The 57,671-nt window shown below is 47.1% G+C and carries 51 protein-coding genes and 6 tRNA genes (2 of these 57 cut by a window edge); 34 read left to right on the top strand and 23 right to left on the bottom strand.

What is annotated here, in order from left to right; genetic code table 11:
- Positions 1–3,908, top strand: partial view of a beta strand repeat-containing protein gene (locus tag EDC45_RS10345; RefSeq protein WP_208107260.1) — the final stretch only. It extends 6,487 nt beyond the left edge of the window; 3,908 of the gene's 10,395 nt are visible here — the last part of the coding sequence; its start codon lies beyond the left edge, outside the window; it ends in the stop codon at positions 3,906–3,908.
- 55 nt (positions 3,909–3,963) lie between these two features.
- A complete protein-coding gene (locus EDC45_RS08065; RefSeq protein ID WP_133545246.1) occupies positions 3,964–4,785 on the top strand; it encodes an OmpA family protein in 822 nt (273 codons plus the stop codon).
- Between the two features lie 283 nt (positions 4,786–5,068).
- Here EDC45_RS08065 and EDC45_RS08060 read toward each other — a convergent pair.
- The 3 genes from EDC45_RS08060 to dnaQ form a co-directional block, all read right to left on the bottom strand.
- Positions 5,069–5,145 (bottom strand) — tRNA-Asp (locus EDC45_RS08060).
- 19 nt (positions 5,146–5,164) lie between these two features.
- Positions 5,165–5,241 (bottom strand) — tRNA-Asp (locus EDC45_RS08055).
- Positions 5,242–5,349: 108 nt separating this feature from the next.
- On the bottom strand, positions 5,350–6,123 hold the full coding sequence (dnaQ, locus tag EDC45_RS08050) for a DNA polymerase III subunit epsilon (RefSeq protein WP_133545244.1): 774 nt from the start codon (positions 6,121–6,123) through the stop codon (positions 5,350–5,352).
- 72 nt (positions 6,124–6,195) lie between these two features.
- On the opposite strand from dnaQ, the gene rnhA reads away from it, so the two are divergent.
- Positions 6,196–6,660, top strand: coding sequence for a ribonuclease HI (rnhA, locus tag EDC45_RS08045; RefSeq protein ID WP_133545242.1), 465 nt, complete (start codon positions 6,196–6,198; stop codon positions 6,658–6,660).
- 136 nt (positions 6,661–6,796) lie between these two features.
- Here the strand turns inward: rnhA and ettA are convergent, their stop codons facing one another.
- Complete coding sequence (gene ettA, locus EDC45_RS08040; protein ID WP_133545240.1) at positions 6,797–8,467, bottom strand: energy-dependent translational throttle protein EttA; 1,671 nt, start codon at positions 8,465–8,467, stop codon at positions 6,797–6,799.
- 330 nt (positions 8,468–8,797) lie between these two features.
- On the opposite strand from ettA, the gene zevA reads away from it, so the two are divergent.
- Both zevA and zevB read left to right on the top strand, forming a co-directional pair.
- Entirely contained in the window at positions 8,798–9,433 is a 636-nt protein-coding gene (gene zevA / locus EDC45_RS08035; RefSeq protein WP_133545238.1) for a zinc transporter binding subunit ZevA, read from the top strand.
- Entirely contained in the window at positions 9,424–10,449 is a 1,026-nt protein-coding gene (gene zevB, locus EDC45_RS08030) for a zinc transporter permease subunit ZevB (RefSeq protein WP_133545236.1), read from the top strand. Before zevA ends, zevB begins: the two co-directional genes overlap by 10 nt.
- Positions 10,450–10,571: 122 nt before the next feature.
- Here zevB and EDC45_RS08025 read toward each other — a convergent pair.
- Positions 10,572–10,647, bottom strand: a tRNA-Asn gene (locus EDC45_RS08025).
- A 455-nt stretch (positions 10,648–11,102) separates the two neighbouring features.
- Between EDC45_RS08025 and uvrB the strand changes: the two genes are divergently transcribed.
- On the top strand, positions 11,103–13,151 hold the full coding sequence (gene uvrB, locus EDC45_RS08020) for an excinuclease ABC subunit UvrB (protein WP_133545234.1): 2,049 nt from the start codon (positions 11,103–11,105) through the stop codon (positions 13,149–13,151).
- A 42-nt stretch (positions 13,152–13,193) separates the two neighbouring features.
- Here the strand turns inward: uvrB and ribA are convergent, their stop codons facing one another.
- Entirely contained in the window at positions 13,194–13,856 is a 663-nt protein-coding gene (gene ribA, locus EDC45_RS08015) for a GTP cyclohydrolase II (protein ID WP_133545232.1), read from the bottom strand.
- Positions 13,857–13,926: 70 nt separating this feature from the next.
- Here ribA and EDC45_RS08010 point away from each other — a divergent pair, with 70 nt between their 5' ends.
- Positions 13,927–14,676, top strand: a complete 750-nt coding sequence (locus tag EDC45_RS08010; protein ID WP_133545230.1) for a phosphatase PAP2 family protein — start codon at positions 13,927–13,929, stop codon at positions 14,674–14,676.
- A 22-nt stretch (positions 14,677–14,698) separates the two neighbouring features.
- The gene (nagK, locus tag EDC45_RS08005) at positions 14,699–15,613 is read left to right on the top strand and encodes an N-acetylglucosamine kinase (protein ID WP_133545228.1); all 915 of its coding nucleotides are present in this window, start codon (positions 14,699–14,701) and stop codon (positions 15,611–15,613) included.
- A gap of 144 nt (positions 15,614–15,757) precedes the next feature.
- On the opposite strand, the gene EDC45_RS08000 is transcribed toward nagK, so the two are convergent.
- A complete protein-coding gene (locus EDC45_RS08000) occupies positions 15,758–16,321 on the bottom strand; it encodes a YceB family lipoprotein (protein ID WP_133545226.1) in 564 nt (187 codons plus the stop codon).
- 289 nt (positions 16,322–16,610) lie between these two features.
- Here EDC45_RS08000 and EDC45_RS07995 point away from each other — a divergent pair, with 289 nt between their 5' ends.
- The 8 genes from EDC45_RS07995 to truB all read left to right on the top strand — a co-directional run bounded on the left by EDC45_RS07995 (position 16,611) and on the right by truB (position 23,781).
- The gene (locus EDC45_RS07995) at positions 16,611–17,279 is read left to right on the top strand and encodes a lipopolysaccharide kinase InaA family protein (RefSeq protein ID WP_243728780.1); all 669 of its coding nucleotides are present in this window, start codon (positions 16,611–16,613) and stop codon (positions 17,277–17,279) included.
- On the top strand, positions 17,276–17,398 hold the full coding sequence (locus tag EDC45_RS10450) for a hypothetical protein (protein WP_279526597.1): 123 nt from the start codon (positions 17,276–17,278) through the stop codon (positions 17,396–17,398). Before EDC45_RS07995 ends, EDC45_RS10450 begins: the two co-directional genes overlap by 4 nt.
- Before the next feature lie 72 nt (positions 17,399–17,470).
- Positions 17,471–17,547: transfer RNA gene (locus EDC45_RS07990), tRNA-Met, on the top strand.
- 203 nt (positions 17,548–17,750) lie between these two features.
- Complete coding sequence (gene rimP / locus EDC45_RS07985; protein WP_133545222.1) at positions 17,751–18,206, top strand: ribosome maturation factor RimP; 456 nt, start codon at positions 17,751–17,753, stop codon at positions 18,204–18,206.
- 19 nt (positions 18,207–18,225) lie between these two features.
- On the top strand, positions 18,226–19,731 hold the full coding sequence (gene nusA, locus EDC45_RS07980; protein WP_133545221.1) for a transcription termination factor NusA: 1,506 nt from the start codon (positions 18,226–18,228) through the stop codon (positions 19,729–19,731).
- A gap of 12 nt (positions 19,732–19,743) precedes the next feature.
- A complete protein-coding gene (gene infB, locus EDC45_RS07975; protein ID WP_133545219.1) occupies positions 19,744–22,263 on the top strand; it encodes a translation initiation factor IF-2 in 2,520 nt (839 codons plus the stop codon).
- Positions 22,264–22,468: 205 nt separating this feature from the next.
- Positions 22,469–22,864 (top strand): 30S ribosome-binding factor RbfA, encoded by a 396-nt coding sequence (rbfA, locus tag EDC45_RS07970; RefSeq protein WP_133545217.1) that lies wholly within the window; start codon positions 22,469–22,471, stop codon positions 22,862–22,864.
- The gene (truB, locus tag EDC45_RS07965; protein ID WP_133545215.1) at positions 22,864–23,781 is read left to right on the top strand and encodes a tRNA pseudouridine(55) synthase TruB; all 918 of its coding nucleotides are present in this window, start codon (positions 22,864–22,866) and stop codon (positions 23,779–23,781) included. Before rbfA ends, truB begins: the two co-directional genes overlap by 1 nt.
- Positions 23,782–23,839: 58 nt before the next feature.
- Here truB and EDC45_RS07960 read toward each other — a convergent pair whose 3' ends face one another.
- The 4 genes from EDC45_RS07960 to EDC45_RS07945 form a co-directional block, all read right to left on the bottom strand.
- A complete protein-coding gene (locus EDC45_RS07960; protein WP_133545213.1) occupies positions 23,840–25,294 on the bottom strand; it encodes a glycoside hydrolase family 32 protein in 1,455 nt (484 codons plus the stop codon).
- A gap of 58 nt (positions 25,295–25,352) precedes the next feature.
- Entirely contained in the window at positions 25,353–26,282 is a 930-nt protein-coding gene (locus tag EDC45_RS07955; RefSeq protein WP_133545211.1) for an aminoimidazole riboside kinase, read from the bottom strand.
- A gap of 185 nt (positions 26,283–26,467) precedes the next feature.
- Positions 26,468–27,655: a tyrosine--tRNA ligase gene (tyrS, locus tag EDC45_RS07950; RefSeq protein ID WP_133545209.1), complete on the bottom strand. Its 1,188-nt coding sequence runs from the start codon at positions 27,653–27,655 to the stop codon at positions 26,468–26,470.
- Positions 27,656–28,029: 374 nt separating this feature from the next.
- Complete coding sequence (locus EDC45_RS07945; RefSeq protein WP_133545259.1) at positions 28,030–28,479, bottom strand: LexA family protein; 450 nt, start codon at positions 28,477–28,479, stop codon at positions 28,030–28,032.
- A 323-nt stretch (positions 28,480–28,802) separates the two neighbouring features.
- Between EDC45_RS07945 and sstT the strand changes: the two genes are divergently transcribed.
- The 6 genes from sstT (at position 28,803) to EDC45_RS07915 (ending at position 34,391) form a co-directional block, all read left to right on the top strand.
- Positions 28,803–30,044 carry a serine/threonine transporter SstT gene (sstT, locus tag EDC45_RS07940; RefSeq protein WP_133545207.1) on the top strand — a complete coding sequence of 414 codons (1,242 nt, stop codon included), beginning with the start codon at positions 28,803–28,805 and terminating at the stop codon, positions 30,042–30,044.
- Positions 30,045–30,146: 102 nt separating this feature from the next.
- Positions 30,147–31,628, top strand: a complete 1,482-nt coding sequence (gene modF, locus EDC45_RS07935; RefSeq protein WP_133545206.1) for a molybdate ABC transporter ATP-binding protein ModF — start codon at positions 30,147–30,149, stop codon at positions 31,626–31,628.
- A gap of 110 nt (positions 31,629–31,738) precedes the next feature.
- On the top strand, positions 31,739–32,662 hold the full coding sequence (locus EDC45_RS07930) for an SPFH domain-containing protein (RefSeq protein ID WP_133545204.1): 924 nt from the start codon (positions 31,739–31,741) through the stop codon (positions 32,660–32,662).
- Positions 32,663–32,757: 95 nt separating this feature from the next.
- On the top strand, positions 32,758–33,207 hold the full coding sequence (locus EDC45_RS07925) for an NfeD family protein (RefSeq protein ID WP_133545202.1): 450 nt from the start codon (positions 32,758–32,760) through the stop codon (positions 33,205–33,207).
- 7 nt (positions 33,208–33,214) lie between these two features.
- A complete protein-coding gene (locus EDC45_RS07920; RefSeq protein WP_133545200.1) occupies positions 33,215–33,820 on the top strand; it encodes an NAD(P)H-dependent oxidoreductase in 606 nt (201 codons plus the stop codon).
- Between the two features lies 1 nt (position 33,821).
- The gene (locus EDC45_RS07915) at positions 33,822–34,391 is read left to right on the top strand and encodes a TorD/DmsD family molecular chaperone (protein ID WP_133545198.1); all 570 of its coding nucleotides are present in this window, start codon (positions 33,822–33,824) and stop codon (positions 34,389–34,391) included.
- A gap of 7 nt (positions 34,392–34,398) precedes the next feature.
- Here the strand turns inward: EDC45_RS07915 and yccS are convergent, their stop codons facing one another.
- The 4 genes from yccS to EDC45_RS07895 form a co-directional block, all read right to left on the bottom strand.
- Entirely contained in the window at positions 34,399–36,594 is a 2,196-nt protein-coding gene (gene yccS / locus EDC45_RS07910) for a YccS family putative transporter (RefSeq protein ID WP_243728779.1), read from the bottom strand.
- Positions 36,566–37,012: a YccF domain-containing protein gene (locus tag EDC45_RS07905; RefSeq protein WP_133545196.1), complete on the bottom strand. Its 447-nt coding sequence runs from the start codon at positions 37,010–37,012 to the stop codon at positions 36,566–36,568. The genes yccS and EDC45_RS07905 overlap by 29 nt, the downstream gene beginning before the upstream one ends.
- 51 nt (positions 37,013–37,063) lie before the next feature.
- Positions 37,064–37,522, bottom strand: a complete 459-nt coding sequence (locus EDC45_RS07900) for a methylglyoxal synthase (protein WP_133545194.1) — start codon at positions 37,520–37,522, stop codon at positions 37,064–37,066.
- A 90-nt stretch (positions 37,523–37,612) separates the two neighbouring features.
- Positions 37,613–38,275 carry a curli polymerization inhibitor CsgI-related protein gene (locus tag EDC45_RS07895; RefSeq protein ID WP_133545192.1) on the bottom strand — a complete coding sequence of 221 codons (663 nt, stop codon included), beginning with the start codon at positions 38,273–38,275 and terminating at the stop codon, positions 37,613–37,615.
- A gap of 178 nt (positions 38,276–38,453) precedes the next feature.
- On the opposite strand from EDC45_RS07895, the gene EDC45_RS07890 reads away from it, so the two are divergent.
- Positions 38,454–38,726, top strand: coding sequence for an acylphosphatase (locus EDC45_RS07890; RefSeq protein ID WP_133545190.1), 273 nt, complete (start codon positions 38,454–38,456; stop codon positions 38,724–38,726).
- 139 nt (positions 38,727–38,865) lie between these two features.
- On the opposite strand, the gene EDC45_RS07885 is transcribed toward EDC45_RS07890, so the two are convergent.
- The 4 genes from EDC45_RS07885 to EDC45_RS07870 form a co-directional block, all read right to left on the bottom strand.
- Positions 38,866–38,942, bottom strand: a tRNA-Val gene (locus EDC45_RS07885).
- Between the two features lie 218 nt (positions 38,943–39,160).
- Positions 39,161–40,495: a phosphoglucosamine mutase gene (glmM, locus tag EDC45_RS07880; RefSeq protein ID WP_133545188.1), complete on the bottom strand. Its 1,335-nt coding sequence runs from the start codon at positions 40,493–40,495 to the stop codon at positions 39,161–39,163.
- A 43-nt stretch (positions 40,496–40,538) separates the two neighbouring features.
- Positions 40,539–41,366: a dihydropteroate synthase gene (gene folP, locus EDC45_RS07875; RefSeq protein ID WP_133545186.1), complete on the bottom strand. Its 828-nt coding sequence runs from the start codon at positions 41,364–41,366 to the stop codon at positions 40,539–40,541.
- Positions 41,367–41,523: 157 nt separating this feature from the next.
- A tRNA-Ser gene (locus tag EDC45_RS07870) sits at positions 41,524–41,613 on the bottom strand.
- A gap of 195 nt (positions 41,614–41,808) precedes the next feature.
- On the opposite strand from EDC45_RS07870, the gene EDC45_RS07865 reads away from it, so the two are divergent.
- The 6 genes from EDC45_RS07865 to EDC45_RS07840 all read left to right on the top strand — a co-directional run bounded on the left by EDC45_RS07865 (position 41,809) and on the right by EDC45_RS07840 (position 46,514).
- The gene (locus tag EDC45_RS07865; protein ID WP_133545184.1) at positions 41,809–42,480 is read left to right on the top strand and encodes a Bax inhibitor-1 family protein; all 672 of its coding nucleotides are present in this window, start codon (positions 41,809–41,811) and stop codon (positions 42,478–42,480) included.
- A gap of 71 nt (positions 42,481–42,551) precedes the next feature.
- Positions 42,552–42,881 carry a TusE/DsrC/DsvC family sulfur relay protein gene (locus tag EDC45_RS07860; protein ID WP_133545182.1) on the top strand — a complete coding sequence of 110 codons (330 nt, stop codon included), beginning with the start codon at positions 42,552–42,554 and terminating at the stop codon, positions 42,879–42,881.
- Positions 42,882–43,016: 135 nt separating this feature from the next.
- Complete coding sequence (locus EDC45_RS07855; RefSeq protein WP_133545256.1) at positions 43,017–43,862, top strand: metal ABC transporter substrate-binding protein; 846 nt, start codon at positions 43,017–43,019, stop codon at positions 43,860–43,862.
- On the top strand, positions 43,862–44,779 hold the full coding sequence (locus EDC45_RS07850) for an ATP-binding cassette domain-containing protein (protein ID WP_166635121.1): 918 nt from the start codon (positions 43,862–43,864) through the stop codon (positions 44,777–44,779). The genes EDC45_RS07855 and EDC45_RS07850 overlap by 1 nt, the downstream gene beginning before the upstream one ends.
- The gene (locus EDC45_RS07845; protein WP_133545178.1) at positions 44,776–45,645 is read left to right on the top strand and encodes a metal ABC transporter permease; all 870 of its coding nucleotides are present in this window, start codon (positions 44,776–44,778) and stop codon (positions 45,643–45,645) included. The genes EDC45_RS07850 and EDC45_RS07845 overlap by 4 nt, the downstream gene beginning before the upstream one ends.
- Positions 45,642–46,514, top strand: coding sequence for a metal ABC transporter permease (locus tag EDC45_RS07840; RefSeq protein ID WP_133545176.1), 873 nt, complete (start codon positions 45,642–45,644; stop codon positions 46,512–46,514). Before EDC45_RS07845 ends, EDC45_RS07840 begins: the two co-directional genes overlap by 4 nt.
- A gap of 118 nt (positions 46,515–46,632) precedes the next feature.
- On the opposite strand, the gene EDC45_RS07835 is transcribed toward EDC45_RS07840, so the two are convergent.
- The gene (locus EDC45_RS07835; protein WP_133545174.1) at positions 46,633–47,919 is read right to left on the bottom strand and encodes a citrate synthase; all 1,287 of its coding nucleotides are present in this window, start codon (positions 47,917–47,919) and stop codon (positions 46,633–46,635) included.
- Between the two features lie 490 nt (positions 47,920–48,409).
- Here EDC45_RS07835 and sucA point away from each other — a divergent pair, with 490 nt between their 5' ends.
- The 5 genes from sucA to EDC45_RS07810 all read left to right on the top strand — a co-directional run bounded on the left by sucA (position 48,410) and on the right by EDC45_RS07810 (position 55,676).
- On the top strand, positions 48,410–51,208 hold the full coding sequence (gene sucA / locus EDC45_RS07830; RefSeq protein WP_133545172.1) for a 2-oxoglutarate dehydrogenase E1 component: 2,799 nt from the start codon (positions 48,410–48,412) through the stop codon (positions 51,206–51,208).
- Positions 51,209–51,229: 21 nt separating this feature from the next.
- On the top strand, positions 51,230–52,465 hold the full coding sequence (odhB, locus tag EDC45_RS07825; RefSeq protein ID WP_424960666.1) for a 2-oxoglutarate dehydrogenase complex dihydrolipoyllysine-residue succinyltransferase: 1,236 nt from the start codon (positions 51,230–51,232) through the stop codon (positions 52,463–52,465).
- Positions 52,466–52,535: 70 nt separating this feature from the next.
- The gene (gene sucC / locus EDC45_RS07820; RefSeq protein WP_133545168.1) at positions 52,536–53,699 is read left to right on the top strand and encodes an ADP-forming succinate--CoA ligase subunit beta; all 1,164 of its coding nucleotides are present in this window, start codon (positions 52,536–52,538) and stop codon (positions 53,697–53,699) included.
- A 2-nt stretch (positions 53,700–53,701) separates the two neighbouring features.
- Complete coding sequence (gene sucD / locus EDC45_RS07815) at positions 53,702–54,571, top strand: succinate--CoA ligase subunit alpha (RefSeq protein WP_133545166.1); 870 nt, start codon at positions 53,702–53,704, stop codon at positions 54,569–54,571.
- Between the two features lie 163 nt (positions 54,572–54,734).
- Positions 54,735–55,676 (top strand): bile acid:sodium symporter family protein, encoded by a 942-nt coding sequence (locus tag EDC45_RS07810; RefSeq protein WP_133545164.1) that lies wholly within the window; start codon positions 54,735–54,737, stop codon positions 55,674–55,676.
- A 100-nt stretch (positions 55,677–55,776) separates the two neighbouring features.
- On the opposite strand, the gene EDC45_RS07805 is transcribed toward EDC45_RS07810, so the two are convergent.
- The 3 genes in view from EDC45_RS07805 to EDC45_RS07795 are tightly spaced (at most 57 nt apart) and all read right to left on the bottom strand, a layout consistent with a single transcriptional unit that may run on beyond the window.
- Positions 55,777–56,439 carry an NAD(P)H-dependent oxidoreductase gene (locus tag EDC45_RS07805; protein WP_133545162.1) on the bottom strand — a complete coding sequence of 221 codons (663 nt, stop codon included), beginning with the start codon at positions 56,437–56,439 and terminating at the stop codon, positions 55,777–55,779.
- Positions 56,440–56,496: 57 nt separating this feature from the next.
- Entirely contained in the window at positions 56,497–57,486 is a 990-nt protein-coding gene (gene hemH / locus EDC45_RS07800; protein WP_133545160.1) for a ferrochelatase, read from the bottom strand.
- Positions 57,476–57,671 carry the final stretch of a hotdog fold thioesterase gene (locus EDC45_RS07795; protein ID WP_133545158.1) on the bottom strand. Its footprint extends 227 nt past the window's final position, so 196 of the gene's 423 nt are visible here — the last part of the coding sequence; the start codon falls outside the window, past its right edge — the gene reads right to left on this strand; it ends in the stop codon at positions 57,476–57,478. The genes hemH and EDC45_RS07795 overlap by 11 nt, the downstream gene beginning before the upstream one ends.

Below are 57,671 nucleotides of genomic sequence, written 5' to 3'. Positions count from 1 at the left end.
TTGACGGTAAGGACGGTGAAACCACCACCCGTATCGTTTATCAGCCGAAAGATGCTGAAGGCAACCCGACCGGTAAACCGGAAACCGTCGCAACCTTAAATGACGGTCTGAAGTTCCAAGGTGATAAAGGCGGCGTGATTGCTAAGAAGCTGAATGAAACCTTAACCATCAAAGGTAACCTGGATAGCAATGCGACGGTAACGGATAAAAACCTCCGTGTGGATAATGATAGCGACAGCTTAGTGATTAAGATGGCGAAAGACCTAGCGGATTTAAGCTCGGTAACCACATCAAATCCGAACGGCACAACTAAAGTAAGTGGTGACGGTATCAGCATTACTCCGACCAACCCGGCGGAAGGTAAAGGCAATGTTAGTCTGACCGGTAACGGTTTGGATAACGGCGGTAATACCATTACCAACGTATCTAGCGGCCTGGTTGATGCAAATGGCAAGCCAACGGATTTAAGCAATGCTACAAGCAGCAATGCGGTGAATGTGGGCGACCTGAAAAATACGGTTACTGACCTGACCACCGACGGCTTCGGTTTAACCGATGACAAGGGTACTGCGGTGAAAGCGGATCTGGGTAAAACCGTCAGCGTCATCGGCGACGGCAGCGTTAAGACGCAAGTGGTGGATGGTGAAAACGGCACCAAAGCGTTGCAGGTGGCGCTCTCCAATAATGTAACCGTGGGTGAGAAAGGTAAAGACGGCCAGGATGGTGTTGACGGTACTATCGGTGTAAACGGTAAAGACGGCAGTGCGGTAGTGATCAACGGTAAAGACGGCTCCATCGGTCTGAACGGTAAAGACGGCAAAGACGGCTTAACCATTAAAGGTGCACAAGGTCCTGCCGGCGTTGACGGTAAGGACGGCGAAACCACCACCCGTATCGTTTATCAGCCGAAAGATGCTGAAGGCAACCCGACCGGTGAACCGGAAACCGTTGCGACCTTAAATGACGGTCTGAAGTTCCAAGGTGATAAAGGCGGCGTGATTGCTAAGAAGCTGAATGAAACCTTAACCATCAAAGGTAACCTGGATAGCAATGCGACGGTAACGGATAAAAACCTCCGTGTGGATAATGATAACGACAGCTTAGTGATTAAGATGGCGAAAGACCTGGCGGATTTAAGCTCGGTAACCACATCAAATCCGAACGGTACAACTAAAGTAAGTGGTGACGGTATCAGCATTACTCCGACCAACCCGGCGGAAGGTAAAGGCAATGTTAGTCTGACCGGTAACGGTTTGGATAACGGCGGTAATACCATTACCAACGTCTCTAGCGGCCTGGTTGATGCAGATGGCAACCCAACGGATTTAAGCAATGCTACAAGCAGCAATGCGGTGAATGTGGGCGACCTGAAAAATACGGTTACTGACCTGACCACCGACGGCTTCGGTTTAACCGATGACAAGGGTACTGCGGTGAAAGCGGATCTGGGTAAAACCGTCAGCGTGATTGGCGACGGCAGTGTTACGACGAAAGTGGTGGATGGTGAAAACGGCACCAAAGCGTTGCAGGTAGCGCTCTCCAATAATGTAACCGTGGGTGAGAAAGGTAAAGACGGCAAGGATGGCGTAGACGGTACTATCGGCGTAAACGGTCAAGACGGTAGCGCAGTAGTGATCAACGGTAAAGACGGCTCCATCGGTCTGAACGGTAAAGACGGTAAAGACGGCTTAACCATTAAAGGCGGAGAAGGCCCTGCCGGTGTTAACGGTAAGGACGGTGAAACCACCACCCGTATCGTTTATCAGCCGAAAGATGCTGAAGGCAACCCGACCGGTAAACCGGAAACCGTTGCGACCTTAAATGACGGTCTGAAGTTCCAAGGTGATAAAGGCGGCGTGATTGCTAAGAAGCTGAATGAAACCTTAACCATCAAAGGTGGTGCGGATGATGATGCCGAGGTAGCGGATAAGAACCTGCGCGTAGATAATATTGACGGAGTTCTTACTGTTAGAATGGCGAAAGCTCTGACCGACCTAAGCTCTATCGGTCTGACAGGTAGCGGTTCCAATACGGTAATCAACGGCGGCGGTATTACTATTACGCCAATTGCTCAGGATAAAAAACCTGTTAGTCTGACCGATAGCGGTCTGAATAACGGCGGTAATACCATTACCAATGTGGCGGCGGGTACTAACGGTACGGATGCGGTGAACTTGGATCAGTTAGAGGCCTCAAGTGCTGCAGCTAAAACTGAGGTGCAAGCAGGTAAAAACGTAACTATTAATAGTACGCAAGGTGCTAAGAACCAAACCATTTATACTGTAAATGCTGATAAATCAGTTGTTAGCGCCGGATCTGACAGTGTAGTTGTGAAAGCAGAAACAGATGCCGCTAATTACACCACAACTTATCAAGTTGATTTATCTAACGAAATTAAACAACAAATTGCCAAAGAAGAAACTGTAGTCGGTGGAAAAAATATCACTGTAACAGAGGGTAAAAATGATACCGGAGGCAAGGAGTTTACTGTAAATTTAGATAAGGATATTGATTTAGGTGAAGACGGTAGCCTGCAGATCGGTGATACTAAGGTTGATAACGATGGCGTAACCGTTGGTAATACAACGCTGAACGGTAACGGCTTAACCATCAAAGATGGCCCGAGTGTTACTCAATCCGGTATTGATGCCGGTAACAAACAGATTACCAATGTAACAGCAGCAGTTAATGGCACTGATGCGGTGAATTTATCGCAGCTGAATTCAACAGTTGCTAGTGCCGGCTTTAACCTGACAACAAATGGTGATACATCTGAAATTGATGCAATGTCCGCTGAAGATAAATCTAAAGCGACCCGTGTAAATACTGATGAAACCTTTGCTCTTAATCAGAATGCGACGCATAACAATATTATTGTTAAGCAAATTGATAATGGTTATGAACTTGCCGCTAACAATAACTTTGTTGTCGGTGAAAAAGGTTCGGATTCGGCCGCCGGTAATAAGGGCGGTGCTGACGGTTCCATTACCGTAAATGGTAAAGAAGGCGCTACTATCGTGATTAACGGTGCGGACGGTTCTATCGTGGTGAGCGGTAAAGACGGTGCCAATATCGTAATTAACGGTGCAGACGGTTCTATCTCGGTGAAAGGTAAAGACGGGGCTGATGCGACCATTACCGTATCCAATGGTAAGGGAACCTTAGATGCTCCGGCACAGGGTGGTGATGGTATTACACGTATTACCTACAACACCAATAATGCGGACGGTTCTACTACAACCCGTCAGGTAGCTACCATGGATGATGGTTTGAGCTTTAAAGGCGATAGCGGCGAAAGCATAAACCGCAAGCTGGGTTCAACCTTGAATATTGTCGGCGGTCAAACCGACAGTAGCAAACTGTCTGATAATAATATCGGTGTTGTATCATCCGGTGATAAGCTCACGGTGAAATTATCTAAAGCCTTAACCGGTCTGACTTCGGTTCAAACCTCAGATGCGGAAGGTAATACAGTGGTACAAAACGGTTCCGGTATTACTATTACACCGGCAGGCAACCCGGCGCGTACGGTTAGTTTAACCACCAAAGGCTTAAATAACGGCGGTAATCGTATTACCAACGTAGCTCCGGGGGTTGAACCTACAGATGCGGTAAATGTCAGCCAATTAAATGGTATTACACAAGGCTTTAACAACCGTATTGCTCAAGCGGAAGCTAGAGCCGATGCAGGTACGGCAACCGCAATGGCAACGGCAGGTATCCCTCAGGCTTATATTCCTGGTAAGAGCTTAGTCGGTGTGGGCGGTAGTACTTATCGCGGTCAACAGGCTTATGCAGTGGGTATCTCTTCCATCTCCGACGGCGGTAACTGGATTATTAAAGGTTCTGTATCCAGTAACAGTCGCGGTAGTGTAGGTGCAACCGTTGGTGCCGGTTATATGTGGTAATTCTTTTTGCCAATGTCGAGAGGCATTGGCAAAGTTTTCAGAGCAAGGAAAAACAATGTTTAACAGTAAACTAAAACAATTAGCCGTACTTATCGGTGCTATGGCTGCTTTATCCGCCTGTACAACGGCCGGAACCAATGTGAAATCGGACGGTACTACGGATAAAGTGGTGTGGCCGAAGGCTTACGATACGACTTTTGATAAGGATCGGGGGACATTCCCGAATGTACAAAGTTTAAAAGAAATTCGTGCCGGGATGACAAAGGATCAGCTTTATGCCTTAATCGGTCGTCCGCAGTACGGAGAAGGCTTCCGTGTGCGTGAGTGGGATTATTTATTTCATTTTAATACGCCCGGTGTAGGTAAGGATGATATAACAACTTGCCAATACAAAGTGTTATTTGATAAAGACAGCTATGCTCGTAGTTTTTACTGGAAAGCGGTAGAGCCTGTTGATGCCGCCTGTGGTGGTGCAGAAAAGGCAATGAAACGCTATACGCTTTCGGCGGATGCTTTATTTAGCTTTAATAAAGGCGATATTGGCGATATGAACGCAAAAGGACGAGCGGAATTGGATAGACTTGCTTCGGAATTAAGTAAGTTTGATCAATTGAATAGCGTTAGAATTACCGGACATACGGATTTACTCGGTAGTGAAAGTTATAACCGTAAATTGTCTCAGCGTCGTGCGGAAACCGTACGTTTATACCTAGCACAGCGCGGTATTCCGGCTAATGTGATGATCGCTTATGGAGCAGGAAAATCACAGCCGGTAAAACAATGCAGCAATAAAGGTAATAAGGCCGCATATATTCAGTGCTTACAGCCAAACCGCCGCGTTGAAGTTGAAGTGGACGGCTCAGGTATCGCCAAATAATCTTATTAATAGTTAAACAAAACCCTCCTTACTCAGGAGGGTTTTTTAATGAGGTTACGCCGAATATTAGGGAGAATAAGCGCGATTTCCTTCGGTTGATTGTACAAAATCAGCATTCTGCAAGAGATAGGAGGAGACTATATTTTTATTTATTATGCTTAACAATTAGGGGGATATAAGGTAACTGCTAAAAGATTTATTTACTCTTGGTAATTAAAAACTTTAATTAAAGTAAATAAAGCTAATAATATATTACTTGATAAAGCGGAAAAGAGATAAAAATTGGCGGAACGGACGGGACTCGAACCCGCGACCCCCTGCGTGACAGGCAGGTATTCTAACCAGCTGAACTACCGCTCCGTAAATCTGAGGATAAAAATGGCGGAATGGACGGGACTCGAACCCGCGACCCCCTGCGTGACAGGCAGGTATTCTAACCAGCTGAACTACCACTCCGCATTGGTGTGGCAGATGATAATCGCGAAAGGGTATTCCGTCAACTTTTTTTTCATTGCTTGAGTTTACTTGCTTAAATCCTAAACGAAAAGCGAATTCTTTAGTCTATTAATGTAGTTGGCTTTCTTCATCTTTTAATAAACGTTTTTCCCACAGGCAATTATCTTTACTTTTTTTGCTGATTAATTTGATATATTCCAGGTGGGCCAATTGTTCTTCCTGTGTGGGTTCGATAAGCTTCAAATTTGCACCGGAATAATCCGTGCTGCTTTGAGCTACGATTTGAATTTCTTCTATGGCGGGTTTCGCTTCCTCTTCGTCAAATAAGCTTGTTTGGCCGCCGGTCATGGCCAGATAGACATCACCTAAAATCTCCGCATCCAGCAAGGCGCCGTGCAACACACGTTTACTATTATCAATGGACAGGCGATCACATAATGCGTCCAAGCTGTTACGCTTGCCCGGATACATCTGGCGCGCCATTTGTAAGGTATCGGTAACCGTACAGATATCGGCGGTTTTTATATTGATATTATGTTTGCGGAATTCATAATCCATAAATCCTACGTCAAAGGGCGCATTATGAATCAGCAGCTCGGCACCCTGAATAAAATCAATAAATTCTTGGGCGACGGCGGTAAAATCCGGTTTATCCGCCAGCATTTCATCGGTAATACCGTGAACCTTAATGGCTTCGGGATCAATAGGGCGATCGGGTTTGATATAAAGATGCAATTTTCTGCCGGTATAGCGGCGGTTAATCATTTCTACGGCACCGATTTCAATAATACAATGCCCTTCGTAATGTGCGCCAAACTGGTTCATCCCCGTGGTTTCCGTATCCAGTACAATCTGTCGGTTATTATCTATTTCGGTTTTCATATATTCGACTGTTTATTTGGTTGATTTTGCACTATTATAGCAAAGTTATTAGTTTGAATTTCTTTATTTTTTATGCGCAAACGGATTGAAATTTTTACCGATGGCTCCTGTTTAGGTAATCCGGGAGCAGGTGGTATCGGCGTGCTATTACGCTATAGACAACATGAGAAACGGCTTTCTCGCGGTTACTTTCGCACCACCAATAACCGTATGGAGCTTAGAGCAGTAATTGAAGCGTTGGCTATGCTGAAGGAACCCTGTGAGGTAACATTATATAGCGATAGTCAGTATATGAAAAACGGGATTACCGGTTGGATTTTTAACTGGAAAAAAAATCAATGGAAAACCTCTAATGGTAAGCCGGTAAAAAATCAGGATTTATGGATAAGGTTGGATCAGGCGATTCAGCAACACCAAATGAACTGGCAATGGGTTAAAGGGCATGCGGGACATGCGGAAAATGAAATTTGCGACCAGTTGGCAAAACAAGGGGCGCTTAATCCGAGCGAAGAAGATGAAGGATATATTCCAGAATAGAAGATCAACCGCACAAAGCAGAGAAAGCGAAAATGTCGTAAAAAGAGCGGTGCTTTTTTATTGATTTTTTATTTATGTGTGGATATAAAGGTATAAATCAGGGGACGAAGTTTTTCGCCCCCTGATTTTTTCCGTATTATTTACTGATACGTTTGTATTTAATGCGATGGGGTTGAGCGGCATCCGCACCGAAGGTCTTTTTCTTCCATTCTTCATAGTCGGAGAAGTTGCCTTCATAGAAGGTTACCTTACCTTCATCACCGTAATCCAGAATATGGGTGGCGATACGATCCAAGAACCAGCGGTCATGGGAAATTACCAATGCGGAACCGGGGAATTCCAGAATGGCATTTTCCAGTGCGCGTAAGGTTTCTACGTCCAGATCATTGGTAGGTTCGTCCAGTAATAGCACATTACCGCCGGTTTGCAGCAGTTTGGCCAGATGTAAGCGTCCTCGTTCGCCGCCGGAAAGCTCACCTACCCGTTTTTGCTGATCAACGCCTTTGAAATTGAAACGTCCCACATAAGCGCGACTTGGAATTTCAAAATTACCTATGGTCAGAATATCCTGACCGCCGGAAATTTCCTCCCATACGGTTTTCTTGTCATCCATGCTGTCGCGGAACTGATCCACCGATGCCAATACAACGGTTTCACCCAATGTAATGGAACCGGAATCCGCCTGTTCTTTGCCGGATAACATACGGAACAGCGTTGATTTACCTGCACCGTTGGCACCGATAATACCTACGATGGCACCTTTAGGTATGCTGAAAGATAAATCTTCGATCAGGGTGCGATCAGCGTAAGATTTCGTCAGATTCTGTACTTCGATAACTTTATCGCCGAGACGCGGACCGGGTGGAATAAATAACTCGTTAGTTTCATTCCGTTTCTGATAGTCGCTGCTATTGAGTTCTTCAAAACGTGCCATACGAGCTTTGCTTTTTGCCTGACGGCCTTTCGGATTCTGGCGAACCCATTCCAGTTCTTTTTCAATGGATTTCTGACGAGCGGATTCTGCTGCGGCTTCCTGAGCAAGGCGTTTTTCCTTCTGTTCCAGCCAAGAGGAGTAATTGCCCTCCCAAGGAATGCCTTCGCCGCGATCCAACTCCAGAATCCAACCGGCTACATTATCCAAGAAGTAACGGTCATGGGTAATCGCCACCACGGTTCCTTCATAGTCGTGCAGGAAGCGTTCCAACCAAGCCACGGATTCCGCATCCAGATGGTTAGTCGGTTCGTCCAGCAGTAGCATATCCGGTTTTTCCAGTAATAAACGGCAAAGCGCTACACGGCGGCGCTCCCCCCCGGATAAATGCTCTATTTTGGCATCCCAATCCGGCAGACGCAAAGCATCGGCGGCACGCTCCAGTTGATTTTCCAGGTTATGCCCGTCATGAGCCTGTATTACGGCTTCCAATTGTGCCTGCTCGGCCGCCAGTTTATCAAAGTCCGCATCGGGATCCGCATACAGGGCATAGACCTCATTTAAACGATCCAGAGCGCTTTTTACTTCGCTAACACCTTCTTCCACCGCTTGGCGTACGCTTTGCTGCGGATCCAATTTAGGTTCCTGCGGCAGATAACCGATTTTAATACCAGGTTGAGGGCGTGCTTCGCCTTCAAACTCTTTATCCACTCCGGCCATAATGCGCAGCAGGGTGGATTTTCCCGCACCGTTTAATCCCAGTACGCCGATTTTTGCACCGGGAAAAAAGCTTAAAGAAATATCTTTGAGAATATGACGCTTAGGCGGTACCACCTTACCTACGCGTTGCATTGTATAAACAAATTGTGTTGACATACGGAATCCTATAGTTACTGTCCGGAAAAAGACTCATTTTACTTGAAATCTCTTTGATATGTAAGGGCGGGTACGGCAGGGGCGCTTGCCCCTAAAAAAAACCACCCGAAGCGGGTGGTAGGAAAGTAGTTTAGCTATTTATTTTATGATTATTTTATTTAGGAACTTTATGAATATCAAGCTATCACTTGATGGGGATTATCCTAGCGGAAAAGACGGATAAAGGAAACCGAGATATGGATTTTCCTTGATATAGGTCAAGGTTATTCTTTGATTTTTCCCTTTGTGATAAGATGGCGCGGTTATTCGTCGGTTTAACAGGAGGTTACTGTGCGGAAATCGCTGTTTGTGATTATTTTTTCGATCTGCTTTATTTTTGCCGAATCGGTAGCGGCCCATCCTCATGCTTTTATTGATATGAAAAGCCGGGTATTGGTTGAAAATAACCATCTCACCGGTTTTTCCATGCAATGGTTGTTGGACGAACCCAGCTCATCTCAAGTTCTGTATGATTTAATGCTCGCATCGGATGAGAAGGCGAAACAAAAGCTGAGCGATGAAATCATGCAAAATATTATTGCCGAGCATTATTTCAGTTATTTGTTTAACCGTCGCGGAGAAAAAATTAAATACAGTGCCAAACCGCTTCATTACGGAATGCGGGCGGAGGGTACGCAGGTGTTGTATTATTTTGATTTTATGTTGTCGGAACCCGTGGCGCTGAAAAGTAATAGTTTTATCCTTTCTACCTATGATCCCACCTATTACGTAGCTATGCTCTATGATAAGGGCGAAAAAAGTGCGGATTTTTCCGCCTTGCCGCAAAACTGTCGTGGTGAGCTGCAGCAACCGATCGTAAGCAGCGAATTAAAGGCATATGCTCTGTCCTTGGATAAAAGCCAGAAAGATGAGGACGATACCCTAGGGAAACAATTTGCACAGCAGGTGGTTATTCTATGCGACTAAAGGGAAGGGAACGGAAAAGCATTGTAACATTTTGCGGGTTGCTGATTTTATTATTAGCGGTATCGGTTCTGCTATTTTATTTTTCTCCTTGGCTGATCCAAAATATTTTGCTCTGGCAGCGAGAGTTCAATCAGAGTATTGCCGCCGCATTACCCCAGATTCGGCAAAATTCTCTGTATGCGGGCGGAACGCTCATGCTGATCAGTTTTCTATACGGCCTGCTCCATGCCCTTGGCCCCGGGCATGGAAAATTTGTAATAGCCGCTTATCTTACCGCTCAGCCGTCGCAATTGAAGTCGGGGGTAGGGTTAAGCTTCCTATCCGCCTTGTTGCAGGGCGTAACGGCTGTTCTGCTGACTTCGGTTATTGTTGTCGCACTGAATTTATCTTCGGCCTATTTTCATGGGACTCAGCTCTGGTTGGAACGCATCGCCTTTTTATTTCTGCTGTGGCTTGGCTGGTATTGGTGCCGACAGAGTATAAATTCATTATGGCGGAAGCCTATTGTCGCCATGAATATCCGTTCCATCAGAAAAGCGGATAGCGCAAAGTTTGTGCCGCTTCCTAGGCAAAGTGCGGTTAAAATTTCGACTGTTTCTCAGGGGGCTTCATGCAGCTGCGGAGGGGAGCATATTTATCAGCATATGCAGCGCGCCCGTCAAGATCGCCGCTCACAATGGCTGACGATATTAACCATTGCAATGCGGCCTTGTAGCGGCGCTGTTTTCGTGTTGTTTTTTTCTTATATGCTCGGTTTGTATGGTTGGGGAATTGCCGCCGCACTCTGTATGGCGCTAGGAACCGGGATTACCTTGTCCCTGTTCGCACTGCTTGTCCGCTTTGCGCGTAACAGCGCTCTGCGTGTCAGTAGATGGTATTTTTCTCCCGCTATTGCAACACAGACGGGCGGCATAATCAGATTTGTACTGGGAATATCATTGATGGTAATCGCGCTGGGATTGCTTTATACGACGACGCTACAGACAACGGGGGGGAGAATTTTATTCGGTGGCTAAGGGCCTGTAGGTATCAGAAGAAAAAAATAAAAGCCCGAATTTTCTCGGGCTCAAAAATTCCTTCGACCTAACCAATACTTTTATAAAAGGAGACAAATAAAAAGCGGTCAAAAGAAAAAATTTGGCTCCTCCTGCTGGACTTGAACCAGCGACATACGGATTAACAGTCCGCCGTTCTACCGACTGAACTAAGGAGGAATAAAGGTTGTCGCGGCATTATTCAGATAAGATGCGACGACAGGTGGCGAATGATAAAGATCCTTATTGCCGTTGTCAAGCCTGAAAAGCAAAAATCTTCCCACCGGAAGAAAAATTATCTTAATCCGGAATAAAAAACAATCAGAAAATTTCTATCCACAAAGGCTGTGGATAACTCTGTGAATTATGTTGCGGAAAAACCGCCTACGCCTGATGGGTTCTGGCTTTATCCCGCTTTTGTTTTTAATTGATTGCAAAATGTCATTTTCTTATTTATCAATGAGTTATTAAATTTCCAGAAAAATTTTATAAATTTTTTTCCATTTTTGCGAGATAGCTGTCTTGACAAATATAACTCTGTGTAAAACCTAGTGTTTTACCTTCTGATATTGTAAAAAAATTGTGATAAAATACACCGCACTTGAAATATGATCAGTAGAAAGCAAGCGAATTCCATGACTCAGAAAATTAATACCAAGCCCTTTATTTTACATTCTGAATTCCAACCCTCGGGTGATCAGCCGCAGGCTATCGAGAAACTGGTGGAAAATCTGAATGACGGGCTGGCGCATCAGACCTTGTTGGGAGTAACAGGGTCCGGTAAAACCTTCACCATCGCCAATGTTATTGCGCAACTGAATCGTCCCGCGATGCTGCTGGCGCCGAATAAGACCCTGGCGGCTCAGCTGTATGCGGAAATGAAGGCCTTTTTTCCGGAAAATGCGGTGGAGTATTTTGTTTCCTACTATGATTATTATCAGCCGGAAGCTTATGTTCCAAGTAGCGATACCTTTATTGAAAAGGACGCATCCATTAATGATCAAATCGAACAAATGCGCTTATCGGCGACCAAATCCTTTCTGGAACGGCGGGATACCATTGTAGTGGCTTCGGTTTCGGCCATTTACGGTTTGGGCGATCCCGATTCTTATTTGAAAATGATGTTGCATTTGCAAAGTGGGGCGATTATCAACCAACGTCAGATCTTGGCGCAGCTGGCGGAATTACAATATACCCGCAATGATCAGGCTTTTCAGCGCGGTACCTTTCGAGTACGCGGCGAAATAATTGATATTTTCCCGGCGGAATCCGATGATCAGGCGCTGAGAGTCGAGCTGTTTGATGATGAAATTGAACGTTTAAGTTTGTTTGACCCGCTAACCGGAGCCAGTTTCGGTACGGTTCCTCGTTTTACCGTTTATCCGAAAACCCATTATGTTACGCCGCGCGAACGTATTCTGGATGCGATTGAAAAAATTAAGGCGGAACTGGCGCAGCGCCGTCAGCAGCTGTTGGACAACAATAAATTACTGGAAGAGCAGCGCTTAACCCAGCGCACTCAGTTTGATATCGAAATGATGAACGAACTGGGCTACTGCTCGGGGATAGAAAACTATTCGCGCTATTTATCCGGACGTAATGAAGGCGAACCGCCGCCGACATTATTCGATTATATCCCCTCCGACGGTTTGCTGATTATCGATGAATCTCATGTAACCGTACCTCAGATCGGCGGAATGTACCGCGGCGATCGCTCGCGTAAGGAAACCTTGGTGGAATACGGCTTTCGCTTACCTTCCGCATTGGATAACCGCCCGCTGCGTTTTGAAGAATTTGAACGTCTGGCGCCGCAGACCATTTATGTATCGGCAACACCGGGTCCTTATGAATTGGAAAAATCCGGCGATGAAATTATCGATCAGGTGGTTCGGCCTACCGGGCTGCTGGATCCTGAAATCGAAATCCGACCGGTTGCGATCCAAGTGGACGATTTATTATCGGAAGCGCGTCAGCGTGCGGCGAATAATGAACGGGTATTGGTAACCACTCTGACCAAGCGTATGGCGGAAGACTTAACTGATTATTTAGATGAGCACGGAATCCGAGTTCGTTATTTACATTCCGATATTGATACGGTGGAACGGGTGGAAATTATCCGCGATTTACGTTTGGGAGAATTCGATGTTTTAGTCGGTATTAACCTGCTGCGCGAAGGGTTGGATATTCCGGAAGTTTCTTTGGTGGCGATTTTAGATGCGGATAAAGAAGGTTTTTTACGTTCCGAGCGTTCTTTGATCCAAACCATAGGGCGTGCCGCCCGTAACCTCAAGGGCAAGGCCATTTTGTATGCGGATGCAATAACGAAATCCATGCAAAAGGCTATTACGGAAACCAACCGCCGGCGTGAAAAACAGATGAAATATAATGAACGGCACGGCATAGTTCCGCAGGCACTGAATAAGAAAGTCGGCGAATTGCTGGATATCGGGCAGGGCGCGAATTATAAAGGCAAGGATAAAATGCGGACGAAAAAAGTGGCGGAACCTACCGCACTTTACGATACGCCGCGTAATCCGAAAGAATATCAGCAGCAGATTAAGAAACTGGAACAACAGATGTACAAGTTTGCGCAGGATCTGGAGTTTGAAAAAGCGGCGGCCTTACGCGATCAGCTGCATCAATTGCGCGAACGCTTTCTTACCCAAAGGGAAGACAAAGCATAAAAGGAAAAAGGAGCATGGATTTTTCCATGCTCCGGCAAAAGATTATTTATGCGGGGTATGCGGAATTTCCGCCTGACAGTGCGGACAGTCTAAAAAGTGCTTTTCATTGTTATGAATAATGTAATGCCCCATTTTTTTCGCCTTTGTATCCAGATAACCGGTATTGTAACGGTTTTCTCCCACATTCAGCGGTACGCGCTCGGTAACATTGATTCCCGCCTGACGCATGGTTTCTATTTTTTCCGGATTATTGGTAAGCAGACGTACCTGCTTAACCCCCAATAACTCAAAAATATCGGCGCAGACGGCAAAATTGCGTTCGTCCGCCGCAAAACCGAGGGCGAGATTGGCTTCAATCGTATCCATTCCCTGATCTTGCAGGGCATAAGCGCGGATTTTATTGATAAGCCCGATACCGCGACCTTCCTCCCGATGATAAATCAGCACGCCGCGACCTTCTTCACTGATTTGGCGCAGCGCAGTACTAAGCTGAAACCCGCAATCGCATTTTAAGCTGTGCAGTGCATCACCGGTTAGGCATTCCGAATGAATTCTGGCCAGTACCGGCGTATCGGCGTCGGAAATATCTCCCATTACGAGCGCTATATGTTCTTTCTTACTTTGCGGAAATTCAAATCCGACAATACGGAATAAACCGAATTCCGTCGGTAAATTCGCTTCAGCTACAAGCTGAATTTTACTCATAAAATAAATCCTTATTCCTTTGCGACTATTAATGCTAGAATGCAGGCCTCCGGCTAAATTAAAGGTCGCTATGCTAAAACGCCTGTCATTATATACTTTGTTGCTTTGTTGTGTACCATTTTTTATTTGGTACGGCGGCTGGGCGTGGCAAAACGACGCTTCACTGACGGACTTCGATTATCTGCTTTATCTGCTGACAGAAAGCGGCGGTATGCCTTATGCGGTTATTACATACATTGTTTTTAGCCTGATATTGGTTTTTCTGGCGCCGAAGGGAAAGTCGCGTCTGCATTTGTTTATTCTGATTTCGGCTTCCGTGGCGCTGACTCAGGGGCTGAAAAGCGGGTTGAAATTATGCTTTGCCGAATCTCGACCCTATGTACTGGAACTGACCCAAACGGGGACGCTGTCAGCAAAAGATTTTTATGCGGAAAAACGCAGCCGCCGCAAAGAAATAGTATCCGCTTATTATGCCCGGCAGCAGACACCGCACTGGCTGGTTAAGCATCGTCGTAGTGAAACCGGTTATTCTTTTCCTTCCGGACATAGTGTTTTTGCCGCCGGCTGGCTGATGTTGACAGTGGGCGTTAGCCGCTTGTTTAACCGACGGGATTACAAAACCAAATTGCTAATCGGTGCCGTTGCCCTCTGGGCGGTACTGGTGCAACTCAGTCGTGTACGTTTGGGTATGCATCATCCCATTGATTTATTGGCGGGCAGTTTGTTGGCCTGGCTGATTTATTGCCCGCTTTTTGTTTATTTACAGCGCAAATCTGCCTTTGGCGGCAAGCTTTCAGCTTATTCCCGCCGCGGGAAATAATATTTACATTCGGAGAAAATATATGTTGTACGGTTTTGATATCGGCGGAACGAAAATCGAATTGGCGGTTTTCAACCACAAATTGGAGCAACAGTACAGCGAGCGTGTGGATACGCCGAAAAGCAGTTATAAGGATTGGTTGGACTGCATCAGCACTCTGGTGGAAAAGGCGGATAAGCGCTTTGCCTGTCAAGGATCGGTGGGGTTGGGTATTCCGGGATTCGTGAATCAAGAAAACGGATTGGCGGAAATTACTAATATTCGGGTAGCGGATAATAAACCTATTCTGAAAGATTTATCCGAACGTTTAGGCCGTGAAGTGCGGGCTGAAAATGATGCCAACTGTTTTGCGCTGTCGGAAGCTTGGGCTGACGAAAATCAGCAATACCCCTTTGTTTTAGGATTGATTCTGGGAACCGGATTCGGCGGCGGATTGGTCTTTAACGGTAAAATTCATTCCGGGCAGATCGGTATGGCGGGCGAACTGGGACATCTACAGCTCAACTATCACGCATTAAAGTTACTCGGCTGGGATAAGGCGCCGATTTATTCCTGCGGCTGCGGTAATCATGCCTGTTTGGATACCTATTTGTCCGGTCGCGGCTTTGAAATGCTGTATCGAGATCTGAAAGGGGAAGGGCTTAGCGCACAGGAAATTATTCGTCGTTTTTATCTCGGCGATGAAAGTGCGGTGGATTTTGTGCGAATTTTTACCGAACTATGCGCCATTTCCATCGGTAATATTATTACTGCGCTGGATCCTCATGTAATCATTCTGGGCGGTGGACTGTCCAACTTTGATTATTTGTATCAGGCCTTACCGCAGGCTCTGCCCTCGCATTTAATGCGCAGCGCGCTGGTGCCGCCGATTAAAAAAGCTAAATACGGCGATTCCGGCGGCGTACGCGGTGCCGCCGCATTGTTTTTATCGCGCTGATTCAGAGATTAGCCGAGCAAGGAGAAAACCGAGGAAAGCATGATATTCTGAACCTAGAACTGGCGAAAAACAAAAGTCAAACAAAAAAACTTAAAATCAGTGCGGCGCTTTTCGGTTCGCCGCACGAATAAAGCTCCTCCAAGGCTAAAGCACGCCGGCATCTAATGCCAAAGCCCCTTCTTCCACCCGGATACCTTTGGCGAATTTCTTAATCAATACATCTCTCGCCTTGCTTTCGTCCAGTTTGTAAATGGGAATATGCTCCATTAATGCCGCTACGCTTTTACTCAGAAAAGGCATTACCGTTTGCAGTTGATTCATATATTTTTGTGGCGAGCCGGACCATTGTAAAATCCGGATATCCTTCAGATAAACAGCCCCCTGTTCCGGATCATAGTAGGGAATGGTATCTATGGTTAGATTTAGTTGTCCGGCGAACTGCTCCTTTTGCGGCAGGCTGAATAAACCGCTGAGGACGCCGCTTAATTCCACGCGTTTATTGTCTTTGCGTCCGATTTGTACGGAAAGATCGCGTAAGCTGTAGTCTACCCCGAATAAGCCCGGCAAGCCGAATTTATCATTGATTTCCACTTTCTTACTCAGATAGGCGTTAATTTCCTGTTCCGAAACCGAAAACATATTGGCCGCAGCCAAAGCGGGTAAAAAAGCGGCCATTGCGATAAAAAAGAAGCGTAATTTATTGTACATTCTGAGGATTTACTCCATAATCGGTTACTTTCTTGCTCCGGTTGTGGGACTTATTCGTCAATGAATAGGGGAGTACCGGAAAAGATTTCGGCAGGGCTATTTTTGACGGACGATTCCGCGCAGCCGGAACTTCGGTTAATGCGAGGTTTGACCGAAAATATAGCACGCCGTCGCAAAATTAAAAAAGCGTTATTTTTACTATTTCAATTTTATAATGTTATCTACAACTCAAAATTCATTTTCAGGCCATGTGGCGCGTCTGCTGCTTGAAAATAAAGGAAAACGCATAATGCCTTTCGAATATGAAGGGCAAAAGTATTGGCTGAAGCAGCCGGAGAAGCTTAAGGGGATCTGGCGTATCCTAAAAGCGCATCCGCAACAGCATTTCGCTGAGGAAACGGCGATTTTGCGCCGCTTGAACGAACAAGGTGCAGCGGTACCGGAGTTGGTTTTATTCGGTAAGGATTTTTTTGTAGTAAAAGATGTGGGCAGAACGCTGAATTCATGGATTGAAGATAAAAGCCTGTCCGAGCAATGTAAAGCTGAGATTCTGGCCGATAGTGCCGCAGCACTGAATAGCTTACATGAACGGGGATTTATCCACGGGCGCCCGGCGCTCAGAGATATTGCCTGGCATAAGGGGAAGGTCAGTTTTATGGATTTCGAATGTCATTCCCGCCGAGAGAATATGGAATGGCAGAAAATTCGCGACGGTTTGGTATATTTACATAGCCTATGTCGCTCCAAGCATTTATCCGATGCGCAGGTATTAGGTGCGATAGAGAGTTATCGGAGTTTTTGTCCGCCGGAACTCTGGGGGAAAATGCTTGATTTGCTGCGCCGTTATCGTTGCGTATATTATCTGTTGTTGCCCTTTAAACCTATTGCCCGTATGGATTTAATCGCACTGTATCGCTTATTCGAATTAATGTTTATCAACAAGGATAAAAAATCATGAAAAGATGGGGATTGATAGTTTGTTGTCTGTTCTTGCTCGGCGCCTGTAGTGTTGGCGGCGGATTCGGCGTTAATAACGGCGGTGCGGGCATTGCGATTGGTTCCGGGATTAGTTTTTAAGCCTTGTAATTAGTTTTGAGAAAAACTTGCTATTTAAGCGCGAACTCATTATAATGCGCACATATTTTCGGACGCGGGGTGGAGCAGCTTGGTAGCTCGTCGGGCTCATAACCCGAAGGCCGTCGGTTCAAATCCGGCCCCCGCAACCACTTACTTATATGTTATTTTGACAGATTTAAATATAAGTTCAGTGAAGAACCCCAGATTTTAGGGGTTTTTTTATACAAAAAAATCGAATGTAGAACTGGGCTTTTAGCCCTTTTTTTACGTCTGAGATTCAGGATTTACGGGGAAGACGGGCGTTGATTCGATTATCTGATAAAGAAGATTGATGCCTTAACAGGAGAACAAGTTGGCAACATTAGAGCAAAAATTGCAGGAAATGCTGCAGGGGCCGGTGGAAGATTTAGGCTTCGAACTTTGGGGAATCGAATGTCAGCGTGCGGGGCGTTATTTAACCCTACGTCTGTTTATCGATAAGGACGGCGGCGTAATTGTTGACGATTGCGCCGATGTCAGCCGTCAGGTCAGTGCGGTTCTGGATGTAGAGGATCCTATTACGGACAAATACAATCTGGAAGTGTCTTCTCCCGGCCTGGATCGACCTTTATTTACTCTCGCCCAGTATCAAGGTTATATAGGGCGGGAGATTTGCCTGCATTTACGGATCCCCGTTTCCGATCGGCGTAAATGGCAGGGCAGACTGGAAAATATTGAAGGGGATATGCTGACCTTAACGGTGGATGGCCAGAGCCAGAGCTTCGTGTTCGGCAATATCCAGAAAGCAAACCTAATTCCGAAGTTTTAATTTATAGAGGCAATATAAAGTGAGCAAAGAAATTTTATTAGCGGCCGAAGCCGTATCCAATGAAAAGTTGTTACCTCGTGAAAAGATTTTTGAAGCGTTGGAAAGCGCCATTGCACTTTCTACCAAAAAGAAATACGAACAGGAAATTGACGTACGCGTCGTAATTAACCCGAAAACCGGTGAATTTGAAACTTTCCGGCGCTGGCTGGTGGTGGAAGAGGTGGTAAATCCGACCAAAGAAATCACCTTGGAAGCGGCAAGACTGGAAAACCCGGAGATTAACCCGGGCGATTATGTGGAAGATCAAATTGAATCCATCGCTTTTGATCGTATTACCATGCAGACCGCCAGACAGGTAATCAGTACTAAAATCCGTGAAGCGGAACGTAACAAAGTAGTAGAGCAGTTCCGTGCCGAGGAAGGAAAAATCGTTACGGGAACGGTGAAAAAAGTTACCCGCGATATGATTATTTTAGAACTGGCAGGGAATAAAGAAGATCCGGCCAAAGCGGAAGCGGTGATTCAGCGCGAAGATATGCTGCCGCGCGAAAACTTCCGCCCGGGCGACCGTATCCGCGGGGTACTGTATAAAGTGAATCCGGAAAGCAAGGGAACTCAGCTTTTCGTTACCCGCTCCAAACCTGTAATGCTGGAAGAATTATTCCGACTGGAAGTGCCTGAAATCGGCGAAGAACTGATCGAAATCAGAGCCTCTTCCCGCGATCCGGGTTCGCGTGCCAAAATTGCGGTGAAAAGTAACGATAAACGTATTGATCCTGTGGGTGCCTGCGTGGGTATGCGCGGCGCACGCGTACAAGCGATCACCAATGAATTGGGCGGCGAACGTGTGGATATCGTACTCTGGGACGATAATCCCGCTCAGTTTGTAATTAATGCCATGGCGCCGGCGGATGTCAGCTCCATTGTGGTGGACGAAGATAACCATTCCATGGATATTGCGGTGGAGGAAAGCAATCTGGCGCAGGCTATCGGCCGTAACGGACAAAATGTACGCCTGGCCACCCAGCTGACCGGCTGGGCGCTGAACGTAATGACCAGCGAGCAGTTGGAACAAAAACATCAGGCGGAAGATAAAAAAATCCTCAACCTGTTTATGGATTCCCTCGAAATCGATGAAGAATTCGCACAGATCCTGATTGAAGAAGGTTTTAATTCTTTAGAGCAGTTAGCCTATGTACCGGTCGGCGAATTGACCGCCATCGACGGGCTTGAAGACGAAGATCTGGTGGAAGAATTACAAACTCGAGCGAAAGACGTACTGACCGCTAAGGCTTTGGCGGAAGAAGAGGCGTTAAAACGGGCGGATATTGAAGACAGATTACTGAACCTGGAAGGTATGGAACGCCATATCGCCTTCAAACTGGCGGAAAAACAAATCACCACCTTGGAAGAACTGGCAGAACAGGGCGTAGATGATCTGAGCGATATTGAAGAACTGAGTGCGGAAAAAGCGGCGGAATTGATTATGGCCGCACGTAATATCTGCTGGTTCGGTGATGAATAAGGATTGAATTATATGACAGAACAAGAAAAGAAAATTGAGAATGCGCCCAAAAAACTAAGTTTACAGCGCAGAACCAAAACCACCGTCAGCGGAACGGGTGCGGGCGGTAAAACCAAAGAGGTTCAGGTTGAAGTGCGTAAATCCCGCAAGATTGATACCGAAGCGGCAAAACGGGCGGCGGAAGCATTAAGACTGCAACAGGAAGCGGAAGCGAAAAAAGCGGCGGAAGAAAAACTGGCAAAAGAAAAGCAGGTAAAAGAACAGGAAGCCGCTGAAAAAGCGAAGAAACTGGCGGCGGAAGCAGAAAAAGCCGCTAAAGCGACGGCCGAACAAAAAGTAAAACCTCAGGCGGAAAGCAAAGAAAACAGCGAAAAAGAAAAACGCAAAGCAGAAGAAGCCGAATTACGTCGCAAGGCGGAGGAGTTAGCCCGTCAGAAAGCGGAAGAACAGGCGCGTAAAGCGGCGGAGGAAGCGAAGCGTTATGCCGATCTCGCCGATAATAGCGGGGCTAATGATAATGCCGACGATTATCAGGATTACCGTCTGACTTCCAGCTATGCCCGTGAAGCGGAAGACGAAGAGGAACGGCGTAAAGAAAATCGTAATCGCAGCGGTAAGGCGAAAGTAGCCAAAGCTAAAAAAGGTGCGCGTGAGGACGAAAACAGCAAAACCGAACGCGAGTCCAACCGTCGTAATCAACCGAAAGGCGGCAAAGGCAAACAGGGTAAAAAAGGCAGCGCTCTACAGCAGGCTTTTACCAAACCGGCTCAGGCGGTTAACCGCGATGTTGTGATCGGTGAAACCATTACGGTTGCGGATCTGGCGAATAAAATGGCGGTTAAAGCCACCGAAATTATCAAAACCATGATGAAAATGGGAGAAATGGTTACCATTAATCAGGTTATTGATCAGGAAACCGCTCAGCTGGTTGCCGAAGAAATGGGACATAAGGTTATTCTGCGTAAAGAAAACGAACTGGAAGAAGCGGTACTGGAAGATCGCGATATTAATGCGGAAAAAGTTACCCGTGCGCCGGTGGTTACCATTATGGGCCACGTTGACCATGGTAAAACCTCATTACTCGATTATATTCGTAAAGCGAAAGTTGCCGCCGGCGAAGCGGGTGGTATTACCCAGCATATAGGTGCTTATCATGTGGAAACCGCCGACGGCAAAATGATTACCTTCCTGGATACTCCGGGGCACGCCGCCTTTACCTCAATGCGTGCACGCGGTGCGAAAGCGACGGATATCGTTGTATTGGTGGTTGCTGCCGATGACGGCGTAATGCCGCAGACCATCGAGGCCATTCAGCACGCCAGAGCCGCCGGCGTACCTATTGTGGTGGCGGTGAATAAAATCGATAAACCGGAAGCTAATCCGGATCGAGTCGAGCAGGAATTGCTGCAATATGAAGTGGTTGCGGAAAAATTCGGCGGCGATGTGCAGTTTGTGCACGTTTCGGCGAAAAAAGGTAGCGGCGTCGACGAATTACTCGATGCTATTTTGTTGCAATCCGAAGTGCTTGAACTTACCGCAGTCAAAGAAGGTATGGCAAGCGGCGTGGTAATCGAATCCTATCTGGATAAAGGTCGCGGTCCGGTCGCCACTATTCTGGTACAGTCCGGTACCTTACAGCGCGGCGATATCGTCTTGTGCGGCTTTGAGTACGGACGCGTACGTGCTATGCGCGATGAAAACGGTAAAGAAATCGAAAGCGCCGGCCCGTCCATTCCGGTCGAAGTGCTGGGACTTTCCGGCGTACCTGCGGCGGGAGACGAAGCTACGGTGGTACGCGACGAGAAAAAAGCCCGCGAGGTTGCTTTATACCGTCAGGGTAAATTCCGCGAAGTGAAACTTGCCCGTCAGCAGAAAGCTAAACTGGAAAATATGTTCAGCAATATGGCGGAAGGCGATGTGGCGGAACTGAACGTTATCGTCAAAGCGGACGTTCAGGGCTCGGTGGAAGCTATCGTACAGTCATTGCAGGAGCTTTCTACCGAGGAAGTGAAAGTTAAAGTGGTCGGCTCCGGTGTCGGCGGAATTACCGAAACCGATGCTACCTTGGCGGCGGCCTCCAATGCTATCGTACTCGGCTTTAACGTACGTGCTGACGCATCGGCCCGCCGTATTATCGAAACTGAAAATATCGATCTACGCTATTATTCCATCATCTATGAATTGCTGAATGAAATCAAAGCTGCGATGAGCGGTATGCTCGAACCGGAATTCAAACAGGAAATCATTGGTTTGGCGGAAGTGCGCGATGTGTTCCGTTCACCGAAGTTCGGCGCCATTGCCGGTTGTATGGTAACCGAAGGGCTGATCAAACGTAATAATCCGATCCGCGTATTGCGCGACAACGTGGTTATCTTTGAGGGTGAACTGGAATCCCTGCGCCGCTTTAAAGATGACGTTAACGAAGTGCGCAACGGTATGGAATGCGGTATCGGCGTGAAGAACTACAACGATGTTAAAGTAGGCGACCAAATCGAAGTATTCGAAGTGGTTGAGGTGAAACGCTCCATCTAAGATTTAGCGAGTATTAGCCTTAAAGAGCGGTTGGTTTTATAAAAACTTTGTAAAAATCGACCGCTCTTTTTTTATCTTCTCCAAGAGGGGGAGAATAGGAGCGGGTATCCGCTAAGAAGCGGGGGAGTTTTTCTTTTATCCCGGATTCTTGCTATACTAACGGGCTTTCAGGCTGAGGAACAAAAGATAATTAATAGGAAAGATTATGGCGAGAGAATTTAAACGTGCCGATAGAGTGGCGCAGGAATTACAAAAAGAAGTGGCGGTGATTTTACAACGTGAGGTGAAAGATCCACGGATTGGAATGGTAACGGTATCCGATGTGGAGATTTCCAGCGATTTGGCTTATGCCAAGGTGTTTGTTACCTTTTTATTCGACAGCGATGAGAGTGCGGTGGAGCAGGGTATGAAAGCGCTGCATAAGGCGGCGCCCTATATTCGCACCTTAGTGGGGAAAGCCATGCGCTTGCGTATCGTACCGGAGTTGCGTTTCGAATATGATCGCTCCTTGGTTGAAGGTATGCGTATGTCCAATCTGGTCAGCGAAGCGGTACGCAAGGACAAATTGCGCCATACGGATGACGAAAGCGGAGAAAGTTGATGGCTAAACCGCGTAAACGAGGCCGGGATATTCACGGCGTTTTTCTGCTGGATAAGCCGCAGGGGATGTCCTCCAACGATATTCTGCAGAAAGTAAAACGTATTTTTCAGGCCAATAAGGCGGGGCATACCGGCGCCTTGGATCCCTTGGCTACGGGAATGTTGCCCATTTGCCTGGGGGAAGCCACTAAATTTTCTCAGTTTTTGTTGGATGCGGACAAACGTTATCTGGTAACCGCTAAATTAGGCGAACGCACCGACACTTCCGATGCGGAGGGGCAGATTGTGGAAACTCGGGCGGTAAAGGTAAATGATGCTGAAATTTTGACCGCTCTTTCTCGTTTCCGCGGCGATTTAAGGCAGGTTCCTACCATGTTTTCCGCTCTGAAACATCAGGGAAAACCCCTTTACGAATATGCGCGACAGGGCATTACAGTAGAACGGGAAGCCCGCCCGATCAGGATTTTCGAATTAACCTTTATCAGCTATAAGGCACCTTTTCTTACCCTGGAAGTTCATTGCTCCAAGGGGACTTATATTCGAACCCTGGTGGATGATTTAGGCGAAGTTCTCGGCTGCGGCGCCCATGTAACCATGCTGCGCCGTACCGCAGTGGCTGATTATCCGGTGCAAGCGATGCTGGACTGGGATAGGCTGCAGGAATTGGCACAGCAGCAGGATCCGGCCGTGTTGGATAGCTGCCTGCTGCCTGTGGACAGTGCGGTTGCCCGTTTGCCGCAGTTGCTCTTGAACGAAGCGCAGAGCCGCGCGGTAGGCTTCGGGCAGCGTTTAAGATTTGATAATACGGAAAAACTTTATGGTCAGGTTCGTTTGTTTTCGGCACAGAATCTGTTTCTCGGGGTAGCGGAAGTCGGCAAGGATAATGTGATTCGCCCGTTGAGAATGATAAATCTGTAACGGGTTAAATAAAAGCAGATATAAAAAGAAGGGGCTAAAGCCCCTTTGTTATTTGTATTTATTTGTAGCTTATCGCCTGAGGATAGCCTATTTCCAGCAGCAGCGGGCGATCGCAGCTTAAGCGGTTTTGACGATCGGCGATAAAAAAGCGGGACGTCATGGCTTTTTCCCCTCCGTTCAGGAAAATTTCCAGAATAGAGCGGTCGAAGAAAATTTCCACCTGATGCAAGGAATCCAAGGCACAGTAACGTTGTTCACCGAATTTCAACATGGTTTCCGTTTGCTCGCTATGGCTGCGATCCAAGCATAGGGTTTTTCCGTCATAGGACAGGGTCAGACGTTGTCCTTTGCGGTTAGCGAAGAAACAAATATTGAACGGGGTATTTTGCGCATCAAACTTTAGATAGCTGCGATCTAAATCTTTCAGTTCGATTTCCTTTTCCACTGTTACGGGCTGGGCCATTTTTATATTTTGATAGATTTGAGCGAGGGGCTGCTGATAGAGTTCGCCCTTGTGCACACGTATTTCGCGCGGCATACACAGCATGGAATGCCAGCGATAGCTATCGGTAGGATAACTGAGATCCGGCAATCCGCACCAGGCGTAAAGCAGCGCATATTCGTTATTGGGCAAGCCGCCGAAGGTTTGGGGTGCGTAGAAATCGAACCCTTGATCCAGCTCCGCTACCGATTCGGCATTAAAACGCCCTTGGGATAAATGGCCGAGCGCATAAAGGGCGTGGTAATTATTCTGATACTGCAGTTTTTCCCGCGGCTTTCCCTGCGGCGACCAGATAAATAAATCCTGTTGATCGATTTTTAACAGATCCGGACATTCCCACATAAATACATGGCGATTGTCAAAATCGGGCAGCTCCAGTTCACCGAGTAGGCGGGGACTGTCTTCAAGATCATCCATTTCAAATAAAATGGCGGTACCGCTCAGATCTTGCCGCTGTGCGCCGCAAATAAAGCGGATTTTCCCCGTTGCACTGAAAAAAGGTTTGGGATCGCGCACATGTTCGGTATAGCCCGGCGGGGCGTTTTCAAGCAACGAGCGTTTTTCCAGTAAATTTCCGGCTTTATCGAAAATTGCCAGATTTTGATAAGGGATACGTTGGTTATCCTCTGCACGCCGGGTGTTTCCGGTATAAAACAGGGCGATTTTGTCCTCTACCATTAAGGCTCCGCCGGAATAACAACCGTGGCTTTCGAAGGCCTCGGTAGGAATCAGCGGCTGCGCTTCCTTATAGCAGAGCCAGTCCGAGGTGGTGAAATGCTTCCAGTGTTTCATGCCGTGCAAGGCATCAAACGGAAACCATTGATAAAAAATATGGTATTTTTCACCGTCGAAAATCAAACCGTTGGGATCGTTTAACAGCCCGGTAGGCGGGGCGAGATGATAGCAGGGACGAAAGTCCTTATCTTCTTCGACCCGGCGGCGGATATTTTCCAGTTCGCCCGCTTGTGCGGCCAGAATACTTTTATATTTTCCGTTATTAAAAATCATCATATTGTTTTTTCTTGAGCTAAAAAGATTAAAAGTGCATATTTATGCACTTTTAATCGGGTTAATCGGCCAGAAAACGGGCTAATTGGGATTGGGTCGGTAGAGCCGACATGGCACCTTTTGCGGTAACCGCCAATGCGCCGCAGGCATTGGCCTGGCGTATAATGGCACTTAAGGCTTCTTCTGTTTGCCAGTGCGCCGTCTGTGCCAAACCGGCCAACAAACCGCCGACAAAGGCATCTCCCGCGCCGGTGGTATCTACCGCCTTCAGCGCTTTACCGCAGATAAGCGCCTGATGACCCTTAATATGATATTTCGCTCCCTGTTTCCCCAGCGTAACAATAATCAGTTTTTCGGGATAACGGGCGCTGATTTCGGCAAAGGCTTGTTCGGGCCGATGGTTGCGGGTCAACAGGCAGAGTTCTTCTTCCGAAAATTTCACTACATGGGCCAAAGCTACCGCCCGCATGACCTGTTCAATCATCTCTTCTCGGCAGCTCCACAGGCTTTCGCGCAAATTGGGATCAAAGGAAACCTTACCGCCGACAGCGGCGATATTTTGCATGGCGGTTAGTGCGGCAGTACGCGAAGGTTCGTTAATCAGTGCGATGGAGCAACAGTGCAGCCAGTCGCCGGCGTCGAAAGCGGGTAAATCGCCAATTTGTAGAAATTGATCCGCACTGGGGTTGACCATAAAGGTAAAACTGCGCTCTCCCTCTTCCGTAAGCCCGACGACGACGGTGGAAGTACGCTGTTCGGGATCCAGTTTCATATACCGGGTATCAACCTGTTCCCGCATTAATGTGCGTTGCATAAATTCTCCCAGCGGATCCTTGCCCACTCTGCCGATAAAAGCACTTTTTCCGCCTAAACGGGCCACTGCAACGGCAACATTTGCCGGCGCACCGCCGGCACAACGCAGATAATGATTATCGCCGTCGGGAATAAGATCAACCACGGCATCGCCTAATACCCAGATTTTATTTTTCATTTGCTTTACCCGTTCCCTTTATTGCGCTTCGGCGGTTTAACATGATGGCTGAATTTTATCTGCCTAAAGTGCGGTTAAAATCAGCGTAGTTTTTTATTTGAAGATGATTGTGCAGCTTATTTCAGCGGAATACAGGCAAGATGGGCTTGCCTGTTTTCTGTTTTAATTTATCGCCCGGTGCGGTTTTATTTTACGCTGACACGGGCGAATTTGCGTTTACCGACCTGGTAAACCGCAGTGGAAGGACCGATCAGCGCTTTGGCGTCTTCCGCTTTGTTTCCGTCGATTTTAACCCCGCCTTGCTGAACCATACGTATGGCTTCGGAGGTGGAGGCGACCAAACCGGCTTCTTTCAGCAGATTAGCCAGGCCGATTTCTCCCTCAAAGGTGAATTCCGGCATTTCATCAGGTAGGGCGCCCTTGCGGAAACGGTTGATAAATTCCTGTTCCGCCGCATCGGCTTCCGCAGCGCTGTGGAAACGGGCGACGATTTCTTTTGCCAGCAGGACTTTTACATCGCGCGGATTACGCCCGGCTTCGACTTCTTGTTTAAACTGGGCAATTTCCTCTAACGGACGGAAAGAGAGCAGATTGTACCAATCCCACATTAATTGATCGGAAATCGACATGATTTTTCCGAACATTTCGTTCGGTGCTTCGGTAACGCCGATATAGTTGCCGAGGGATTTGGACATTTTCTTTTCACCGTCCAAACCGACCAGTAAGGGCATGGTAATCGCCACCTGCGGTTTTAAACCGGCGGATTTTTGTAATTCTCGTCCGATCAACAGGTTAAAGGTTTGGTCGGTACCGCCCAGTTCCACGTCCGCCTGCAGATGTACGGAATCGTAGCCTTGCAACAGAGGATAAATAAATTCATGGATAGCGATAGGCTGATTATTGGCAAAACGCTTTTTGAAATCGTCCCGTTCCAACATACGTGCAACGGTATAGTTGGAGGCCAGACGAATCATACCTTCCGTACCCAGCTGTCCCAGCCATTCGGAGTTAAATACGATTTTGGTTTTCTGCGGGTCCAGAATTTTAAAAATTTGCTGTTTATAGGTTTCGGCATTACGTAATACGTCTTCTCTGGTGAGCGGAGGACGGGTGGTGTTTTTGCCGGAAGGATCGCCGACCATACCGGTAAAATCACCGATTAGAAACATAACCTGATGACCCAATTCCTGAAACTGGCGCAATTTGTTCAGCACTACGGTATGGCCGAGATGAATATCCGGTGCGGTAGGATCTGCGCCTAATTTTACGTTTAGCGGGCGCTTTTCTTTTAATTTTTCAATTAAATCCTGCTCGGAGAAAATTTGTTCGATACCGCGTTTGAGTTCCGCGAGAACAGTATTCATATCAGTCATTATGCATTCCTGTAGTCTGTTTAAACATGAGTTTAAGCATTATAGAGATTCTGCATAAAATGAAAAGGTTATTATCCGCTTTTCGGTGAAAAACAAGGCTATGCCCTTGGTCGATTTCAGACTGATAGCAATATGCGGGACAAGAGAAGGACGAAAAAAGAGAAGGGCAAAGAAAAAGCGAAGCATAGGAAAAATACGTAAGAAGATAAATAAGCGGAAAAAGCAGCGGCAGAGGGGGGAGAGGAACTCGGAATATTGTCAGTTATAATTTAAAAGCGGGAAAGACAAAGAAAGACTTCTTATACATTCTTTGCCCTTTGGGGTTCTTATTTGGGTTCCTCATTATTATTTTTTCATTGATCAAGGGGAAAATATCAGGCTGCGAATTTGATATCGCTGCGCGGTCTGAGCTGATGTATGGTACTGGTAACCGTGCCTACAATAGGTAAAGCGCTCCAATCCGAGGTTTTAATCTTACTGCCTTTGGCGCTTAAGGGGAAAAAAACAAATTCATTATTATCATGCGCAATAAACTCATAGATTTCCATTTTTCCTTCGATCTCCAGTACCAGCAGATCATTCATAGACAGCGCATTGCTTTTTTCCACCACCAGCATATCGCCCTGTTCAATGCCCCAGGCCAGCATATTCGGATCCGTAACCCGAATAAAGCAGGTTTGCTGCGGACGTTTGATGCAATAAAGATTCAGATCCAATTTTTTACTGAAGTTGGCGTTTTCCTGCTGCATATTGTCGTAAAACGGGATCGGCCGGTAGGAAAAACTATTATGCTCGGAATGCGCTTGTGAATTTACCGGATTCATCTGATTCATCGCTTTTCTCCCTTCTTATTATTTGGCGGAATGCCGAAATTCAACGAGTGAACATTACTGTTTGTTTATACAGGTTGATGATACTGTTAATTTAAACAGTATGTCAAATAAAATTTTTAAATAATTTGGAAAAAATTCGAGCGAGTATTTTCTTTCGGATTAATTTGCGTTAACCTTGCCCTGGTACCATATTTTAATTTTAAAAACATTTGTCATTTTTAGATTTTAATTAATAAATAATGGTATTTTTTAGATTTTTTATAATTAACCTAAGCGATATATTCGCTTACATGACCTAAGTAAAGAAAAAGAATATGAATAGCTCACGTTTATTTTCACTTTTATTTCATGGCAATCTGGTTAAACGGATTTTCATCGGGTTGTTACTCGGTATTTTGGTTGCCTTGATTTCTCCCTCCCTGAATGCCCTTGTGGGATTTAACCTGGCGGATAAGGTCGGTATTCTGGGGCAAATTTTTGTTCGTTCTCTGCGTTCCGTGGCGCCGATTCTGGTGTTTATTCTGGTTATCGCCGCTATTGCGAATAAAAAGGTCGGTTCGAAAAGCAGCATGAAAGATATTGTAGTTCTTTATCTGATCGGTACTTTTCTCGCCGCTTTAACCGCCGTATTGGCCAGCTTTATATTTCCAAGTAAGGTGGCGCTGGTAACCGGCGATCATTCTTTATCACCGCCGGGCGAATTATCCGAGGTAATGAGCGGTTTAATCTTTAACGTGATCGATAATCCTATTACGGCGTTATTCAATGCGAATTTTATCGGTATTCTGGCTTGGGCCATCGGGTTGGGGGTGGCTTTACGTCATGCTTCCGAAGCCACTAAAAATGTCGTGAATGACTTTGCCGAGGCGGTTTCTAAAATCGTGCATTTTATCATTGCTTTCGCCCCTATTGGGGTATTTGGTCTGGTGGCGGAAACCTTGGGTGATAAAGGATTACAAGCCTTAGGTCAGTATATTCATCTGCTTGCGGTTTTAATCGGCGCTATGTTGTTTGTCGCTTTTGTGATTAACCCGATTCTTGTGTTTTGGAAAATACGGCGTAATCCGTTCCCGCTGGTTTGGACCTGTGTTCGCGAAAGCGGCTTGACCGCCTTTTTAACCCGCAGTTCGGCGGCTAATATTCCGGTTAATATGGCTCTGGCAAAACGTTTAAATTTAGATGAAGAAACCTATTCGGTTTCCATTCCTCTCGGCGCCAATATTAATATGGCGGGTGCGGCCATCACCATTACGATTTTAACTCTTTCCGCCGTTTATACTTTGGGCGTGGAAGTGTCCATACCTACCGCTCTGTTACTCAGTGTTGTGGCGACTGTTTGCGCCTGCGGCGCCTCCGGCGTATCCGGCGGTTCTTTATTACTGATTCCGCTGGCCTGTAGCTTATTTGGTATTTCCAATGATATTGCCGCACAGATGATCGGCGTCGGCTTTATTATCGGCGTTTTACAGGATTCCACCGAAACTGCGCTGAATTCTTCCACCGACGTATTATTTACCGCCGCGGTTTGTATCAGCCAGGAGGAAGATAATAAATAATTTTTATTACATAATGTAACTGGAAATAAGCGCTTTCGTTTTATCGAAAGCGCTTTATTTTCAGCTTTCAGTTGGCTGCGGATAAAAGGATATAAGTGGAAAATGAAAAATTTAATCGCCCGTGATGCGTTATTTCGCAGTAAAGCGGGAGAATCGCTGCATTTGCCCCGGTTAAGCATCGGAATACGTGATTTCTGGGCGGTGGTCGGTGCTAACGGAAGCGGTAAAAAGATATTTTCATCTGTATTGGAAGATCGTCTTTCGCCCTTATCCGGAGAATATTGCAACGGTTTTCACCGTATTCGATGTCTGTCCTTTGAAGCTCAGCAAAGTATTCTGGAGCAGACCTTTAAAGAGCGTAACAACGATATGTGCGCTCCGGAGGATTTCGGAAAAACCGCCGCCCAGATAATTCTGAGCGCCGGCGGCGATAAGGAAGCCTGTAATCATTATGCCATGCAACTGAATATCGGTGGATTACTGGAACGCCCTTTTATGCATCTTTCCAGCGGCGAAAGCCGTAAGGTGTTGTTGGCGCAGGCGCTGGTTGCGCAGCCCGATTTACTTATTCTGAATGATCCCTTTGAGGGGCTGGACGAAAAATCCGTGCAGCAATGGCTGCAGCTTCTGACCGCGTTAAAAGGAAAGATGGCGATAGTGCTGATCCTCAGTCGCTTGGCGGATATTCCGTCCATAGCGGATTATATTGCCTTGCTGGAGCGGCATCAGCTGGTTTTACAGGGAACAAAAGAGCGGATTGAAAATGAAGAGATTTTTCAGCAATTACGCCATGGGGAGCTGTCCCTGCATAGCGCCCTGCCCGAAAGTATCGATACTTTCCCTCTGCCGATAGCGGGGCGGAATACTTTCGAATTGCAGGGGCTAAAGATTCAATACGGCGATAAGCGGATTCTGGATAACCTCAGCTGGAGCGTCGCACCGGGTCAGAACTGGTGGATTAAAGGACCGAACGGAGCGGGAAAATCCACTTTGCTGTCCGTGATTAACGCCGATCATCCGCAAGCTTATGCCAATAATGTAGTGTTGTTCGGTAAAGCGCGCGGTAGCGGCGAGAGCATATGGGAGATCAAGCGTAATATCGGTTATCTCAGCAGTCAGTTGCATATGGATTATCGAGTGAGCTGTACGGCGGCGGATGTTATTTTATCCGGATTTTTTGACAGTATAGGGATTTATCGCCAGGTTCCGGAAGCGCTGAAACTCAAAACCCGGCAATGGCTGGAACGCTTAAATATGCAAGCATTGGCACAGCAGCCTTTCCGTTCCTTATCTTGGGGGCAACAGCGTTTGCTACTGATTGCCAGAGCAATGGTAAAACATCCGCCGTTGCTGATTCTGGACGAACCTATGCAGGGGTTGGACGCATTGAACAGGAAGCTGATCAAGGTTTTTATCGATCAATTGATAGGAAACAGCCGTACCCAGCTTTTATTGGTTTCTCATCAGAATGAGGACGTACCGGATTGTATTACCCATGTGCTTGAATTTGTGCCCTGCGCTCAGGGTTATCGCTATTGTATGGGGACTTACGAGGAATTCATGGAACAGAGGATTTCAGATTAAAAACGAATACTTTCTAAGTCTATACAAAGTGCGCCCCGATTTGCTATATTCTCGATGGTGAATGCAATCCCTCGCATTCTTGTTATTGCAGCTAAGTTCAGGAGAACTATATGGATATTTTTTACGGATTACCCCTTACCACCATTATCTTTATCGTTTTAATTGCAGTAATAGTCTTTTCGACGCTGAAAACAGTGCCGCAGGGATATCACTGGACCATTGAACGTTTCGGTCGCTATACCAAAACCCTCACGCCGGGGCTGAATTTCGTCGTACCTTTTGTGGATCGGGTCGGGCGCAAAATCAATATGATGGAGCAGGTACTGGATATTCCATCACAGGAAGTTATTTCCAAGGATAACGCCAATGTTGCCATTGATGCGGTATGTTTCGTACAGGTGATCGATGCGCGCAGCGCCGCTTATGAAGTGAATCATCTGGAGCAGGCGATAATCAATCTGACGATGACGAATATCCGTACCGTGTTGGGTTCGATGGAATTAGACGAAATGTTATCGCAGCGCGATAATATTAACGGTCGGTTACTTTCCATTGTTGATGAAGCGACCAATCCTTGGGGCATTAAAGTTACCCGTATCGAAATCCGTGATGTACGCCCGCCGCAGGAATTAATCGCTTCGATGAATGCGCAGATGAAAGCGGAGCGTAATAAGCGCGCTGATATTCTTGAAGCGGAAGGGGTGCGTCAGGCGGAAATTTTACGTGCGGAAGGGGAAAAACAGGCGCGTATTCTGAAAGCGGAAGGGGAACGGCAGGAGGCTTTCCTACAGGCGGAAGCGCGCGAACGTGCGGCGGAAGCCGAAGCCAAAGCGACCCAAATGGTTTCCGAGGCTATTGCACATGGAGATACCAAAGCGATTAATTACTTTATCGCCCAGAAATATACCGAAGCCCTGAAAGATATCGGCGGTTCGCCTAACAGCAAAGTGGTGTTAATGCCGTTGGAAGCCGGAAATCTGATCGGTTCGGTGGCGGGTATTGCCGAATTGCTGAAAAACGATAAGAAAGCCTAATCCCTTATTAGTCGCAATAGGGTTTTCGCAGGCGAAAGGCGGTTTGGCAAACCGCCTTTCATGCTGCACTAAGGTATAACATCAGGAGAAATATCATGGAATGGCTGACAAACTGGGGTCTATGGCATTGGCTGATACTGGGCTTTGTTTTATTAATCGGTGAAATTATAATCCCCGGTATTTTTTTATTGTGGTGGGGATTGGCGGCTTTAATTATCGCATTGCCCGCCTGGTTGTTGCCTTCGCTTTCGCTTACGCTGCTGGCTGTACTTTATGCGCTTTTGTCTTTGCTGCTGAGCCTGGTTTGGTGGAAGTATCAGCATGGCAGAGATATGCGTGATCAAGCGGTTTCCGTGTTGAATCGGCGTGATCAAGCCATGATTGGTATGCAAGGAAGAGTATCCGAAATAGGTGAAGGGCGAATCGGTCGCGGATGTTTCGGCGATACTACCTGGCGTATCGAGGGCGAGGGTTTGGCCGTCGGTGATACGGTGGAAGTGCTGAGCGTGCGGGGGATTACTCTGTCGGTTAGAAAAATTAATTAGGAATTTTATGAATCATTTAATTATTTGTGCTCATCCGAATACAAATCATAGTTTTAATCGCGCCATTGTGGAGCGGGTTGTCGATACTAGCCGGCAAAATAATGCGGATACGGTTGTGCGCGATCTGTATAGGCTGAATTTTAATCCAGTACTAAGTTGGGAAGAGCTGCAAGGCAGTTTTCGCGGTATTATTGCGGCGGAAATTAAACATGAACAGCAATTTATTCTTGAGGCGGATTTAATCACCTTGGTTTATCCCTTATGGTGGATGGGTTTTCCCGCCATTTTGAAGGGCTATCTCGACCGCGTTCTGACGCACGGATTCGCCTACCGTACCGATGAAACGGGAAGCTGCGGCTTATTGTCGAATAAAAAATTACAACAATTTATTACCATGGGTAATAATTCCGAGCGTTATCGCCAACTGGGTTTTGCCGAGTCCCTTGAGCATACTCTGGTTAGCGGGCTGTTTAATTATGTGGGTATCACCGATATTCAGCACAGTTTTTTAGGCGATATTCATATTATCGACGATCAGGCACGCAAGGCCTTATTGGAGGAAGTCGAGCAAAAAACTCGGCAAAATCTGACCGCACTTACCGGGAAGGCTTAATATGAGTGAAGATAAGTTAAGTCATTTCTCTTTAATCAGCCGCTTATTCGGTAATCTGTTTTACCGCACGCCCCAGGATCCTCTGTTAGACGGGGTATTCGATTGGTTAAAACAACAGGGATTAAGCGCACTCTGGCCGTTGGAACTTGATGAGCAAACGGAAAAAGCGCTGCAAAGTCTTCAATTGGCAGTGGATAGAAGCTTACTGGCGCAAGAATACCGGAGCCTGTTTGTCGGTGAAAAAGCAAAGGCGGATTGCAGAATTTCCGCTTATGGCGCGGATCCGGACGCTTTTATCGCTTTTCGTCGTCTGCGCGCCATGCCGGAGGTGGAAAGTGCGGATCATTTCGGCTTGCTTTTTTTGAGCGCTTCCTGGCTGGAAGATAATACGGATTCCCCGGCGGCACAGCGGGAATTGTTCGAAACTTTTCTGCTGCCCTGCGCCGCGCCTTTTTTAAGCGCGGTAGAGAAGGGTGCTTTATTGCCTTTCTATCGTGCGCTGGCGCTGTTATCCCGCCAGATTTTAGCGGCTATGGCAGATGAGTTAGAAGAACAAGAAGCCATAAACTAAAGGGGAATTATGCCGCCTGCCCGTCGGTTTCAAGCGGATTCTGCGGGGCGGCATTAATAGCTTCATATAAGGGCGGCAGAATCCGGCTGATCATATTCAGCTGCTGAATAGGTACGCTGAACGGAGAATGTTCTGTATATTCCGCTTTGTCATTGCATTGCTTCAGACTTAATTCAATATTCAGATACTGACCTTCAAATTCCTGCGCCGAAAGCTTTTCTATATTTTCCAGCAACAGAATGATTTTTTTTGCAATGGGGTAAAACTCCAGCAGAAAACCGGTGTTCTGGCGCAACTGTTTCATATTCTGTCGATAGGCGCCTAAAGCCGAAATATAACTGAGCAGGGAATAGTTTATTTTCAGCAGTTCAAATCCTTTTTGCAGATAGTTTTGATATTTTTGCGGTTCGCTATTCATATTGGAAACCGCCGTACCCAGTGCCGTTGCACTTTCGTGAGCGCGGCGGCGGGCGATGCGGTATTTCAGATTATCACCGCGGCCGAATTGCAGCTGGCTGATAATGTGCAGCAGATATTTCGCATTACTTTTAACCGCCCGATGGGTAACTTTATCCAGTTGCAGATATTTCCAGTCCGGCCATAAATAGGATACGCCGAACCAGGCAATGGCGGAGCCGATTAGGGTGTCGATCAGACGCGGCAGGGTGGCGGCGTAAATATCAAAACCGATAATATCAAAACTGGCCAGCACCTGTAGGGTGATAAAAAAAGTCGAATAGCTGTAGTTATTGGTACGAAAGAAAAAGAATAGGGTACTGGTTAGCACCACAAAGCCCAGTTTAGCTTCCAGCGTGGACATCATATAAGGCAGAAGTGCTGCGGCCAGAACGCCGAGCAGGGTGCCGATAATACGTTGTTTCAGGCGCAGCTTGGTGGCGGAATAATTCGGCTGGCAAACGAAAATCGCCGTAAGCAGGATCCAGTAACCGCGATCCAACTGTAAAAATTCGACGGTGGCGCAGCTTAAAAATACCACGATGGATAAGCGTACCGCGTGCCGGAACAGTTGCGAACCGAACATAAGATGGCTGCGAATGACCCGTAAAATATTGCGGCAGCCGCTGATATTCTCGCTGTAAATCTGTGCCCGTTCGGTATTTTCGTCCTGATTCCGAGGGGTGGACTCTTGACCCAGATGACGTAGCTGCCAATCGATGGCTTGCAGGTTTTCCAGCAGGGTTTTCAGATGTAACAGGTTTTTCTGCGCCTGTTGATGGGTCTGAGCATAAATTTCGAAGGACTGAGTGATGCCGGCTACGGCTTTTTCTAATCGCGGCTGATAATGATATTCCTGGTTCTGATGTAGGCTGCGAGCAATATCTCGGCAGGATTGGGCTTGTAATTCGAGCAGGCGTTGAATACGAAAGATTAAATCGGTATTTTTCAATTGTCCGGTTAATACCTGATAGTCAAAATGGCTGGAGTTTACCCGTTCATGAATATCCTGTGCGGCAAAATAATAGCGGATCATTCTGGTTGTACGCGAATGACGATGCTGTCCGCGAATCCGGTAAAACAATGCGATACGGCATAGATTAAAGGCATTAATCAGAGCGCTGTTTTTCATGGCCAGTTCAACCTGCAAGAGCGCCAGCTGTTCTATATCATCGGGATCAAAAAACTGCGCTTTCGCATCCAGATAATCGGCCAGTGCGAAAAACGACTTCGCCACACTTTCCTGTACCGGGCGGTTAGGGAAAAACAGGTATACGATTAGGGCGACCAGACTGTATAGGGAGGTACCGCATAAAATCATAATCGGATTAATATACCAGGGAGTCCCCGGCATATAGGTCAGTATCGTATACAGGGCCACTACCAGGGTACCGAATGCGATGGTACTGTAGCGCGGCCCTATGGCGCCGAGCATGGTAAAAACAAAGGTCATCAAGGTCATGACCGCGATAAAGGGAACGGATTGATCGATAAAGTACTGGACAATCAGCGAAGAAAAGGAAAATGCGAGCAGGGTATAGAAAATATTCTTCAGGCGCCCGGTCAGACGATTATCTAAATCCACCAGACCGCCGGCAATAATGCCCAGAATAAAGGGCATACTTTGCGCGGAAATGTCCAGAAACCAGATTAACAGAGCGGCGATATTAACTGCGATAAAAACGGGAATAGTCGCGATAATTTTGGTATTTAGCATATTAGCGGCGATGGAATTGTTGTTCCGCATAGCGGCGGCGCGCCAGTTCGGCAATCTCTTTGGCGACTACGCGCTGACCGACCGGAAACAGCGAAATACCCGCTAATTTAAAGTGAGCCAAACCGGTTGGGATACCGATAATGGTAAGGCATTGGGTAATGCCGGTGAAAATATGTAATAAGCAGAGCCACCAACCGAATAGGATAAACCAGATTAAATTGAGTACCCTACCCAGGCCGTTTTGCAGGGAGCCTGTAGGTTCGAGATATTTAACATGGATAATATCGTTACCGAAAGGTAGCAAAGACATTTTAGTGATTTCCCAACAGCTGCGGGAATAGGGCAGGGTGATGATCAGGAGCACACTGACCAGAGTCGCGAATAACCAGCCGAAGGTGGTTGCAAAGCCGCCTAAAACAAAATTCAGTATATTCAGAATAAAGGCCACAAAATCTCCTTAATAATGCCGAAAAGTGCGGTTGTTTTTGGCCAAGTTTTTTTATTTTAACCGTTCCTGCAAATATTGCGGATAATCGGGAATACGGATTGGCGTATTTTGGTCGAATTGGGGCGAACGGATGAGAAAATCCGCACTTGCCATATTCATCGCCACCGGAATGTTCCACACGGTTGCAATGCGCATCAGGGCTTTTACATCGGGATCATGAGGTACCGCATTCATGGGATCCCAGAAGAAAATCAGAATATCAATTTTCAGCTCCGCAATTAGTCCGCCCAGTTGCTGATCTCCGCCCATAGGGCCGCTCAGCAGGTTATTGATGGACAGGCCGGTTTCCTGATTAATCAGATTGCCCGTGGTTCCGGTTGCATAAAGATGGTGAGGGCGGAGAGCATCCGCATTACGTTTGCACCATGCGATCAGATCCGCTTTACAATGATCATGTGCGACCAGGGCAACCCGCTTGTCCGCAGGTAGAGTACGAAAGGTGCTTTGCATAATTTATCTCGCAGCTAAAAACTCGGCGTGATTGCGGGCTACAGGGCGGCGGCCTGCAATCACCCCGGATATAAAGGGGTATCCCCTCGATTATTTATGATTTTTCGCCCAGTCGAGGAAACGCGCCTGAGTAGCTTTGTCCGCCTGTTGATACCAGTATTGCAGCATTTGTTCGGCAACGTTTTCGCCCTGTACCGTTACTTTACCTTTTACCGCTTTACCGGCACCGCTCATAGGCACGGCGGCAGGCATTGCGGTTGTGGCGAAAGCCGGAACCGCAGCGGCCGCACCGGATGTATTATATTCGGACAGGTTTTCAATCAGATTGACGCTAGGTAGAAAGCCTTCCTGTTTTAAGTATTCCTGAGTGCTTTTCAGTTCCGTACCGGAAAGGGTTTTAACCGAGATTTTAGGCGCCCGTTTAAAGTTATTAACGTCCCGCTCATTGTCCAGTTTTGGTGCGGAAATCTGAATATCTTCATTAGAACCCTGGAAAGTTACCACGATAGGATCGGACTCGAATAAAGTACGATCGGAGCCGGAACGGACGATTTCGGACACGCGGACTACCACCTGATGTTTACCATTATCATTAATATTAAATGAGCGGGTTTCTTTTAACAGGGATTTGCTCGCTTTTTGACCGTCGATCGCTAAGAAATCTACATTAGATGAACTTGTAACAACACCGGCAAAACTTGCGGTACTCGTAAATAAAAGCAAAGTCGCTAATGTTGCAAGACGAAATTTCATAATTGCTCCTTTCTATCTAAGGATATGGGATTAATAAGTCAGATATGCTCTGCATATTAGGGCTGATTCGGGATCAGACTTCTCTGCAGGCGTGCCCTTGTATCCTATGCTAATTTAATTAAAATGAAAATAGCGAAACGGAAAAAATCTTTCCGAACTAAAGCGGATAGGGAGGAATATGCAAAAATCGGAATTTCGGGTATGGGGTCTGGTACAAGGCGTGGGCTTTCGTTTTTCCACCTGGCGCAAGGCTAATGAATTGGGGTTGTGCGGCTATGTGCGGAATCAGGCCGACGGCAGCGTCTATATTATCGCCTGTGGAGAGGAAAATGCGCTAAATTTATTTCGTCAATGGTTACAAACCGGCCCGCGCAATGCCAAAGTAACTCGCGTTATTGAACAGCCGTATCATATTAATCGAGCTTTTACCGGTTTTCAGGTGGAAAGATAAGCGAGCTTTCAGGTTAGCCGGAGGATTATCGCAAACAAATTCTAAGAAATCGAGGTGAGGTTCAAGTTGGCACAAAGCATGAAATAGCCCCTGAAATTGCTAACCGAGGAATAATGATATAAGGGAATATAAAGTATGATGGTGCGACCGGGTGGACTCGAACCACTGACCCCCACCATGTCAAGGTGGTGCTCTAACCAACTGAGCTACGGTCGCATTTGGGAGGGCTGTATTTGACAGCGGGGTGAATAATATAAGTTTTTATCGGCAAAGACAAGCGATATTTTTACAATAGCGGATAATCGCTAACTTTTTAATCAACCCTAGAAAAACCGGGAAATTCCGGAGGAACTCCCGGTTTTTAAGGTTTTGGTGCTGCTGTGCAGACTTAGATAAAAGCCGGAGCCATTTGAAGAACTGATTTTGCTGCGCAATTAATTTTCTTTTATCACCGCCGCAATTTGTTCCGCATATTGTTGCGCCAGTTCGGCTTCTTCACATTCCACCATTACTCGGATCAGCGGTTCCGTACCGGATTTGCGCAACAGAATACGCCCTTTGCCCTTCAATTTCTGTTCCACCTCGGCCGCCACTTGCTTAACCGCCTGATTTTCCAGCGGATTCGTACCGCCGGAGAAGCGAATATTGATCAGTACCTGAGGAAACAGCTGTACGGCGGAACTTAGTTCGTGCAGCGATAACTTATGCTGTACCATTGCGGTTAAGACCGCGAGGGAGGCGATGATACCATCGCCGGTGGTATTTTTATCCGCAATAATAATATGGCCGGAATTTTCTCCGCCCAGTACCCAGTTTTGCTCCTGCATTTGTTCAAGAACATAGCGATCACCGACTTTAGCTCTGATAAAAGGAACTCCCAGTTGTTTAAGAGCGATTTCCAGGCTCATATTGCTCATCAGCGTACCTACTACGCCACCTTGCAGATTACCGGCGCGCAGTTTTTCCCGAGCGATAATAAACAGAATCTGATCGCCGTCCACTTTGTTGCCCAGATGATCCACCATCATAATACGGTCGCCGTCGCCGTCATAGGCCAGACCGATATCCGCATTGGTTGCCAGCACCTTTTCGCGCAGGGCGGTAATGTCCGTTGCGCCGCATTTTTCATTGATATTCATGCCATTCGGACTGGTGCCTATTTCAATGACTTCGGCGCCCAGTTCACGCATAACATTAGGCGCAATATGATAGGTTGCTCCATGTGCGCAATCCACCACGATTTTGTAACCGTCCAGGCTTAAATGGGCGGGAAAGGTGCCTTTACAGAATTCTATATAGCGTCCGGCCGCATCGTTTATGCGGCTGGCTCTGCCGAGCTGGGCCGATTCTACGCAGTCCATAGGTTGTTCCAACATGGCTTCGATGGCTTCTTCCACAGCGTCCGGTAACTTTGTTCCCTGTGCGGAGAAAAATTTTATTCCGTTGTCATAATAAGGATTATGTGATGCCGAAATAACGATCCCCGCTTCGGCCCGGAAAGTTCGGGTCAGATAGGCCACCGCCGGTGTCGGCATCGGCCCGATAAAAGCGGCGGATAAGCCGGCGGCGGCAAGCCCGGCTTCCAGTGCCGATTCCAGCATATAACCGGAGATACGCGTATCCTTACCGATTAGAACGCGCTGTGAACCATGCGAAGCTAAGACTTTACCTGCGGCCCAGCCCAATTTTAGGGCGAATTCAGGGGTAATGGGGAATGTTCCCACCCGACCGCGTACGCCGTCGGTACCGAAATATTTACGTTCTGCCATTGTATTTTGTCCTTTGTGTTCAATGAAATAAAATGCGATTTGGTTATGCGTTCAGCATTGCCTGCCAAATTTTGAGAGCATCTGCGGTTTCCGCCACATCATGTACCCGTAAAATCAGGGCGCCGTTTATGGCGGCAAGCAAAGCGGCTGCAGCGCTGGCGGTGATACGTTGTTCCACGCTTTTATCCAGTACCGCTCCCAGCATGGATTTACGCGACAGTCCGGCGAGCACGGGATATCCCTGTACGGCAAAACGGGAAAGTTGTTGCAGCAGTTTATAATTGTGCTGGAGGTTTTTGCCGAAGCCGAATCCCGGATCCCAAATAATATTGCGCGCCGGAATACCGGCCTGCAAACAAGCTTCGGTACGTTGCAGCAGAAAGTCGGCCACCTCTTCGACCACATTATTATATTGGGGAGCAGTTTGCATGGTGCGCGGTTGTCCCTGCATATGCATCAGGCAGACGGGCAACCCCAGTTCGGCTGCGGTTTCCAAGGCATTGGGTTCTTGTAAGGCGCGGATATCGTTAATGATATCCATACCGACTTTGGCGCTTTCCCGCATAACTTCGGCTTTTGAGGTATCCACCGAAATCCAACAGTCGAAGCGGCGACGCACCGCTTCCACGACGGGAACCACCCGTGCCAATTCCTGCTCCGGCGAAACCTCTTCCGCCATAGGGCGGGTTGATTCTCCGCCGATATCAATAATATCCGCCCCCGCCTTAATCATTTTTTCTACGTGCTGTAGCGCTTTATCCAGACGGTAGAATTGTCCGCTGTCCGAAAATGAGTCCGGAGTGAAATTCAAAATCCCCATAATGCGAGGGGTGGAGAGATCTAAGCTGCGCTGGTTGGCATAGAGTTTCATACATTGCCTTTTTGAGTTAAAAGTGCGGTCAATTATAGACGAGTTTTTATCAAGATGGAAAGCAAGGGGAAGGGATTTTAAGGGCCGGGGCGGAGTAAAAAATATAATAAAAAACGCAGCGGAATATTTGTTTCCTCTGCGTTCAAATAGGATTAAATGGCGGAGGAACTGGGATTCGAACCCAGGGAGGGCGTAAACCCTCGCCGGTTTTCAAGACCGGTGCCTTCAACCACTCGACCATTCCTCCGTTGTGTAACGGCCTGCAATATAATATAGTTATCGGCATGAGTAAACTAAAATTTATCTCATTAGGATTAAAAGACGATAATTTGCGCATTTTGTTTATTATCGCTGCAATCCGTACCAAAAACATTTTGACTTTTACCCCTTTAAACAGTAATTTAACATTCTGCTATCATGTACAATTATTAAGGATTAAATTATGCCTCAGTCTAGACTTGTTATTGATTCCAGAGAACAATCGACCTCGTTATTAAGTACCCATAAGGTATTGCGTAACACTTATTTTCTGTTATCTCTGACCCTGGCTTTTTCCGCCTTTGTAGCTTATATTTCCATGTCCTTGGGGTTACCGCATCCGGGCATTATCGTAACGCTAGTCGGTTTTTACGGTTTACTGTTTCTAACCAATTCTTTGGCTAATAGTGGAGCTGGTATTATCGCCACCTTTGCTTTCACCGGATTTTTGGGATATACCCTCGGACCTATTTTAAATCTGTATATAGGTGCCGGGCTGGGCGATTTAGTGGTGCTTGCCTTGGGCGGAACCGCAGCGGTGTTCTTTGCCTGTTCGGCTTATGTGCTCACCACGGGTAAAGATATGTCTTTCCTGTCCGGTATGCTGTTTTCGCTGTTTATCGTATTGTTAATCGGTATGGTGGCCAGCATCTTCTTGCAAATTCCCGCATTGCATCTTGCCATCAGCGGCCTGTTTGTGATCTTCTCCAGTGCGGCGATTTTATATGAAACCAGTAACATTATTCACGGCGGTGAAACCAATTATATTCGTGCAACAATAAGCCTGTTCGTTTCTATTTATAATTTGTTCATCAGTTTACTGAATATCCTGTCTATTTTACGCGGTGATGATTAATTATCGCATCAATAGATAATTCCGACGCCCCTTTACCGGGGCGTTTTCGTATAATTCGTACGGGAAATAATATGCTTGAAGTCGAACATTCGGAAATCGCAACGGACGCCGAGGGTTATCTGCTCGATCTGAATCAATGGAATGAATCTGTGGCAAGGCTTATAGCCGAGCGTGAAAATCTGCAGCTGACCGATGCTCATTGGGAAGTGATTTATTTTGTGCGCGCCTTTTATCAGGAATATAAAACTTCGCCGGCCATTAGAATGTTGGTGAAGGCCATGGCGGATAAATTGGGGGCGGAAAAGGGCAATAGCCGCTATTTGCAACGGCTGTTTCCCGAAGGGCCGGCAAAGCAGGCGACAAAGCTGGCCGGTTTGCCGAAACCGGCAAAATGTTTATAAATATATTGAAATTGATAATCATTATCACTTGAAAGCCTGTTTAAATCCATTTAGTATAGCTGCGGTAGATTATAACATTCGGATAAATAAGGAGCGCCAGTGAAAAAGCTACTGTTAAATATTTTTCTTGTATCTATGGCAGCCATGCCCTTATGGGGCCATGCTAAATTAAAAGTGGTTACCACCTTTACCATTATTCAGGATATGGCACAGAATATTGCCGGTGATGCCGCCGAGGTTCGTTCTATTACTAAACCGGGGGCGGAGATTCATGAATATCAGCCGACCCCGAAAGATATCGCTCAGGCTCAGTCCGCAGATTTAATTTTATGGAACGGTCTCAATCTTGAACGTTGGTTCGAACGTTTTTTCCAGAATATGCAGGATAAACCGGCGGTTATTGTCAGTGAGGGTATCGAACCTCTGTCTATTTACGAAGGGGCTTATAAGGGACTGCCTAATCCCCATGCTTGGATGTCGCCGAGCAATGCCTTGATTTATATTGAGAATATTAAAAAAGCGCTGGTGAAATATGATCCGCAAAATGCACCGATTTACGAAGATAATGCCGGACGCTATGCGGAAAAAATCAAGCGTGCCGATCAGGAATTTCGCACCAGACTTGCTGCGGTACCTGAGCAACAGCGTTGGTTGGTTACCAGCGAAGGCGCCTTTAATTATCTGACCAAAGATTACGGGCTTAAAGAAATTTATCTATGGCCGATTAATGCGGAGCAGCAGGGTACCCCTCAGCAGGTTCGCCGCGTTATCGATTTGGTGCGTAAAAACAAGATTCCGGTGGTATTCAGCGAAAGTACCATTTCTCCTAAACCTATGCAGCAGGTTGCAAAGGAAACCGGCGCTAAATATGGCGGCGTACTTTATGTGGACAGCCTGTCCGCAGCGGACGGCCCGGTACCGACCTACCTGGATTTATTAAATATTACGGTTTCTACCATTATTGAAGGATTTGAAAAATAATGCCCCTTGTTGCCTCTATCCGCGTTGAAAATATTACGGTTCGTTATAATAACGGTCATACGGCTATTCATGATGTTTCTTTTCAGCTGGTCGGAGGCACAACCTGCGCACTGGTCGGTGTCAATGGGAGCGGTAAATCCACGCTTTTCAAGAGTCTGATGGGGATTATTCGTCCTCAGCAGGGAAATATACTGTTATGTGAACTGCCGATCAACAAAGCTTTGAAGCAGAATCTGGTGGCTTATGTTCCCCAGAGTGAAGATGTGGATTGGCAGTTTCCTATTTCCGTCTATGACGTTGTTATGCAGGGGCGCTACGGCTATATGAATTTTTTGCGTATTCCGCAGCAAAGGGATAAGCAAAAGGTTTTACAGGCCATGCAGCGAGTCGGTATCGAACATCTTGCGGAACGACAAATCGGAGAATTATCCGGCGGTCAGAAGAAACGCGTCTTTCTGGCCCGCGCACTGGCGCAGCAAAGTAAAATTATTTTACTGGACGAACCCTTTACCGGGGTAGATGTAAAAACCGAAAATGCCATTGTTGAATTACTCGGCGAATTACGGTCGGAAGGGCATTTAATTTTGGTGTCCACCCATAACCTCGGCAGCGTACCGGATTTCTGCGATCAAGTGGTGATGATTAACCGCAAGGTAATTGCGACCGGGCCGACCCCGACCACTTTTAATCAACATAATCTGGAACTGGTCTTCGGCGGTGTACTGCGGCACATTAAGCTGTCGGGCAGCGATTTACATGATGATGAAGATGCCCGTGCCGTTACCGTACTTACCGATGATGAACGCCCGGCGGTATTTTACGGGCAAACCAAAGTGGATCCGCCGGCGCCTATCGTTAAAAACTGCCTGCGCCCGGACTGCCGGGGGGCGGAACAGGGGGAGAATCGCCGGAAATGATCGCCCTGCTATTAGAGCCTTTCAGCTACGAATATATGCTGAAAGCGATTATTATCAGTGCCGCGGTGGGCGGTATCTGCGCATTTATGTCCGCTTACCTGATGTTAAAGGGCTGGTCTTTAATCGGTGATGCACTGTCCCATTCCGTCGTACCAGGTGTGGCTATTGCTTATTCTCTCGCTTTACCCTATGCCCTCGGCGCATTTTTTTCCGGTATTCTGGCCGCCCTGGCCATTCTCTGGGTTAAATCCGTTACCAAATTGCGCGAAGATGCGGTGATAGGTTTTATTTTCAGTACCTTTTTTGCCGCCGGTTTATTTATTATTTCCTTGAATCCGACCGCAGTGAATGTTCAGGAGATTATTCTCGGTAATATTCTCGGCATCGCTGATGAAGATGCGTTTCAGGTTATATTTATCATTGTGGTTTGCGCACTTTTCCTTATTTTATTCTGGAAAGATTTGCTCCTGGTCTTTTTCGACGAAACCCAGGCGACGGCCGTAGGATTATCGCCGCTGCGTTATAAAATTCTGTTTTTCACTTTGCTCAGCGCCTGTATTGTCGCCGCGTTACAAACGGTGGGAGCGATTTTGGTTATCGCTATGGTGATTACGCCCGGCGCCACCGCCTATTTGCTTACCGATCGATTCAGTCGCCTGCTTATTATCGCGGTGGCTCTCGGGGTTATTAGCAGCGGGGCGGGTGCTTATCTAAGCTATTTTATCGACGGCGCTACGGGCGGATTAATCGTTTGCCTACAGAGCCTGCTGTTTTTGCTTGCTTTCTTTTTCGCACCGAAATACGGTCTGTGTTTCCGTCAGCGGAGCGGAGCAAAAGGACAGGATTTCGCAGGAGAATCAAAATGAGCCTGATCCAATGGTTTATGGAGCCGCTGAGCTTTCCATTTATGCGTACGGCATTGCTTACCGCTTTGATTGTCGCCCTTATCTGCGCCGTACTTTCCTGCTATTTGGTGCTGAAAGGTTGGTCGTTGATGGGAGATGCAGTTTCTCATGCGGTATTGCCCGGTATTGTGCTGGCTTTTTTGCTGGGGCTGCCCTTAATGTTAGGGGCTTTTATTTCCGGTTTATGCTGTGCATTAGGGGTCGGCTATCTGAAAGAGAACAGCAGATTAAAAGAAGATACGGTAATGGGAGTCGTATTCGCCGGTATGTTTGCCTTGGGTTTGGTACTGTTTGTAGAAGTGGAAACCGATCAACACCTGATGCATATTTTATTCGGTAACCTGCTTGGGGTCAGCCGCGAAGAATTGTGGCAGACAGCGCTAATTTCCGCTTTGGTATTTACGGTGATTATCTTGAAGCGGCGGGACTTTTTACTGTTCTGTTTTGATGCGGGCCATGCTCGGGTAGCGGGCTTATCGCCGAAATTATTGTATTACGGTTTGTTGGTGATGTTGGCGCTAACCATTATTACCGCTATGCAGGTGGTGGGTGTGATCTTAGTGGTGGCGATGCTTATTTCGCCGGGAATTACCGCTTATCTGTTAACCAATCGTTTTGAATCCATGATGCTGATTGCGGTACTCACTTCGCTTACCTCCGCCTTGGCGGGCACTCTGCTCAGCTACCATCTGAATGCGGATATCGGCCCTTCCATCGTATTATTACAGGCCGGCTTCTTTATTTTGGCGCTGTTTTACAATAAAAGAAGAAAACCTCCGCGCGCGCCGGCTCTTGAAAAGGAACGGATTTCCGGTGCGGCTGAGCGCTGAACGACAAGAATTCCAGAATGAAATAACAGATAAAAAAACACCGCATTTGCCCCTGAATATTGATTTGATGAAATCCGGCGGCTAAAAGTGCGGTGTTTTTTTAGTTTAGTTTTATTGTCTATGCTTTATCAATAGGGGTGAAGACACGTTGTTCATGACCGACATACAACTGGCGCGGACGTACGATCTTAATATTGCCCTGATTATACATTTCTTTCCAATGCGCAATCCAGCCGACGGTTCTGGCCAAGGCGAAGATAACGGTAAACATGGACACCGGAATACCTATGGCTTTTAAGATAATACCTGAGTAGAAGTCCACATTCGGGTACAGTTTATGCTCGATAAAATAAGGATCGTTAAGGGCGATACGCTCCAGTTCCATTGCCACATCGAATAACGGGGTCTGAATGTTCAGCTCCTGCAACACTTCATAGCAGGTTTGGCGCATAACTTTCGCACGCGGATCATAGTTTTTATATACGCGGTGGCCGAAGCCCATTAAGCGGAAAGGATCGTTTTTATCTTTGGCGCGGGCAATAAATTCCGGAATACGATCCACCGAGCCGATCTGCTCCAGCATTTTTATACAGGCCTCGTTTGCCCCGCCGTGTGCCGGTCCCCATAAAGAAGCGATACCCGCAGCGATACAGGCGAACGGGTTGGCGCCGGAAGAAGCGGCGGTACGTACGGTCGAAGTGGAAGCGTTTTGCTCATGATCGGCATGTAAAATAAAGATTCGATCCATGGCGCGTTCCAGTACCGGATTAACCTCGTAAGGTTCGCAAGGCGTAGCGAACATCATATACAGAAAGTTACCCGCATAGGACAATTTATTCAGCGGGAACATAAAAGGCTGACCGATGGAATATTTATAACACATCGCGGCTAAGGTCGGCATTTTGGCCAGCAGTCGAATAGCGGTCAACTCGCGGTGGGCAACGTTGTTAATATCCAGAGCGTCATGATAGAAGGCCGCCAATGCACCGCTTACCCCGCACATAACCGCCATAGGGTGAGAGTCGCGACGGAAGCCGTGGAAAAAGCGGGATATTTGTTCATGTACCAAGGTATGGTTACGCACTAATTTGATAAAATCCTGATACTGGGTTTTATCCGGACGTTCGCCGAATAACAGCAAATAAGCCACCTCAAGGTAATCTGCATGTTCCGCCAGTTCGGCGATAGGATAGCCTCGATGCAGTAAAATCCCCTGCTCACCGTCAATATAGGTAATGGAAGACTTACAGGAGGCGGTTGACATAAAGCCCGGATCGAAGGTGAACAGATGATTTTTCACCAGCGCCTGTACATCCACGGCATCATAGCCAAGACTGCCTTTGTGAACGGGAAGAGTGAGTTCCCTGCCGTCGTTGAGCGTGAGTTTTGCGGTTAAATCGGACATAGGTATTTCCTTCTGGTTAAGATTATTATTTAATTTTTAAGTTAACCGCTTTCCTTCCTTAGAATCCGGAAGAGGAACAGCGGTATTAGGGTTATAGCGTTATGCCGTATTGCGTTTGTTTTTGTTGTAATAAGTTTTCAATATAATAATATTCTTTTTACTTGTCATTCGAAAAAAATAAAAAAAATTTAACCTTCTATCTAGCAAAGAATTGCTCCGTATAACGTAAGCCTCAGTAGTTTTAACAATCCGGCAGTTTGTTTTACATCGGCTCAGATTAGCATAGCGGAACTCTAATAAAAAAACAGCCACAAAAAATGTGAGTCAGATCAAAGAAACGGGAAAATGTTATATTTTTGTTAATTAATATAATGAAAAATACGGGTTAAGGCGTTATGTTAGAAAAGAAAGTTCTAACGGCATAGAACAAGATTATTTGTTATTTCCCATGTATAATGGCAAAAATAACAGGCACAACGAGGTACTTTTTATGCAACAAAATAGTCCGTTCGACCAATGGTTATCAACTACGGCTTTCGGTGCTGCAAGCCAGTCTTATATTGAAGAGCTCTATGAACAATATCTGCATGATCCGAACAGCATTGACGAAAGTTGGCGTAAAACCTTCGATTCTTTTCCCAAAACCACAGTTCCTGAACAATCCCATTCCTCCGTTCGTGATTATTTTAAACGTTTAGCCCGAGATAATTCCCAAAATGGTATCGGCGTGATCGATCCCAATGTCAGCGCACGTTTGGTTAAATTGCTGCAATGGGTTAACGGCCACCGTAATCGCGGGCATTTAGACGCAGATCTCGACCCTTTGAAACTCTGGGAACGAATGCCTTCTCCGACCTTAAGCTATAAATTCTACGGTTTTAGCGATGCGGATTTGGACGAAGAATTTGATATCGGCGGTTATGTATATGATAAAGAACGGATTTCCTTAAGAGAATTAGCCGATGGGTTAAAAAATACCTATTGCGGTACCATCGGGCTCGAATTTATGCATGTCAACGATTTGCAGGCTCGCACCTGGCTGCAACGGAAGCTGGAAAATCTGTTAAATAAACCGCTGTTTAATCAAGATGAAAAAATGACCTTTTTGCGCGAACTGACAGCCGCCGACGGACTGGAACGTTATTTAGGCGCAAAATTCCCGGGAGCCAAGCGTTTTTCACTGGAGGGCAGCGATGCCTTTATTCCGTTAATGAAAGAAATTATCCGACACGGAGCCAGAAACGGGGTGAAAGAAATCGTGATGGGCATGGCTCATCGCGGGCGTCTGAATATGCTGGTGAATGTGCTGGGTAAAAAACCGGCGGAATTATTCGATGAATTTGCCGGCAAACACCAGGGCGACGGAACCGGTGATGTGAAATATCATCAGGGCTTCTCTTCCGATTTTATGACCGATGCGGGTATTGTGCATCTGGCGCTGGCTTTTAACCCTTCCCATTTGGAAATTGTCAGTCCGGTCGTTATAGGCTCGGTAAGAGCCAGACAGCGCAAGCTTGGAGATGAAGCGGGAGGCAGCGTTTTAGCGATCACGGTTCACGGCGATTCGGCAGTGGCGGGACAGGGGGTCGTACAGGAAACCCTGAATATGTCTGCCACTCGCGGTTACAGCGTTGGCGGCACTATTAGAGTGGTGATCAATAATCAAATCGGATTCACCACATCTAACACCAAGGATACCCGTTCTACCGAGTATTGCACCGATATTGCCAAAATGATCGAGGCGCCGGTGATTCATGTTAACGGCGACGATCCCGAAGCCGTGGCCTATGCCGCCCGAATGGCGGTGGAATTTCGCACGCTATTTAAGCGCGATATTTTTATTGATCTGGTTTCTTATCGCCGCCACGGTCATAACGAGGCGGACGAACCTCTGGCAACGCAGCCCGTTATGTATCGCCTGATCCGTCAGCATCCGACGCCGCGCAAAGTATATGCGGATCGTCTGATTGGTGAAGGCGTGCTTACGGAAAATGATGCTATAGAGTTGACCAATAGCTATCGCGACGCTCTGGATCGCGGCGAATGCGTCGTCCCCGAATGGCGTGAAATGGATATGTCGGCGGTGGATTGGGGAAAATATCTTACCCGCGAATGGACGGAATATGAAAGTCGCTTTGATGCGGAAAGATTTAAAGAACTGGCGCATAAGGTATGTGAATATCCGGCGGATCACCCGATTCATGCCCGGGTGGAAAAAATTTACGCCGATCGCCGTCTGATGGCGGAGGGCGAAAAATTATTTGACTGGGGTATGGCGGAAACCATGGCCTATGCCACCTTATTGGACGACGGTCATCATATTCGCCTTTCCGGCGAAGATTCCGGGCGCGGTACCTTTTTCCACCGTCATGCGGTTTTACATAATATGAATGAACGTAAAGCCTATATTCCGTTGGCAAATCTGCATAAACATCAGGGGCATTTTGAAGTTTGGGATTCCGTGCTGACGGAAGAAGCGGTGCTGGCTTTTGAATACGGCTATGCGACGACCGCACCTAAAACCCTGACCATCTGGGAAGCGCAGTTCGGCGATTTTGCCAATGGCGCCCAGGTGGTAATCGACCAGTTTATCAGCTCCGGCGAGCAGAAATGGGGCAGAATGTGCGGATTGGTGCTTTTATTACCGCACGGCTATGAAGGGCAGGGGCCGGAACATTCGTCGGCGCGTCTGGAACGTTATTTACAGCTCTGCGCTCAGCAAAATATGCAGGTTTGCGTGCCTTCCACACCGGCTCAGATTTATCATTTACTGCGACGTCAGATGTTGCGTCAGATTCGCCGCCCTTTAATTGTTATCGCACCGAAATCCTTATTGCGCCATCCGTTGGCCGTTTCCAGCGCGGAAGAGTTGATTAACGGAAAATTCCGCAACGTTATCGGCGAAATCGATCCTATTGATCCGAAAGGCGTAAAACGCGTGGTATTTTGCGCCGGTAAAGTTTATTACGATTTACTTGAACGTCGCCGCGAGAATCAACAGGCGGACGTAGCCATTATTCGTATCGAACAATTGTATCCTTATCCTCATGAGGAAGTGCGGTCGATTTTAGCGGAGTTTTCGCATGTAACCGATTATGTTTGGTGCCAAGAAGAACCGCTTAACCAAGGCGCCTGGTATTGCAGCCGACATAATTTCGGCGCAGATATTCCGCCGCAGGCGACGCTGCGCTATGTGGGACGCCCGGCCTCCGCTTCACCGGCGGTAGGATATATGTCGCTGCATAACGAACAACAACGCGCTTTAGTAACAGAAGCCTTAGCCGTTTAACGAAATAATAAAGAAAGGAAAATGATTATGAGCAGCTTTGAAATTATCACGCCGGATTTGCCTGAGTCCGTTGCCGATGCGACCGTAGTGAAATGGCACAAACAGACGGGAGAAAGGGTTAAACGTGATGAGATCCTCGTTGAAATCGAAACGGATAAAGTGGTACTGGAAGTTCCCGCCATTGATGATGGAATATTGGAAACCATTCTTCAGCCCGAAGGCGCAACAGTGGTCGGTAAACAGTTATTAGGTAAAGTGGCAGCTGTAGGCGCTGCGGAACAAACCACCAAAGAAGTGCCGAAACAGGAACTGACCCCGGCGGATCGCTACCAGGCCAGTCTGACTCAGGATAAGGTTAATGATAATTTAAGCCCGGCCATTCGTCGTTTGCTCGGCGAACATGAACTGAATGCGGAAGATATTCAGGGCAGCGGTGTCGGCGGTCGTATTACCCGTGAAGATATCGAGCGGGTAATCGCTGCGAATAACGCTCGGGTGCAGCATCCGAGCGCTAGCCAAAGCGGGGGGAACAAACAGGGCACATCGGTTCCAACAGGACGCGAGGAAAAACGCGTACCTATGACACGTTTGCGTAAACGTATCGCCGAGCGTTTGCTGGAAGCGAAAAACAGTACGGCGATGCTGACTACTTTTAATGAAGTGGATATGCAGCCGATAATGCAGCTACGCAAAACCTATGCGGAAAAATTTGAAAAACAGCATGATACCCGACTGGGCTTTATGTCCTTTTATGTTAAGGCGGTAACGGAAGCGCTGAAACGTTATCCGGAGGTGAATGCCTCTATTGACGGCGAGGATATTATTTATCACGGCTATTTTGATATCAGCATTGCGGTGTCGACGCCGCGCGGGCTGGTAACCCCGGTATTACGCAATTGCGATAAACTCAGCATGGCCGATATTGAGAAAGAAATTAAACGCCTGGCGGAAAAAGGACGGGACGGCAAACTGACGGTTGAAGATTTAACCGGCGGAAATTTCACCATTACCAACGGCGGCGTATTCGGCTCCCTAATGTCAACCCCTATTATCAATCCGCCGCAAAGTGCGATTCTAGGCATGCACGCAATTAAGGAACGTCCTGTTGCGGTTGACGGGCAGGTGGTGATTCGCCCGATGATGTATCTGGCGCTTTCCTATGATCACCGTTTAATTGACGGCAGAGAAAGCGTGGGCTTTCTGGTAACGGTTAAAGAGTTACTGGAAGATCCTACAAGGCTGTTACTGGAAATCTAAGGGCTGCCGGCGGCGGATTTTCTCCAAGCGCTTTTCTTTTCCCGGGCAATTAATTATGAAAGGATATTAAATGAATTTACACGAATATCAGGCCAAGCAGATCTTTGCCGACTACGGTCTGCCGGTCAGTCGCGGAATTGTTTGTCGCAGTGCGGATGAAGCCGAAGAGGCGACGACAAAGCTAAAGGGCGAGCTATGGGTGGCAAAATGTCAGGTACATGCGGGCGGACGCGGTAAAGCGGGCGGGGTCAAAGCGGTTAGCAGTGGGCAGGAAGCTCGCGCCTTTGCTGAAAAATGGTTGGGTAAATCTTTGATAACCTTTCAGAGCGATGCCAAAGGCCAGCCGGTAAATGCGATTTATATTGAAGAAAGCGCGCAGATTGAGCGGGAATTATATTTAGGTGCGGTATTGGATCGGAGTCTGCAGCGCATCGTATTTATGGCTTCTTCTGCGGGCGGAATGAATATCGAAGAGGTTGCCCGTACTCAACCGCATCTGATCCACAAGGAAATTATCGATCCGCTGTCCGGCGCTATGCCTTATCAGGGACGGGAGTTCGCTTTCAAACTAGGCTTGGAAGGAAACCAGATCCGCCAATTTACCGAACTCTTTACCCGTCTGGGAAATTTATTTGTAGATAAAGATTTAAGTTTGCTGGAAGTAAATCCTCTGGTGATTACCAAACAGGGAAATTTACTTTGTTTGGATGCCAAAATGGTCGTGGATTCCAACGCATTGTATCGCCAACCGGAATTAAAGGCGATGCGCGATTCAAGCCAGGAAGATGCGCGTGAAGCCGAAGCGGAAAAATGGGATCTCAACTATGTGGCATTAGAGGGTAATATCGGTTGCATGGTAAATGGTGCCGGCTTGGCCATGGGAACTATGGACATGGTGAAGTTGTACGGCGGTAAACCGGCTAATTTTCTGGATGTCGGTGGCGGTACGACGAAAGAGCGGGTGGCAGAGGCGTTTAAAATTATCCTTTCCGATCCGGCGGTTAAGGCGATTTTGGTTAATATCTTCGGTGGCATCGTACGTTGTGATCTGATTGCCGAGGGAATTATTGCGGCGGTTGATGAAATCGGGATTCACGTCCCGGTGGTGGTGCGCTTGGAAGGGAATAACGCACAAAACGGCCGTCGGATTCTGGCTCAAAGCGGATTAAATATTATTGCGGCGGATAGTTTGACCGAGGCTGCGGTTCGGGTCGTAGAGGCGGCGGGGAAATAGTTATGGCGATTTTAATTGATAAAAACACCAAGGTCATCTGCCAAGGGTTTACCGGCGGACAGGGTACTTTTCACAGCGAACAGGCATTACAATACGGTACTCAATTGGTGGGAGGGGTTTCTCCGGGAAAGGGCGGCAGCCTGCATTTGGGGTTACCTGTATTCAATACGGTGCGTGAGGCTGTTGCCGAAACAGGTGCCACGGCCACGGTAATCTATGTTCCCGCCCCCTTCTGTAAAGATGCGATTCTGGAAGCCATCAATGCGGGATTGGCGTTAATCGTGTGCATTACCGAAGGAATTCCTGCACTGGATATGCTGGAGGTTAAGCAGAAGTTAAATCAGAGCGATTCCGTACTGATTGGCCCTAATTGTCCGGGCATTATCACTCCCGAAGAATGTAAAATCGGGATAATGCCCGGTGCTATTCATAGAAAAGGGCGCATCGGTATTGTTTCCCGTTCCGGTACCCTGACCTATGAAGCCGTAAAACAGACCAGCGACGAGGGATTCGGGCAATCCACCTGTGTCGGTATTGGCGGTGATCCTATTCCGGGGTCGAGTTTTATCGATATTTTGGCGCGCTTCGAGCAGGACGATGAAACCGATGCTATTGTGATGATCGGCGAAATCGGCGGTAGTGCGGAAGAAGAAGCGGCGGAGTTTATTCGGACCAAGATAAGCAAACCCGTTGTCGCTTATATTGCCGGCAGCAGTGCGCCGCCGGGCAAACGTATGGGACATGCGGGGGCTATTATCAGCGGCGGAAAAGGTTCGGCGAATGAAAAAATAAGCGCTTTACAGGCCGCCGGCGTAACCACGGTGAAAAGTCTGGCAGATATAGGTACGGCTTTAAGAAGCTTGCTCGCCTAAAGTGCGGTCGAAATTCTTAAGATTTTTTGTTATTGCCGTCGGGTGTTGCGATGCCCGACGGTTTTTTTATGCTTCAAAGGCGCTGTTCAGCCTTGTTTCAATATTTATCGGAATAAAAATCTATGCTATGTTTAACTTCTTTTTAACCTAAAGGAAGCAAAATATGCAAACATTATTAAAATTTACCAACTTTATGAGTAAGACCTTCGCCCTGTGGGTATTGCTCTTCGCCGCCCTGGCTTTTCTGTTTCCCGCTTATTTTTCCGGCTTGTTAGCTTATGTCCCTTATTTGCTGGGGATTGTCATGTTCGGTATGGGAATCACCCTGACCTTTCAGGATTTTAGTGAAGTATTTAAGCGCCCGAAATCCGTTATTATCGGTGTTATCGGGCAGTTTCTGATTATGCCCGGTATTGCTTTTGCTCTGGCAAAAGGGTTTAACTTACCGTCGGAGCTGGCGGTAGGGGTCATTCTGGTGGGCTCCTGTCCGGGCGGGACTTCTTCTAATGTAATGACCTATCTGGCAAAAGGAAATACCGCACTTTCCGTGGCCTGTACCACTATTTCCACGCTGTTATCGCCTTTTTTTACTCCGGCGATCTTTTATGTTCTGGCCAGCCACTGGATTGATATTGATGCGGGGAAAATGTTTATGTCGGTGTTGGAAATGGTTCTGTTCCCGATTTTCCTCGGACTGGTGGTACGCGCCTTGTTTAAGAAAAAAGTGGCGGAAATCAGTCAGACGATGCCGTTATTGTCGGTGATCGCTATCGTATTGATTTTGGCGGCGGTGGTTGCAGTCAGTAAAGACAGAATTCTCGACTCGGGTTTACTGATTTTTATGGTTGTGGTTTTACATAACTGCTGCGGTTATCTGCTTGGATTCGGGTTGGCGAAACTGTTTAAACTGAATAATGCGGACAGTAAAGCGGTATCCATAGAGGTGGGAATGCAGAATTCCGGCTTAGGGGCGGCATTGGCTTCGGCTCATTTTAACCCGATTGCCGCCGTTCCCAGTGCGGTATTCAGCTTTTGGCACAATGTTTCCGGGCCGATTCTGGCGAATATTTTTTCTAATCTGAAGAATAAGGACGAAGAAGCTTAATTCTGAGGTTGTGAGTGCTTATATTAACGGGGCGCCCGAACGGGCGCCCTGTTTTTTTCTATCCTTAGGGATAGGTTTATAATCTTGCCGTAGCAGCGAATTACTCAACCCAGCTGACGATTTCTTCCAGCGGCTTGCGATATTTACTTTTGATCGGTTTAGCTCGGTAGCCGAAGGTAACCATGACGGATACACCGTATTCCTTAGGATCAAAAACGCCGGCATCTGCCAGTATCAGGTTCACCTGTTCATAGTCAAAACCTTCGATAGGACAGGAGTCGATCCCAATGAGTGCGGCACCAGTCATCATATTGGCCAGGGCAATATAAGTTTGTTTGCTGCACCAGTCGAACAGGCTGCGTTCGCTTTCCAACACTTTCATATCATTGGTTTGGAAGGACTGATATTTGGCAATGGCTTTCTCCATCTGTTCCTCATTCAGTCCGCGTTTTTCCAGGGCGGTACGGAAAAATTCCGAATCATAGCGGGCATTCTTTTTAGCCAGAATGACGACCAGATGGCTGGCGTCTTCCACCTGGGTTGCCATTCCCCAGCTGACAGGTTTAAGTTTACGGCGCAATTCCTGATTTTGAATAACAACGAATTTCCAAGGTTCGGAACCGACGGAACTCGGGGAAAGGCGGGCAAGTTCTAAAATATAGGCGAAATCTTCCGCGCTGACTTTTTTATCCGGATCATAGGCGCGGGTTGCGCTACGGTGCTTAAAGGCTTCCAGAACCTGTTGTTTACTGATATTAAACATAGTTTTCTCCTTGCTTAAGGTTGGATAGTCTTGAGTTTTACTAATAGGCCGTCGCTGTTATTGAATAGCCTCATGTCGGCATATTTTCTGCATAATTAATTCGGCCATCATTTGTATATGGATTTCTTCCGCGTTTAAGGCCGGAATGTAGCGGTATGTATCGCCGCCGCAGGCAAGAAAGCGTTGCCGGTTTTCCTGTGCGATTTCCTCCAGGGTTTCCAAGCAGTCCGCGGCGAAGCCGGGACAGATGAGGGCGATGTTTTTAATTCCCCGGGCGGGAGCCTGCCGTAAGAACTCATCGGTATAGGGTTGCAGCCAGCTTTCTTTACCGAATCTTGACTGAAATGTTAGTCCCCATTGATGTTCATTTAGTTTCAGATGGGCGGCAACGGCGGCGGCGGTTTGGCGGCAATGCTCGGGATAATAATCGCCCTCCTGAACATAGCGCAAAGGAATACCGTGAAAAGAAAAGAGTAAATATTCCTCTTGTTGCCGATTTTTTCGGATTGTTTCCGCCAAGGCGGCAATATAATGTCGGTTAAGATGATAAGAATGAATAAATTCAAAAGGCGGAATATGCCGTTGCTGTTTCAGTGCGCGGGCAAAAGCGTCGAAAACCGAAGCGGTGGTCGTACTGCTATATTGAGGATAAAGGGGCAGCACGATAATTTGTTGTACCTGTTTGCGGATCAGATTGCGTACCGCATCTGAAATGCCGGGAGTACCATAGGTCATACCCAGCTCGACTTCGGCATCTATTCCCTGTTTGTGCAGATAATCTCGTAAGGCCGACTGCTGCTCCCGGCTAATCGCCAGCAGAGGAGAGCCTTGTTCCGTCCAAATGCTGCGGTAATTTTCGGCGACATGCTTGGCACGGCGCGGCAGAATAATGGCTCTGAGTATCGGCTGCCATTTCCAGGCAGGTAGATCGATAACACGAGGATCGCTGAGAAACTGGGCAAGATAGCGACGAATCGACGCCGCTTCGGGTTGCTCCGGGGTGCCTAAATTTGCCAGGATAATCCCGGTTTTACGACTATTTATCATGGATAACACTCAGGGTTAAACGGGAACTGCAACAGAGCTTTTGTTCCGAGTTGCGAATATCAATTTGCCAAACCTGCATACTTTTACCTAAGCGAATCGGGGTGGCGCGGGCGGTAACATAACCGGAACTTACCGGGCGGAGATGGCTGGCGTTTATTTCCGTACCCACTACGGCTTGTCCTTCA

This window comes from Mesocricetibacter intestinalis (assembly GCF_004363295.1).
In the GTDB taxonomy this organism is placed as follows: Bacteria; Pseudomonadota; Gammaproteobacteria; order Enterobacterales; family Pasteurellaceae; genus Mesocricetibacter; species Mesocricetibacter intestinalis.
This window is presented reverse-complemented; position numbering and strand designations above follow the sequence as displayed.

Coding starts and splice junctions, on each gene's coding strand:
- EDC45_RS08065 (WP_133545246.1), top strand. CDS start 3,964: ATGTTTAACAGTAAACTAAAACAATTAGCCGTACTTATCGGTGCTATG.
- dnaQ (WP_133545244.1), bottom strand. CDS start 6,123: ATGAAAACCGAAATAGATAATAACCGACAGATTGTACTGGATACGGAA.
- rnhA (WP_133545242.1), top strand. CDS start 6,196: ATGCGCAAACGGATTGAAATTTTTACCGATGGCTCCTGTTTAGGTAAT.
- ettA (WP_133545240.1), bottom strand. CDS start 8,467: ATGTCAACACAATTTGTTTATACAATGCAACGCGTAGGTAAGGTGGTA.
- zevB (WP_133545236.1), top strand. CDS start 9,424: ATGCGACTAAAGGGAAGGGAACGGAAAAGCATTGTAACATTTTGCGGG.
- uvrB (WP_133545234.1), top strand. CDS start 11,103: ATGACTCAGAAAATTAATACCAAGCCCTTTATTTTACATTCTGAATTC.
- ribA (WP_133545232.1), bottom strand. CDS start 13,856: ATGAGTAAAATTCAGCTTGTAGCTGAAGCGAATTTACCGACGGAATTC.
- EDC45_RS08010 (WP_133545230.1), top strand. CDS start 13,927: ATGCTAAAACGCCTGTCATTATATACTTTGTTGCTTTGTTGTGTACCA.
- nagK (WP_133545228.1), top strand. CDS start 14,699: ATGTTGTACGGTTTTGATATCGGCGGAACGAAAATCGAATTGGCGGTT.
- EDC45_RS08000 (WP_133545226.1), bottom strand. CDS start 16,321: ATGTACAATAAATTACGCTTCTTTTTTATCGCAATGGCCGCTTTTTTA.
- EDC45_RS07995 (WP_243728780.1), top strand. CDS start 16,611: ATGCCTTTCGAATATGAAGGGCAAAAGTATTGGCTGAAGCAGCCGGAG.
- EDC45_RS10450 (WP_279526597.1), top strand. CDS start 17,276: ATGAAAAGATGGGGATTGATAGTTTGTTGTCTGTTCTTGCTCGGCGCC.
- infB (WP_133545219.1), top strand. CDS start 19,744: ATGACAGAACAAGAAAAGAAAATTGAGAATGCGCCCAAAAAACTAAGT.
- rbfA (WP_133545217.1), top strand. CDS start 22,469: ATGGCGAGAGAATTTAAACGTGCCGATAGAGTGGCGCAGGAATTACAA.
- truB (WP_133545215.1), top strand. CDS start 22,864: ATGGCTAAACCGCGTAAACGAGGCCGGGATATTCACGGCGTTTTTCTG.
- EDC45_RS07960 (WP_133545213.1), bottom strand. CDS start 25,294: ATGATGATTTTTAATAACGGAAAATATAAAAGTATTCTGGCCGCACAA.
- EDC45_RS07955 (WP_133545211.1), bottom strand. CDS start 26,282: ATGAAAAATAAAATCTGGGTATTAGGCGATGCCGTGGTTGATCTTATT.
- tyrS (WP_133545209.1), bottom strand. CDS start 27,655: ATGACTGATATGAATACTGTTCTCGCGGAACTCAAACGCGGTATCGAA.
- EDC45_RS07945 (WP_133545259.1), bottom strand. CDS start 28,479: ATGAATCCGGTAAATTCACAAGCGCATTCCGAGCATAATAGTTTTTCC.
- sstT (WP_133545207.1), top strand. CDS start 28,803: ATGAATAGCTCACGTTTATTTTCACTTTTATTTCATGGCAATCTGGTT.
- modF (WP_133545206.1), top strand. CDS start 30,147: ATGAAAAATTTAATCGCCCGTGATGCGTTATTTCGCAGTAAAGCGGGA.
- EDC45_RS07930 (WP_133545204.1), top strand. CDS start 31,739: ATGGATATTTTTTACGGATTACCCCTTACCACCATTATCTTTATCGTT.
- EDC45_RS07925 (WP_133545202.1), top strand. CDS start 32,758: ATGGAATGGCTGACAAACTGGGGTCTATGGCATTGGCTGATACTGGGC.
- EDC45_RS07920 (WP_133545200.1), top strand. CDS start 33,215: ATGAATCATTTAATTATTTGTGCTCATCCGAATACAAATCATAGTTTT.
- EDC45_RS07915 (WP_133545198.1), top strand. CDS start 33,822: ATGAGTGAAGATAAGTTAAGTCATTTCTCTTTAATCAGCCGCTTATTC.
- yccS (WP_243728779.1), bottom strand. CDS start 36,594: ATGCGGAACAACAATTCCATCGCCGCTAATATGCTAAATACCAAAATT.
- EDC45_RS07900 (WP_133545194.1), bottom strand. CDS start 37,522: ATGCAAAGCACCTTTCGTACTCTACCTGCGGACAAGCGGGTTGCCCTG.
- EDC45_RS07895 (WP_133545192.1), bottom strand. CDS start 38,275: ATGAAATTTCGTCTTGCAACATTAGCGACTTTGCTTTTATTTACGAGT.
- EDC45_RS07890 (WP_133545190.1), top strand. CDS start 38,454: ATGCAAAAATCGGAATTTCGGGTATGGGGTCTGGTACAAGGCGTGGGC.
- glmM (WP_133545188.1), bottom strand. CDS start 40,495: ATGGCAGAACGTAAATATTTCGGTACCGACGGCGTACGCGGTCGGGTG.
- folP (WP_133545186.1), bottom strand. CDS start 41,366: ATGAAACTCTATGCCAACCAGCGCAGCTTAGATCTCTCCACCCCTCGC.
- EDC45_RS07865 (WP_133545184.1), top strand. CDS start 41,809: ATGCCTCAGTCTAGACTTGTTATTGATTCCAGAGAACAATCGACCTCG.
- EDC45_RS07860 (WP_133545182.1), top strand. CDS start 42,552: ATGCTTGAAGTCGAACATTCGGAAATCGCAACGGACGCCGAGGGTTAT.
- EDC45_RS07855 (WP_133545256.1), top strand. CDS start 43,017: ATGGCAGCCATGCCCTTATGGGGCCATGCTAAATTAAAAGTGGTTACC.
- EDC45_RS07850 (WP_166635121.1), top strand. CDS start 43,862: ATGCCCCTTGTTGCCTCTATCCGCGTTGAAAATATTACGGTTCGTTAT.
- EDC45_RS07845 (WP_133545178.1), top strand. CDS start 44,776: ATGATCGCCCTGCTATTAGAGCCTTTCAGCTACGAATATATGCTGAAA.
- EDC45_RS07840 (WP_133545176.1), top strand. CDS start 45,642: ATGAGCCTGATCCAATGGTTTATGGAGCCGCTGAGCTTTCCATTTATG.
- EDC45_RS07835 (WP_133545174.1), bottom strand. CDS start 47,919: ATGTCCGATTTAACCGCAAAACTCACGCTCAACGACGGCAGGGAACTC.
- sucA (WP_133545172.1), top strand. CDS start 48,410: ATGCAACAAAATAGTCCGTTCGACCAATGGTTATCAACTACGGCTTTC.
- odhB (WP_424960666.1), top strand. CDS start 51,230: ATGATTATGAGCAGCTTTGAAATTATCACGCCGGATTTGCCTGAGTCC.
- sucC (WP_133545168.1), top strand. CDS start 52,536: ATGAATTTACACGAATATCAGGCCAAGCAGATCTTTGCCGACTACGGT.
- sucD (WP_133545166.1), top strand. CDS start 53,702: ATGGCGATTTTAATTGATAAAAACACCAAGGTCATCTGCCAAGGGTTT.
- EDC45_RS07810 (WP_133545164.1), top strand. CDS start 54,735: ATGCAAACATTATTAAAATTTACCAACTTTATGAGTAAGACCTTCGCC.
- EDC45_RS07805 (WP_133545162.1), bottom strand. CDS start 56,439: ATGTTTAATATCAGTAAACAACAGGTTCTGGAAGCCTTTAAGCACCGT.
- hemH (WP_133545160.1), bottom strand. CDS start 57,486: ATGATAAATAGTCGTAAAACCGGGATTATCCTGGCAAATTTAGGCACC.